This window comes from Chloroflexota bacterium (assembly GCA_009840625.1).
Lineage (GTDB): Bacteria > Chloroflexota > UBA11872 > UBA11872 > VXNJ01 > VXNJ01.
The window spans coordinates 663,096-717,983 of sequence record VXNJ01000001.1 but is presented as its reverse complement, the minus strand read 5'-3'; the positions used below and the strand labels follow the sequence as shown (position 1 = coordinate 717,983).

The 54,888-nt window shown below is 63.9% G+C and carries 49 protein-coding genes and 1 pseudogene (1 of these 50 cut by a window edge); 12 read left to right on the top strand and 38 right to left on the bottom strand.

Annotated elements, in window-relative coordinates:
• Positions 1-217: 217 nt before the first annotated feature.
• The 8 genes from cas2 to F4X41_03190 form a co-directional block, all read right to left on the bottom strand.
• Positions 218-508 carry a CRISPR-associated endonuclease Cas2 gene (cas2, locus tag F4X41_03225; GenBank protein MYB16036.1) on the bottom strand — a complete coding sequence of 97 codons (291 nt, stop codon included), beginning with the start codon at positions 506-508 and terminating at the stop codon, positions 218-220.
• Between the two features lie 18 nt (positions 509-526).
• Complete coding sequence (gene cas1c / locus F4X41_03220) at positions 527-1,558, bottom strand: type I-C CRISPR-associated endonuclease Cas1 (GenBank protein MYB16035.1); 1,032 nt, start codon at positions 1,556-1,558, stop codon at positions 527-529.
• Positions 1,551-2,213, bottom strand: a complete 663-nt coding sequence (cas4, locus tag F4X41_03215; GenBank protein MYB16034.1) for a CRISPR-associated protein Cas4 — start codon at positions 2,211-2,213, stop codon at positions 1,551-1,553. Before cas4 ends, cas1c begins: the two co-directional genes overlap by 8 nt.
• A 17-nt stretch (positions 2,214-2,230) precedes the next feature.
• Complete coding sequence (cas7c, locus tag F4X41_03210; GenBank protein MYB16033.1) at positions 2,231-3,127, bottom strand: type I-C CRISPR-associated protein Cas7/Csd2; 897 nt, start codon at positions 3,125-3,127, stop codon at positions 2,231-2,233.
• A complete protein-coding gene (gene cas8c / locus F4X41_03205) occupies positions 3,124-4,890 on the bottom strand; it encodes a type I-C CRISPR-associated protein Cas8c/Csd1 (protein MYB16032.1) in 1,767 nt (588 codons plus the stop codon). The genes cas7c and cas8c overlap by 4 nt, the downstream gene beginning before the upstream one ends.
• Complete coding sequence (gene cas5c / locus F4X41_03200) at positions 4,887-5,546, bottom strand: type I-C CRISPR-associated protein Cas5 (protein MYB16031.1); 660 nt, start codon at positions 5,544-5,546, stop codon at positions 4,887-4,889. The genes cas8c and cas5c overlap by 4 nt, the downstream gene beginning before the upstream one ends.
• 99 nt (positions 5,547-5,645) lie before the next feature.
• Positions 5,646-7,838 (bottom strand): CRISPR-associated endonuclease Cas3'', encoded by a 2,193-nt coding sequence (locus F4X41_03195; GenBank protein ID MYB16030.1) that lies wholly within the window; start codon positions 7,836-7,838, stop codon positions 5,646-5,648.
• 105 nt (positions 7,839-7,943) lie between these two features.
• A complete protein-coding gene (locus F4X41_03190) occupies positions 7,944-8,882 on the bottom strand; it encodes a ribose-phosphate pyrophosphokinase (protein MYB16029.1) in 939 nt (312 codons plus the stop codon).
• A 156-nt stretch (positions 8,883-9,038) separates the two neighbouring features.
• Here F4X41_03190 and F4X41_03185 point away from each other — a divergent pair, with 156 nt between their 5' ends.
• Positions 9,039-10,457: an HD domain-containing protein gene (locus F4X41_03185; GenBank protein MYB16028.1), complete on the top strand. Its 1,419-nt coding sequence runs from the start codon at positions 9,039-9,041 to the stop codon at positions 10,455-10,457.
• Here the strand turns inward: F4X41_03185 and F4X41_03180 are convergent.
• From F4X41_03180 to F4X41_03145, 8 genes are all read right to left on the bottom strand, one after another.
• Positions 10,411-11,148, bottom strand: coding sequence for a hypothetical protein (locus F4X41_03180; protein MYB16027.1), 738 nt, complete (start codon positions 11,146-11,148; stop codon positions 10,411-10,413). The two genes, F4X41_03185 and F4X41_03180, sit on opposite strands and share 47 nt — an antisense overlap.
• Positions 11,149-11,160: 12 nt before the next feature.
• On the bottom strand, positions 11,161-12,252 hold the full coding sequence (locus F4X41_03175) for an NTP transferase domain-containing protein (protein ID MYB16026.1): 1,092 nt from the start codon (positions 12,250-12,252) through the stop codon (positions 11,161-11,163).
• A gap of 4 nt (positions 12,253-12,256) precedes the next feature.
• Positions 12,257-13,543, bottom strand: coding sequence for a Gfo/Idh/MocA family oxidoreductase (locus tag F4X41_03170; GenBank protein ID MYB16025.1), 1,287 nt, complete (start codon positions 13,541-13,543; stop codon positions 12,257-12,259).
• A gap of 53 nt (positions 13,544-13,596) precedes the next feature.
• Entirely contained in the window at positions 13,597-14,292 is a 696-nt protein-coding gene (locus F4X41_03165; GenBank protein MYB16024.1) for a hypothetical protein, read from the bottom strand.
• 117 nt (positions 14,293-14,409) lie between these two features.
• The gene (locus F4X41_03160; GenBank protein MYB16023.1) at positions 14,410-15,351 is read right to left on the bottom strand and encodes a carbohydrate ABC transporter permease; all 942 of its coding nucleotides are present in this window, start codon (positions 15,349-15,351) and stop codon (positions 14,410-14,412) included.
• Positions 15,352-15,354: 3 nt separating this feature from the next.
• Complete coding sequence (locus F4X41_03155; protein ID MYB16022.1) at positions 15,355-16,326, bottom strand: sugar ABC transporter permease; 972 nt, start codon at positions 16,324-16,326, stop codon at positions 15,355-15,357.
• A 96-nt stretch (positions 16,327-16,422) separates the two neighbouring features.
• Complete coding sequence (locus tag F4X41_03150; GenBank protein ID MYB16021.1) at positions 16,423-17,901, bottom strand: carbohydrate ABC transporter substrate-binding protein; 1,479 nt, start codon at positions 17,899-17,901, stop codon at positions 16,423-16,425.
• A 164-nt stretch (positions 17,902-18,065) separates the two neighbouring features.
• Complete coding sequence (locus F4X41_03145) at positions 18,066-19,112, bottom strand: Gfo/Idh/MocA family oxidoreductase (protein MYB16020.1); 1,047 nt, start codon at positions 19,110-19,112, stop codon at positions 18,066-18,068.
• Between the two features lie 397 nt (positions 19,113-19,509).
• On the opposite strand from F4X41_03145, the gene F4X41_03140 reads away from it, so the two are divergent.
• From F4X41_03140 to F4X41_03130, 3 genes are read left to right on the top strand one after another with little or no spacing between them, the layout of a single operon-like run.
• Entirely contained in the window at positions 19,510-20,418 is a 909-nt protein-coding gene (locus tag F4X41_03140) for a dihydrodipicolinate synthase family protein (protein MYB16019.1), read from the top strand.
• A gap of 37 nt (positions 20,419-20,455) precedes the next feature.
• Entirely contained in the window at positions 20,456-22,129 is a 1,674-nt protein-coding gene (locus F4X41_03135; GenBank protein ID MYB16018.1) for a hypothetical protein, read from the top strand.
• On the top strand, positions 22,126-23,145 hold the full coding sequence (locus F4X41_03130; GenBank protein ID MYB16017.1) for a hypothetical protein: 1,020 nt from the start codon (positions 22,126-22,128) through the stop codon (positions 23,143-23,145). The genes F4X41_03135 and F4X41_03130 overlap by 4 nt, the downstream gene beginning before the upstream one ends.
• Here F4X41_03130 and F4X41_03125 read toward each other — a convergent pair.
• From F4X41_03125 to F4X41_03100, 6 genes are all read right to left on the bottom strand, one after another.
• Entirely contained in the window at positions 23,142-24,812 is a 1,671-nt protein-coding gene (locus F4X41_03125; GenBank protein MYB16016.1) for an arginine--tRNA ligase, read from the bottom strand. The two genes, F4X41_03130 and F4X41_03125, sit on opposite strands and share 4 nt — an antisense overlap.
• Positions 24,813-25,011: 199 nt before the next feature.
• Positions 25,012-26,331: an FtsX-like permease family protein gene (locus F4X41_03120; GenBank protein ID MYB16015.1), complete on the bottom strand. Its 1,320-nt coding sequence runs from the start codon at positions 26,329-26,331 to the stop codon at positions 25,012-25,014.
• A 13-nt stretch (positions 26,332-26,344) separates the two neighbouring features.
• Positions 26,345-27,097 carry an ABC transporter ATP-binding protein gene (locus F4X41_03115; GenBank protein ID MYB16014.1) on the bottom strand — a complete coding sequence of 251 codons (753 nt, stop codon included), beginning with the start codon at positions 27,095-27,097 and terminating at the stop codon, positions 26,345-26,347.
• Positions 27,087-28,880 carry an efflux RND transporter periplasmic adaptor subunit gene (locus F4X41_03110; GenBank protein ID MYB16013.1) on the bottom strand — a complete coding sequence of 598 codons (1,794 nt, stop codon included), beginning with the start codon at positions 28,878-28,880 and terminating at the stop codon, positions 27,087-27,089. Before F4X41_03110 ends, F4X41_03115 begins: the two co-directional genes overlap by 11 nt.
• 131 nt (positions 28,881-29,011) lie before the next feature.
• On the bottom strand, positions 29,012-29,848 hold the full coding sequence (gene larE / locus F4X41_03105) for an ATP-dependent sacrificial sulfur transferase LarE (GenBank protein MYB16012.1): 837 nt from the start codon (positions 29,846-29,848) through the stop codon (positions 29,012-29,014).
• Between the two features lie 287 nt (positions 29,849-30,135).
• Positions 30,136-30,690, bottom strand: a complete 555-nt coding sequence (locus F4X41_03100) for a M67 family metallopeptidase (protein ID MYB16011.1) — start codon at positions 30,688-30,690, stop codon at positions 30,136-30,138.
• 161 nt (positions 30,691-30,851) lie between these two features.
• Here F4X41_03100 and groL point away from each other — a divergent pair, with 161 nt between their 5' ends.
• Positions 30,852-32,480: a chaperonin GroEL gene (groL, locus tag F4X41_03095; protein MYB16010.1), complete on the top strand. Its 1,629-nt coding sequence runs from the start codon at positions 30,852-30,854 to the stop codon at positions 32,478-32,480.
• 105 nt (positions 32,481-32,585) lie between these two features.
• On the opposite strand, the gene F4X41_03090 is transcribed toward groL, so the two are convergent.
• Positions 32,586-32,870 (bottom strand): hypothetical protein, encoded by a 285-nt coding sequence (locus F4X41_03090; GenBank protein MYB16009.1) that lies wholly within the window; start codon positions 32,868-32,870, stop codon positions 32,586-32,588.
• A 146-nt stretch (positions 32,871-33,016) separates the two neighbouring features.
• Here F4X41_03090 and F4X41_03085 point away from each other — a divergent pair, with 146 nt between their 5' ends.
• Together F4X41_03085 and pheA are read left to right on the top strand one after the other, a co-directional pair.
• The gene (locus tag F4X41_03085) at positions 33,017-33,883 is read left to right on the top strand and encodes a hypothetical protein (GenBank protein ID MYB16008.1); all 867 of its coding nucleotides are present in this window, start codon (positions 33,017-33,019) and stop codon (positions 33,881-33,883) included.
• A gap of 63 nt (positions 33,884-33,946) precedes the next feature.
• Complete coding sequence (gene pheA, locus F4X41_03080; GenBank protein MYB16007.1) at positions 33,947-35,056, top strand: prephenate dehydratase; 1,110 nt, start codon at positions 33,947-33,949, stop codon at positions 35,054-35,056.
• A gap of 25 nt (positions 35,057-35,081) precedes the next feature.
• On the opposite strand, the gene F4X41_03075 is transcribed toward pheA, so the two are convergent.
• The 5 genes from F4X41_03075 to F4X41_03055 all read right to left on the bottom strand — a co-directional run bounded on the left by F4X41_03075 (position 35,082) and on the right by F4X41_03055 (position 37,966).
• On the bottom strand, positions 35,082-35,336 hold the full coding sequence (locus tag F4X41_03075; GenBank protein ID MYB16006.1) for a hypothetical protein: 255 nt from the start codon (positions 35,334-35,336) through the stop codon (positions 35,082-35,084).
• 392 nt (positions 35,337-35,728) lie between these two features.
• A complete protein-coding gene (locus tag F4X41_03070) occupies positions 35,729-36,139 on the bottom strand; it encodes a CBS domain-containing protein (protein MYB16005.1) in 411 nt (136 codons plus the stop codon).
• On the bottom strand, positions 36,136-36,486 hold the full coding sequence (locus tag F4X41_03065) for a P-II family nitrogen regulator (protein ID MYB16004.1): 351 nt from the start codon (positions 36,484-36,486) through the stop codon (positions 36,136-36,138). Before F4X41_03065 ends, F4X41_03070 begins: the two co-directional genes overlap by 4 nt.
• The gene (locus tag F4X41_03060; GenBank protein ID MYB16003.1) at positions 36,483-37,265 is read right to left on the bottom strand and encodes a DUF1538 domain-containing protein; all 783 of its coding nucleotides are present in this window, start codon (positions 37,263-37,265) and stop codon (positions 36,483-36,485) included. Before F4X41_03060 ends, F4X41_03065 begins: the two co-directional genes overlap by 4 nt.
• Entirely contained in the window at positions 37,265-37,966 is a 702-nt protein-coding gene (locus F4X41_03055) for a DUF1538 domain-containing protein (protein ID MYB16002.1), read from the bottom strand. The genes F4X41_03060 and F4X41_03055 overlap by 1 nt, the downstream gene beginning before the upstream one ends.
• Before the next feature lie 524 nt (positions 37,967-38,490).
• Here F4X41_03055 and F4X41_03050 point away from each other — a divergent pair.
• The 3 genes from F4X41_03050 to F4X41_03040 all read left to right on the top strand — a co-directional run bounded on the left by F4X41_03050 (position 38,491) and on the right by F4X41_03040 (position 42,664).
• Positions 38,491-40,248, top strand: a complete 1,758-nt coding sequence (locus tag F4X41_03050) for a peptidoglycan DD-metalloendopeptidase family protein (protein MYB16001.1) — start codon at positions 38,491-38,493, stop codon at positions 40,246-40,248.
• 165 nt (positions 40,249-40,413) lie between these two features.
• Entirely contained in the window at positions 40,414-41,172 is a 759-nt protein-coding gene (locus F4X41_03045) for an alpha/beta hydrolase (GenBank protein ID MYB16000.1), read from the top strand.
• A 304-nt stretch (positions 41,173-41,476) separates the two neighbouring features.
• A complete protein-coding gene (locus F4X41_03040) occupies positions 41,477-42,664 on the top strand; it encodes a hypothetical protein (GenBank protein ID MYB15999.1) in 1,188 nt (395 codons plus the stop codon).
• An 11-nt stretch (positions 42,665-42,675) separates the two neighbouring features.
• On the opposite strand, the gene F4X41_03035 is transcribed toward F4X41_03040, so the two are convergent.
• From F4X41_03035 to F4X41_03010, 6 genes are all read right to left on the bottom strand, one after another.
• Complete coding sequence (locus F4X41_03035; protein MYB15998.1) at positions 42,676-43,371, bottom strand: glutamine amidotransferase; 696 nt, start codon at positions 43,369-43,371, stop codon at positions 42,676-42,678.
• 67 nt (positions 43,372-43,438) lie between these two features.
• Positions 43,439-44,461: a 4-hydroxythreonine-4-phosphate dehydrogenase gene (locus F4X41_03030; GenBank protein MYB15997.1), complete on the bottom strand. Its 1,023-nt coding sequence runs from the start codon at positions 44,459-44,461 to the stop codon at positions 43,439-43,441.
• 101 nt (positions 44,462-44,562) lie between these two features.
• Complete coding sequence (locus F4X41_03025) at positions 44,563-45,660, bottom strand: metal ABC transporter permease (protein MYB15996.1); 1,098 nt, start codon at positions 45,658-45,660, stop codon at positions 44,563-44,565.
• Complete coding sequence (locus F4X41_03020) at positions 45,657-46,808, bottom strand: metal ABC transporter permease (GenBank protein MYB15995.1); 1,152 nt, start codon at positions 46,806-46,808, stop codon at positions 45,657-45,659. Before F4X41_03020 ends, F4X41_03025 begins: the two co-directional genes overlap by 4 nt.
• A gap of 4 nt (positions 46,809-46,812) precedes the next feature.
• On the bottom strand, positions 46,813-47,562 hold the full coding sequence (locus F4X41_03015; protein MYB15994.1) for a metal ABC transporter ATP-binding protein: 750 nt from the start codon (positions 47,560-47,562) through the stop codon (positions 46,813-46,815).
• Positions 47,559-48,473: a manganese transporter gene (locus tag F4X41_03010; protein ID MYB15993.1), complete on the bottom strand. Its 915-nt coding sequence runs from the start codon at positions 48,471-48,473 to the stop codon at positions 47,559-47,561. Before F4X41_03010 ends, F4X41_03015 begins: the two co-directional genes overlap by 4 nt.
• Positions 48,474-48,671: 198 nt before the next feature.
• On the opposite strand from F4X41_03010, the gene F4X41_03005 reads away from it, so the two are divergent.
• Positions 48,672-49,439 (top strand): aldolase, encoded by a 768-nt coding sequence (locus F4X41_03005; protein MYB15992.1) that lies wholly within the window; start codon positions 48,672-48,674, stop codon positions 49,437-49,439.
• Here the strand turns inward: F4X41_03005 and F4X41_03000 are convergent.
• The 4 genes from F4X41_03000 to F4X41_02985 form a co-directional block, all read right to left on the bottom strand.
• Positions 49,433-49,849, bottom strand: coding sequence for a hypothetical protein (locus tag F4X41_03000; protein ID MYB15991.1), 417 nt, complete (start codon positions 49,847-49,849; stop codon positions 49,433-49,435). The genes F4X41_03005 and F4X41_03000 overlap by 7 nt on opposite strands.
• A 132-nt stretch (positions 49,850-49,981) precedes the next feature.
• The gene (plsY, locus tag F4X41_02995; protein MYB15990.1) at positions 49,982-50,647 is read right to left on the bottom strand and encodes a glycerol-3-phosphate 1-O-acyltransferase PlsY; all 666 of its coding nucleotides are present in this window, start codon (positions 50,645-50,647) and stop codon (positions 49,982-49,984) included.
• Positions 50,644-51,987: a ribosome biogenesis GTPase Der gene (locus tag F4X41_02990; protein MYB15989.1), complete on the bottom strand. Its 1,344-nt coding sequence runs from the start codon at positions 51,985-51,987 to the stop codon at positions 50,644-50,646. Before F4X41_02990 ends, plsY begins: the two co-directional genes overlap by 4 nt.
• 33 nt (positions 51,988-52,020) lie before the next feature.
• On the bottom strand, positions 52,021-53,397 hold the full coding sequence (locus F4X41_02985; GenBank protein ID MYB15988.1) for a (d)CMP kinase: 1,377 nt from the start codon (positions 53,395-53,397) through the stop codon (positions 52,021-52,023).
• A 119-nt stretch (positions 53,398-53,516) separates the two neighbouring features.
• Between F4X41_02985 and F4X41_02980 the strand changes: the two are divergent.
• A pseudogene (locus F4X41_02980) lies at positions 53,517-54,888 on the top strand (thiamine pyrophosphate-binding protein) (it continues 134 nt past the right edge of the window).

Genomic DNA, 54,888 nt, shown 5'->3' with positions numbered 1-54,888 from the left:
GTTTCAATCCCCGCCCGTCCCGAAGGCCGGGCGCAACCCTACGAAACCTCGCATTTGCGGGCCATAGGTCGCATTATTGTCGATCACAGAGCCCATAATCCCGCCAAACGCGAGATTCTTCGAACGATTTGGGCCACAATTTCGCCAATTCGACCGGAAGAATTGCGCGGATGGAAGGGTTGTGGGTGATCGCACGAGGTCCGCTCGCCGGTAAGGTTCAGAATACTAGTGGGTCGCGTTGGTCATGCGGGGGTTGTGCACCAAACGTGCGCAAGTGTCGGGCTAGAGGCTCGCGTAGCCGGTAGATGCGGACGCTGTCCACCGTTTCATCAATTTCTGATCGTAGACGTGCGACGAGGACCTCCATGTCCGCGTCAGTCAATACGCACTCGAAGACAGACTTCTGGACACGTTGACCGTAAGCGGCACAGGCTTGCGACACGCGACGTAACCTTCTCCGCCCCACTGCATCGTCAGTCGCCACGTCATACGCAACTAAAACCTCCATCGTTCCGCCGACGCTGCCTCAGCGAGCCAAGTATGGGACGTAGTGACGCAGATCCCCCCGCAAGTGGCGGGCAAGTAACCGCGCCTGCACATGGGGTATTAGCCCAACCGGAATTCGCTCTTTGAGCAGCCGGTGCGGCACCGAGGTATTCTTTCGTCTCTCGTACCCGGTAAGCATCGCGCGGCGCCCCTGCTCAGTGAGATTCACCGCGCCCCCCGGTGTCTCCTCAAAGTGGTCTGCGCGGATCTGGCGGCGGTTAACCAGGCGAAGCACGAGTCGATCTGCGATTGCGGGCCGCAATTCCTCCATCAAGTCGAGCGCCAGGGCGGGCCTTCCTGGGCGCAGGGCATGCAGGAACCCAACTTGTGGATCAAGGCCTACGCCTTCAAGTGCCGCTTCGCACTCGGCGCGAAGCAATGCGTAACAAAAAGACAGTAGCGCATTCGTGCGATCCCGCGGCGGACGCCTGCTGCGGCCATCCGGCGCAAACATTGCCCGGTCAGTTCGGACCATTTTTTTGAAACCACGGAAGTAGGTCCGAGCCGCGATTCCTTCAAGTCCGCGAAGTATGTCCAGATCGGATGCATCGCCAATCTCACCAAGAAGTGGGGCCAATCGGTCCGCGACGGCGCGAAGTTCGGTTTCGTCGCCGGCTTCGGCGCTTTCGCGCGCCGCTCGCAATGTAAGCGTTCGCGCGTTTTGTACTTTTCCGGCCACGTACTGCTTAGCAAGAGCCAGCGTCCGATCTTGATCGCTAACGGCCTCGTGCTGCGCCTTACGCAACAGAACATTACCAAGCGTACGCCCGGTTAGGCGCGCGCGGAACCGGCCGTAGGCGGAAAGCCAAACGACCCCTCTTCCGTCATTCGCACACCGGTGGATGAGCGGAGTCGTTAGGGAAACTCGGCCGAAGGCTACGATTGCCTGCAGACGTGCAAGCGGCAAGCGCGCGCGAGTCTCGTTCTCGACTATGATGCGCACGGTGTCGTGATCGAGACGGAGCACAGCCCCTTGGGTTGTGATGTAAAGGGTATTGAGCAACTCATACATCTTCGATTACCGGAACCAGCGGTCGGAAGAGAGCGCCTTGCATGCCACGCAGGCGATTCGGTTGCGCAGCTACCTGGGGTAGGCAGGCATTGATTAGCGAACACGGTGGGCACCGTGCATCGTCGGCGGCCTCCGGTAACATTTGATCGCGGAGTTGATTTCGCACTTCTGCAACAAGCGACACCGTCCGCTGCCGCAATTCTTCGGTCAGAGGCACCCTATAGCGCCGCCGTTCGGCGTGCGAGTAGATCGCCCCTTCTGGAACCTCTGTTCCGAGCATCTCCTCAAGACAAAGCGCCTGCGCGCAGAGTTGCAAGTCGGCGTGTGGAGGACGCCTGCGGCCGACCTTGTATTCGACCGGAAAGGGCGGCGAGCCCGGACGCAACTCGACTACATCCGCCCTGCCTCGCAGGCCAAGACGTTTGGACCAGAGCGGGAGTCCGCGAAGCACGCGGACGCCGGGTCGATTCTCAGTCTCGCCGCTATCTACGCGCTCGTGCGAGATGCGTCCACGGACTGTGAATACGTTTTCCTCGAAAGTCTGCTCGACGTGAATTAGAGCGCATTGCCGAGGGCAATAGGAGAAGTGCTCAATGGCCGAGATTGGCACATCGAGCAACTCCTGGTCGCCCCATGGCGTGGCGGTTCCTTCCACGGAGCCGGATTCGCGGATCAGCCGACTAGAGTGCTAAGAGACACTCCGGGGGCGCCTTCGATCGGGCCGTCCGGCGGGCGCCCAATCGAGTAATCGGAAAATGATCGCGGCGCATCGGCCGCGCTCCGGGGAGTGCGGATAACGTCGAACAGACGGTGTGCGGCGGCGTTACCGAGCTTGCTCTCGTGACTGAAGACGTAGAGGCCCCGGCAGGCCATTTCACCACGCGAGGCGGAGCGGTCGACATCCCACATCATCTCGAGGGCGTTCCAGAAAACTGACAAGTCCTCGGCATCCACCCCAGTCCTCGCGGCGAAGTGAGGATTGAAGAAGCCGTGCGCACGGTATAGCCCGTACGGAACCGTTGATTTGCGGCCCATCGTACCGTAATTAGTAGCTTGACCAGAGGCGTTCTCGCGATTTACGTCCCGTTCGTTCTGCGCCGGGCCGACGATGCTCAAGTCAAAAGGGATGATGGGATCGACGGATCGTGCGAAGGTGAGCTGCATCGGGCCGCGCACCTGGCCCGCATTGCGTTCGGTCATCGACATGACCGCCCCAAACATCCGCACGTCAAAAAACTCCTCACACATCCAACTTTGCGCGTCGCTGACGGCGGGCACCCTGTCCCCGCTCGCACGCTCGTCAAAGACCATCTTCCGACGATTCGTGAGGAACTGGCCGTGCTGAACATACACCTTGAAGCGCCCCTCGCCGCGCGCCATGTCAACAAAGTCGCGCACTTTGCGTTTGATTGCTACATCCGTCACGAGCCCCTGCATGGTTTCGGGATCGACGCGAGGCAGATTTCCAGCGTCCGGATCGCCGTTGGGGTTTCCATCCCGCACATCGAAGAGGAGTACAAAATCATGGCGGCGGGTGATGTCCGTCGGCAAGTTGTCGGCGCTAGTCATGAATGTTGCTCCTGTCCGAAACCGATTTTCGAGTCTTCGGCGCCCGGCTCGGCGCTACGTGTCGCCTGGCGTCTTCGCATCTCTGCCCTGCCATACGCGCGCTGGTGGTAATAACCGAGCGAGAAAAGCGCCTGCTCCTCGAGCGCGAGCGTCGCCGGCCAGTCGCCGATCCGCGCCATGACTTGCTCAAGGCTGCGTTGGAGATTCACATAGGCCCCTGGACGGTCGCGTTCCAAACGAGCGAGATGGGGCTGCGCTCCACGTAGCAGCGTGCCGAAAACTACAGCAGGCGTGGAAGACGCCGCACCAAAATAGCGGTCGACGACGGTCGCGTTCACGCCCGGGAGGGCGGCTCGCTGCACATCTTCAATGACGGCTAGCAGGCGGCCGCAGTGATAGGCTGGCGATGGGTGTTCGGATTCCAAAGCAATCATGTAGTCTTCCTTTGGCAGGGTAGCCTCACGGCTAAGCAAGACGAGCTTGATGAGTGCGGCACGGGGGCGGGTTACGCCCTTATCAGCGCGACAGCGATTGACCGCTTGAAAGGCGATTTCCAGTGGAAGCGGTACGGCCGAAAACGCGCACCTGAACAATGAACGTGGCATCGTGGCAGGGAGGTCTCGACGCACATCCCGCACTGTTGAGGCGGCAAGTTGGAAGAGACTCAAGGGACGGGGATCCTCGCCTTCGGGATCCTCAACTCGAGGATCGGAGATTTCCTGCAGTCTGAACCACCTAGCGACGCTTTCCCTCACGCTCCCGACGGTCGTTTCAATCCAGTCCCGGACGACAACGCGACCACCGCTCGCCGTTAACGCTACAGCGTAAAACTCCGTTTCGTCCTCGATCGTTGCTTTTCGCCCTGTCCGCAGCGAGTCGATGGCCGACTTTACCTGTAAGGGGTCGGGTCGCCGCATGTGACTTCCAAAATCGAATTCAACAACGTCCCGCGCCCAAAAGGCAAATGTCGATTCTGCGACCACGAGGCTGGTGTGCTCATCAGCCAGCAGGCTATTGAGCGCGCGCGTAAAGGATTCCCCACACCCTCCGCAGGTGGGGGCAATCCTTGACGCCTTCAGCCCGTACGAAACGAACGCGCTCTTGTTTGCGGAGATGATCGACGTGCCCGCCGATTGGCCACCACGAACCCCTTTGACTTTCGCCTGCAATCGATCGAGCACGGGCCTGGTATCGCCACACACGAGGCATTGATCCTTGGCTGCGGCGTCCGGCGTGTTCGACGCAAGCCAGAACTCCTGCACGGAGGGTAAGTCAATTGGGCGCTGGAATGCGCCATCTTTCAGGGTCACCTGGAACGTGATCTTGAGCCCGTAATCCCACTCGTCGTCGAGGGTCAGTTGGTCGACCCCGCCACGCTCGTAGAACCGTTTCACAGCAAGCACTGAGGGTTCTTCCGTCTCAACAACACAACGGTCGAGAAGATTGCGGTATTCAGAGTGCGCTCGGTCGACGCGCTGTTGCTTTGCGGGATCACGTGCGCGCCCGAATGTGTACTCGCCGTTGTCGGCAAGCAGCAACGGCTTGATGCCAGCCGCACGCTGCACTTCCGGCGCAACCATATCGAGGCCGCGCTTGCCGCGAGTTGTGCTCGAATCTACGCGCGAAATCGGGCGCGGCGACAGCACGCGCCCGTCCAAATCGAGCATGACTATCCAGGCGACAGGAGTATTCGCATAGAGAGATGGAAGCTGATCGTCAAGTCGCTCGTCCGCGTATTCCTTCAGCTTGCTCAACAAGGTCATGCGGACCCCACGAGTCGATCCGGGACGCGCAGCACGCCGTGATCAAGTGTGGCCGTGAAGAACCTCGGTTTCCCGCGGCCGATACTGCCGGATTCATAATCTATGTCAAGCAACATCAACCCGAGGTCTTCACTCCGTTTAATCGGCTCATCCCCGGGCTCCGGCTTACCGAACGAGGCACTGAATTCTCGACAGCCAAGGTACGGGGTGGCGAAGCATCGGCCCTGAGCGACGCGGCGGCGGAATTGGTCACGGTACTTCGCAACGTCGTCAACCGTGCCGCCTTGCAGAATGAGTTGCGCCCGTACGACGTAGGCCACGTCGCGCAACGCAAGCGTGTGACGCTGAGCGCGACTGCGCCGGTCAGCAGCGTCATAGCCACCCCCGTTCTGCCCCCAGCCGCGCGCCGAGCGCGCACTCTGGCGGTCGTTGATCTCGTTTCGAAGGATGGACGCGTAGACGATCGGCTTAAGGACGTGAATCTCCTCGATTCGCCAAGCGACCTGAGGTTTCCAGAAAATCGCCTCCAACGCGCCGCGGGCGGCGGAAGGCGTCATCACCGGATAGGTGACTCTCTCGACCTTCATTTCTGGGCGAGTGAAGCACGCATAGTCGCCCCAGAACTTTGCCTCTAACGTTGGCGGATCACCGGCCATGTATCATCTCCCGCCCGAATATATCGCAATCAGAAAGTCGGGCTACTGAGCAACACGGCATTGATGGAATGCGAACAGACAACTCTGACCGTAGTGGCCTCAAATGATGGTATCGGGATCGGCTTCGATGATTCCGCGCACCGGGTCATAGTATCCGAGCCAACGCCCAACGCCCGGCAAGAGCTCTTCTATGAATCCGTCCCGGTGGCGCCGTTCGTACTCGCGTCGGTAGATTGAGATGATATGCGGTTGAATATCCCGCAATATCTCGCGAGCAGGTCGTTCGCGATTTCGCAGCTGATCGACAAGGATGTCGATTCTCGGAGTTTCCAGCTTGGGGAAGTCCACAATCACGTCACATGCATCGCTTTCGATCATGCGAAATCGATCAGCCACGGTAGGGAAATCGAGGCTTTTGCGAGCGTTCTGGATCTTTTTGCTGTCGGCATTTACTGCTGCTCCGAACAACAACTTGAAGTAAGAGCCGACAGCCCTCGGATCGTGCGGATCGAAGCCTGGCAGCTCGCGTACGACCCTCGCAATATCAATCCCTGAGCGGTAAACCCCCGGCGGCGCTGAGTCATCCGGGGGCCGGAACACCACCACGCGCCCAAGGCCTCCGAGCCGCCCCTCACGGTTACACCGTCCGGCTGCTTGGATGATGGAATCGAGTGGAGCCTCGGCGCGCAACACTGTGGCGAAGTCGAGGTCGACGCCAGCCTCGACTACTTGCGTGCTTACGACTCGACATGGTTTGGCAGCGGCTAGACGCCCCCTAATCTCGGTTAGCACCTCGTCGCGATGTGCGCGGCAGAGGAGAGTAGAGAGGTGCAAGGCATCCGGATCGCCAAGGGCGTCAAGCAATTCCATCGCGTGGCGCTTTGTATTGACGATGGTGAGGACGCTGGATTTCGCGCGCATCCAATTGGCGACTTCCGACCAATCATTCGGCCCTGCGGTCTTTGAGAAGTCGTACTCGACACGTTTTAACGCTGCGAAGTGCCGGGCGTGACCGGGCACGATGTCGCGGGCCGGGATGCCTCTGAACTCGGGCACGAGATCGAATGCGGGTTGCGTCGCAGTGGAAAGCACAACACTACCGCCATAGTATTCCGTGAGCTGCCGTAACCCATCGAGGATTGGGGCAAGCAAGCCAGCCGGCAGCGCCTGGGCCTCGTCCAGAATGAGAACACTACCGGCGAGATTGTGAAGTTTCTGCGCCTTCCCGCGGCGATTCGAGAAGAGACTTTCAAACAGTTGTACTGTCGTGGTCACGACAACAGTCGCGTCCCAGTTCTCGGAAGCAAGACGTTGCCAGACGGCGTCATGGGCCGGGCTCTCGTCGTCGCTTGCGCGGCCTCCACCTTCCGCACCAGCTGAGTGATGCTCAAGCACCACACGCCCAGCATCTTCGTAACCGCGTTCAAAGATGCGCCGGTACACCCCCGCAGTCTGCTGTGTAATGGTTGTGAAAGGGACGGCTACGACCACCCGACGCATACCGTGCTCGATTCCGTGTCTGAGTGCGAACGCGACTGCCGATCGCGTTTTGCCTCCGCCCGTTGGGACCGTCAACCGGAAGAAGCCAGGTGGTGCCTTGGCTGCGTCGAGACAGGCTTCGTGCACCTCGCGTCGGACGCGGTTAACGTCAGTGTCCGGGGCTCGAGGTTCGTTTGCCAAGAAAGATTCGTAGCGTCGCCAGAGCTCTGCGAACGTCGCGGTGCTGCCACGTCTAGGATTCGCGACACCCAGCATATGCGATTCGGTGTCAAGACTGTCGGCATCGACGAGCGCCGAGTAAGTCATCCGCAAAAAGAATTCTGCGGCTAATGGATCGCCCTTTATGTGCGGAGGGATGTCGGGGTTCGGCCAGCCCAAGAGGTCAGGAAACGCGCTTCGCAGGGCATCGAGCGCCCGGGTTGGGCCCGGGAGGTTCCGCTTGCCAGTAAGCCACGGGCGGTATCCGGAATGAGGATTTGCAAGCCCACCGTGGTGCCCATGAATCAGGTGACCTACGTACCAGAGATCTTGGCGCTCGGCCAGCAGCGCTCCGGCGCATTTGTGATCTGGTCCGGCTCCCCTGCCACGCGCACCAGCCTCGCTCTCCCGTAGGTAGCGCTGCCACTCCGGGTCAGCCTTTCCCGCGTCGTGCCAGAGGCCGGCGAGGAAAGCGAGGTTGCCTCCACCGAAAGGGTAGGCGCGCTCACGCGCAAGTTCGGCGACGTTACGTAAGTGTTCGGTAAGGAGCTGACGGCTTCCATTTGCGTTGCGCGAATGCGCATAAAGCGTCACTGTATTGGACGCTATTTGATGTGAGTTGTGACGACTGCCCTCAGCGACACTTTCGGGCGACCGCGCAAGACGTTTTGTTCCTGACCAACGCTTGAAACAGCGTTATCAAATGAACAGAGCACTGACCGATTCGTGTAAGTGTATGCGCCGGATCGCCTCGGCGAGCAGGCGCGCAGTCGAACATACCGTCAGTTTGGGGTGTTTGAATTCAACCGGGATCGTATCCGTCACCAAAACGCTGTCGATGTTCTCGGATTCGAACAGGCGATCGATCTTGGCCGTAAAGTCCGCGTGGACGGCGGCTGCGTGGACGGCGGCGGCGCCGTTTTGCAACAACAGGTCGGCCGCCGCCAGCAGCGACCCGCCGGTCGAGATGATGTCGTCGATGACTATGCAGGTCTTGCCGGCTACGTCCCCAACCAGCGAAATCGGGGTCACGTCATCCCCGGAATTGCGTTTTTTGAATGTCACGAAGAGGTCCTCGGCCTGCATCCGGCGGGAAAAATCTTCGGCCCGTGCCACGCCGCCGGCGTCGGTCGAACCCACCGCCGCCGAACGGTCGAAACCCTGGTCGCGAAGTGCCTGCGCAAGCAGCCCGGCGGCGCGCAGGTGGTCGACCGGTATGTCGAAGAACCCTTCGATGGCAGCCGCGTGCAGGTCGACCGTCAAAACCCGCGACACTCCCGAGACCTGCATCAGGTTCGCCACGAGCTTGGCCGAAATCGGCTCCCGGCCGGCGGTCTTCTTCTCTTGCCGCGCATAGCCGTAGTAGGGGACGACCGCGGTGATCCGGTCCGCCGATGCGCGCCGCAAGGCGTCGACCATGATCAGCAGCTCGATCAGGTTGTTGTTTACCGGTGCGCACATGGACTGCACCACGTAGGCGTCGAAACCGCGCACGTTCTCTTCGATCTGGATCCGGGTTTCACGGTTCGGAAATGAGCTCACCGCCGCGTTGCCCAGCGGTATACCCAAGTTGGCGCAGATCGACTTTGCCAATGCGTGGTTGGACGCGCCGGCGAATACTTTCAAATTTCCGGTCATCGGCGCTAGACGCTGCCTCCGCTGGTCCTAATCGTGCCCGGGTGCCGGCGGCCAACATTCCTCGGCGACCGCATCCGGGCCGCCGTCCGGCAACGCAAAAAAAGTTTAATTGCCTGGAGGTTGCGGAGGACGCTGTCGGGATAATCGGAAGGCCCCATGCCTTCAACCAAGCGAATTCGCGACCCGATTCACGGCTTGATTCGTTTCGAAGCCGAATCCGAGGTCGATCAATTGGCCTGGCGGTTGCTCGATGCGCCCGAAATGCAGCGCCTGCGATCGATTAAGCAGCTCGGCTTTCTGCATCTGGTCTTTCCCGGGGCCACTCACACCCGATTCGGCCATTCGGTCGGGGTCTATCACGTGGCCCGGCAGCTGCTGGGTGTGATCCGGCGCGAGCTCGGGCCGGGCAGTTTCGACGAACGGCGGGCCCGCGTTTCGGCCTTGGCGGCGCTCCTGCACGACATTGGACACGGGCCGCTCTCGCACGTGTTCGAAAAATCCGAACGGGCGGTCGGCGGTCCCGGCAACCACGAGCACTGGTCGCGGGCGGTACTTTGCGGCGATACGGCCGTCCGCCAGATCCTGGACGACGCCGAAACCGGACTGGCCGGGTTGGTTGCCGACGAGATCTGCGGTGACGGGCCCGATGACATTTACGCCAGCGTGGTGGCTTCGCATTTCGACGCTGACCGGCTCGATTACCTGCAACGCGACCGGCGCATGACGGGTGTCGCTAGCGGCTCGATCGACCTGACCTGGCTTCTCGACAGCCTCCGGGTTGAGTCGCTGGCTGACCGCTGGGGAGGGGGCCGGGGCCTGGTATTGGCGTCGAAGGGACTTCGCTCGGCCGAAGAATACCTGCTGGCGCGAATCAATCTCTACCGCCAGATCTATCTGCACAAGACCTCGCGCGGCGCCGAGTTGATGCTCGAGGCGGCGATCGTACGCCTCGCCGAACTGATCGCCGACGGAAGTGTTTCGCTCACCGGTTTGACGCAGCCGCACCCCCTGCTCGACCACGTCGGCGGGCCGCGCGGGCTCGCGAGTTTTCTTTCCCTGGACGACGAGGTGCTCGGCGGCGCGCTGGCCGAGATGGCCACGGCGGGCGACGTTCACTTGGCGGAGTTGACGTCCCGGCTGCGCCGGCGACGCATCTTCAAGTGTTTTGACGCCGGCGAGCGGATTCCCGAGCGTGGACTCCAGTTCTCGATCCGGTTCCGGGCCCGTCTGCGCGCCGAGGCGCCCGCCTGGGGACTGGTCGAGGGACTGGACTTGCTGAGCGACGAAGCGGCAATAGATGCGATTTCGAGCGCGGGACCGCACGGCCCGGGATCGCAGCGCGCGGTGCTGGTCAAGCCCTCCCCGAACGGGGCCCCGGTAGAGATCACCAAAGTCTCGAAACTGGTGGCCTCGATCGCTCCGGAGCGGGTACTCCGGTTTTACGTGCCCGGTGAAGAGGACCGCACGGCCTTGGCGCGGTTGTGGGACCAACTGCAAAAAGAAGCCGGTGGGCGGGCGTTCAGGCCGGTCAGCCCAGCAGCGCCCCCAGGCCGCCCCACACGATCACGTACTTGAAAACATTGCCCAGGAACGCGGCCGCCGCGTAGCGCCAGACCGGGTGTCGAAGCGTCCCGGCGATGATTCCGATAACGTCAAAAACCGGGTTCGGGACCGCGGCGAAGAGAACTATGACGCCGTCGGTGACGAGGATGTTGCGGCGCATTCGGTCCGCCAGGCGCCGGCTCCAACCAAATTCCGGCAGGAGTGCCGACCCGCTGCGGCCCAGCAAGTAGCCCACCCCCTCGCCGACGGTCTGCCCGGCCGCCGCCGCCACGCCTACTCCTACCGGGTTGTCCAGGGAGCTGGCCAGGGCGACGACGGTTAAAGCTGTAGGCGCGGGCAGGATCACGGTCGATGCGCCGACCATCGTGACCGCGAACGCAACCACTGCGGCCGGTCCTTCCAGGTCGCGGACCAGGTCGGCGTATATCCAGGCCAGGACCGCGATTGCAACCGCCGACGCGGCCACCACGGTTTGACCGACGTGCGGCCAGGGAAGGCCCAGCCGCCAGCGCCCAAGCGCACCGGTAAGCGTCAGGAGCCCCAAAAAGGCCAGGCCGAAATACCAGGGCGGCAAGGCGCGCAGCTCTTCGCGCCACAGCAGCCCGGCCCCTAAAAGCACTGCCGCCGAAGTCGCCAACACCAGGATTGGCCCGCGCTGGAAGCCGGGCGCTCGCTGTGCGCCGGCCGTCCCGGCTTCGATCACCGCAACCGTCCCTTAGAGCAGCTCGGCTCGGCCGTCGGAGCGCAGTTGCGCCAACAAATCGGCCACTTCCTGGGCGCGGTCGCGATGGCACACCAGAACCGCATCAGCAGACTCGACGATCACGACGTCGTCCAGGCCAATTACCGCCACCGGTTTTGATTCCGCGTCGACCAGGCAGCCCCGGCTCCCCAAGAACTCGTGACCGAGGTGCTCCCCGCCGGCGACGTAGTTCTCGGTGGCGCCGGGAACCGACTTTGCGATCTTGTATACCCCGTCCCAGGATCCGATGTCGGCCCAATCGAATTCCGCCGGAACTGTAAAGACGTTGTCGGCCCGTTCCATCAGCGCCGTGTCGATGGCTTCGCTGGGAAGATCGGCCCAATGATCCCGGAGCTCTCCCGAAAAGTCCGTCGACCGGATCAATGCCGCAAGGAGCAGTTCCAGGTGCGGCGCATGGCGGGCCAGTGCTGCCTGGAGAGACCCGGTGCTGAAAGCGAAGTAGTTGCAGTTCCAGAGGTGTTGGCCGCCGGCCACATATCTGGCAGCGGTCGCCTTGTCCGGTTTTTCCACGAATTCGCGCGTCCGGTGGACTGGTATACCCACGAAGGCACCCGCCGATTCCCCAACGTGGATGTAGCCCATTCCGGTGTCCGGATGGGTCGGACGGACCGCGACCGTGAGCAGTCCACCGGTTTGGCGGGCGGCGGCGGCGGCGGATCTCAGACACCTGCGAAACGCATCAACGTCGCCTATGTAGTGGTCGGATCCGACGGTTATCAAGGTCGGATCCCGCGCACGTCGGGCGGCGTGCGCGGCGGCCACGGTGATCGCCGGCGCAGTGCCTTTAGGGGACGGCTCGCAGATGATCTGGGAGGGATCGAGCTCGGGCAGTTCGCCGGCAATGGCTCCGGCTAGCTCGGGCCCGGTTATCACCATCAACCGGTCGGGCGCAGTCAGCGGGGCGACGCGCCGATAGGTTTGACGGATAAAGCTCTCCCCCTGGCCGAAATCGAGCAGTTGCTTCGGATTACCTGACCGCGAGCGGGGCCACAAACGCGTACCGGCGCCGCCGGCAATGATCGCAATGAAGGGGTTTTCGCTCAAATCCTCAGCCAGGCCCCGGTGATTCAGGCAGGAGCCGGTCCTGGTAGGCCGACACCCGCCCCTCCAGCAGGTCGGAGACCTTTACGCTCCGCGCCGACAGTCCGGACTCGATCGCGCCGAGCACCACCGCGAGCGCCGCGCGCCCTTCGGTGATCCCCACCTCGGGCCGCTTGTTGTTCAGGATGCAATCGCCCAGCTCCCAGTATTCGGAGGCGGTGATTCGCGCGTCGATCTCGTTGAATCCCATCTCGATCCGGCCGAATCGGTTGCCGCCGAAAAGATGCGCGGTCACCTCGGGAAGCTCGAATTCGGGAACCAAGCCTAGGACCGCATCGCCGCAATACTCGCTGCGGTCGCCACGCCTGACGATCGACGGCGGCTGACCGGACCGGTCGTCGGGACATTCGATCATCCCGTCTTCGAGATAGATTCGGCGCATTCGCACCGGATCGCCGCCGCCCACGCCGAGGGCCATTGACCATTGCCCGGCGGCTCCGGAAGAGAAACGCAGCAGCGCGAACCCCGAGTCGACCCCGTCGGCACGGTAATCTCCCGCTGCCTGCCTATTGGAGAGTTCATAAAAGCGGGCCAGGTTGCTGTTTAAGCCCCGGAAACTTCTTTGCGGCTCCAGAACCCCCGCCCAGGCGGTGATTTCTTCGACCGGACCCATGAAGTACTCGAACATATCGGCGTTGTGAACGCCGACGTCCATCAGCAGCCCTCCCTGGGCGCTGGTGGACCGCCAGGGCGTGATAACGACCGCCCCGCCTCCGCTCAGGGTTGTGTCAATCATCATGGCTGGCTGCCCGAGTTCCTGGGAGTCGATGACGGCCCGCAGCAGGCGGTTTATCGGATCGCGGCGAAAGTTCTCGGCGACCGAAAGCACGCGGCCGGATTCGTCCGCGGCCCGCTCCAGGAAATTGGCTGCCGAAATGGTGATCGCGACCGGTTTTTCAATCTGGACGTGTAGCCCGAGGTCGAGCGCGGCGGCGCCGACCAGGTGGTGGGTTGCCGGCGTGGTTACGATGTCGACCGCGTCGGGCTCTTCCGCCGCAGCCAAGTCTTCAAGTCCGGCATATACACGGGGTTGAACATCCAATAACTTTTCCGCCAAATGCGCGGCCGCGTTGGCCGCTTCCGCGAACGGATCACAAACCCCGACCAAATCGAACGGGTTTAAGCCCGCGCTCTCCAATTGCGCGAGCCCGTGCAGGTGGCGGCGACCCATGCCGCCGCAACCGACCAGCGCCAACTTGAGCGGCTTGGCGCGGGAGTACCGTTCAAGTGCCAACAGGCAACCCGGGATTTAGAACTTGTGCCGGCACACTTGGACCGGCAAGTGCTTTATGAAGCCGAGAAGGTACCCTGTCCCGGTTGCGAGTGGTCATAGGTGATGGTCTGGCCGGCCTCGACTTCAACCGCGACCCCTTCTTCCCAGATGCCGCCTTCGATAGCCACCGAGGCAAGCGGCTGGCCCGGGGAACCCCACTGCAGGTACTGGTGCATGTAGGTCCAGTCCTGAAGGTCGTCGGTCTCGTTGTAGAGTCCAAGCTCGCCACCGGCCGGGTCGGGCTCGCCGAGCGCGCCGTTCATGAACACTTCGTTCTCGGTGTCGGTGCCCTCGCCGTACCCGATGGTCAGCTGTTCGCCGGGCTGGAGTTTGAACACCCCGGGGATCTCCCATTGCTCACCATTGGCGGCCAGGATCCAGTAGAAAAGCGTGTCCTGGGCGGTGTTGCGGTTTTCGATCACGATCTTGGAATCGGGTCCCGCAAAGCTGAGCGAGATGATCACCAACCGGCCCGGCGGCAGCCCCAGCCGGGCGCGTTCGTCAGGAATTCCCCCGGGTTGCCCTTGCTGGACTTCCTGGCCACCTTCGAGGTTTTGCCCCTCGGTCCAGCCTTGCAGACCTTGCTGGTCGGGCGTGCTAGCCCCACCCTCGCCGCAGGCGGCAAGCAAAGCGCTGGCGCACGCAACGCCCGACGCCGTGGTCGAGAACCGGATAAATCTTCGCCTGCTCAATCGCATCGGTGCCTCCATGTCAATTTCCGCGCGCTCACAATTCGGCCCAAATCTGCCGTCGATGGCCAATTATCCGCCCACCGCCCCGCGAACCGCAATATCCTGCGCCCGGCCATACTGCGGCCGGATCGGCGATTACCCCTTTACGGCTCCCGCCAGCAGACCGCGCATAAAAAGCCGGCCCAGCAGGAAATAGAACAGCAGCGTGGGGATGCTCACCAGCAGAGCCGCCGCAAACTGGACGTTGTACTCGATGAAGTACGAATTGGAAGTGTTCACCACGCCGACCATGACCGGCGCGTCCTTGGGGTTGTTCAGGATTGAGAGCGAGAGCAGATAGTCGTTCCATATCTGGGTGAACTGCCAGATCAAGACCACTGCGAAGGCCGGTGCGGCAATCGGAAACATGATGTGTCGATAAACGCCGAAGAACCCGGCTCCGTCGACCCGCGCGGCTTCGATCAGGTCAGTCGGCACCGAGACGAAATAGGCCCGGAAAATCAACGCCGTGATTGGGATCCCGAAGATCGTGTGGGTCAGGACAAGGCCGGGGATCGTGCCGTAGAAAGTGCAGATTTCGAACGCTCGGTCGAAATCGGCCGTCAACAGGATGCACGGGGCCTTTATCTGGGTCAGGGTTATCACCAGCGGGATCAGGATCCCCTGGTAGGGAAGGAACAGCCCGAACAGGACCAGCAGAAAGATGATGTTCGAGTAGCGGAATCGCCACTTTGCGAAAACGTAACCGTTGATAGATCCCAGCAGGGAGGAAACTATCGCGGCCGGGATCGTGACTTTGGCGCTGGCGATCATGTTGTTGTTCACGGCAAGCCAGCCGCGCTGGAAGGATTCCAGCGAAATACCGCTCGTCGGCGGCTGCCACATGGTCGTGGGGTGGACCTCGCTGAAGGGTTTTAGCGCGTTTACCAGCACCACGTAGGACGGCATGAAAATCAGGATCGCCACCACAATCAGGAACAAGTAGACGAAAGTCCTGCGCGCCACCCGTCCGACGCGGTTGGTGCGGATGGTCGAACCGGCGGCGACCAGTTCAGGAGGAGCGGTGGTGGTAGCCATGGCTCAGACTTCCCTTCGGATGCTCCACAGGTAGGGCACCACTACGATCGCCGACAAGAGGACCATGATCACTGCGATCACCGCACCGCGAGCAAATCTTAGGTCCTGGAATGCGAGCTGGACCATGTGATACGCGAACGTGTCGGTTGAGAAATTAATGCCCGAACCGCCGATTGCAGCAACCAGGTCGAACAGGCGCAGCGCGAGCCCGAACAGAATGATGAAGGCGGTCAAGGAGACCGGGCGCACCAGCGGAATGATTATGTTCAGGTAAAGGGCTACGGTTCCGGCCCCATCGATCTGGGCGGCCTCACGCAGGTCCTGCGAGATGCCGCGGATGCCCGCAAAGTAAAGGGCCATGGTGTACCCAACCATTTGCCAGGAGGCGGCAAAGGATATTGCCACCATCCCGATGTTCTGGTCCGACATCCAGAGCCACTCAAATGGCCCGAGACCAAACAACCCCAGAATGTGATTGAAGCCAAGGATGTCGATCAGCCGGTTGAAGCCGTTGGTCTGGTGCATCATCCACTGCCAGACCACCCCGGTGACGACTGCCGAAATTGCAAACGGCATGATGTAAATCGTCCGGAAGAAGCCCTCGCCCTTGACCTGCTGGTCCAGAAATGCGGCGATCAGGAACCCCAGGATCATGCATTCGGCAAGAAACAGCACGGTGAAGATCACCATGTTGCGGATGTCCTTGTACCAGCGCGGTAACTCGAACAACCACTGCCAGTTGTCAATGCCGTTGTAGGGACCGGCGATCGATACCGGCGTATTGGGGAGGTTCCACTCCAGGAACGCCACCAGCGACGTCCAGGCGATGAACCCGTAAATGAAGATGGCCACCAGCAGCAGAGATGGCGCTAGGACGATAAGCGCCAGTACCCGATCGCGGTTCACGAAGCGCCAGGCGCGGGCCAAGGCGCTGCGCTGCGGCTGCGGGGGTCTAGTGAGTGCTGGGGTGGCCATTAACCGGTCAGTTATTCAAATCGAAAAGTAATCCCAGCGGATTTCCAGCAAAGGGGGAGCCGCTTGGGAACGGCTCCCCCTCCCTTTAGGAAACTGCTAGGTGCAGATTGCCGAGTCTTCGCAGGCTCGCTGCATTGAGGCCTGAGCGTTCGCCACCGCGTTCGCGTCACCGCTGCGCACTTCCGCTGAGAAAGTGTTGCCGATGTTGACGAATTCGGTAATCCAGCTCTGCCGTGCGGCGAAACCGTGCACGACGCTCGGGGCGATGAACGTGGACGGGTCTTGCCAGTCCTTGATCGCTTCCTTCTGGTAGTTGTTGAAGTAGGTCAGGTTGGGATCGCTACCCACCGAGATCGAACCTTTGAAGTGGTTGAACTCGTCCTGTCCTTCTTGCGAACCACATACCTTCAGGAATGCAATCGCGTTCTCGGGATTTGGCGCACCGGTTGGCAGTGTGAACGCGTCACACAGAGCCATGTAGTGCCCCTGGGTCCCGGGCGGTCGGGCGTAGCCGTACTGGCCGTCGTAGCCCTTGCCGCGGTAGAAACCCTCGGCCCAGTCGCCGTTGATCGTCATGACCCCGCCGTTTTCACCATCCGAGAAGATCTTCTCGAACGCGGTAGCCGGGTCAACGCTGAGGATGTCCTCGTTAACGTAGTTTTCGACCAGGTTCTTGGTGATCTCCAGTGACTGGGTAATGGCATCGCCGTTCCAGTCGCTGTTGCCGTTGAACAGATCGACGTAGCCTTGTCCCCCAAGAACACCGAGGATCACGTTTTCAAGAACGTGACCGGTGTAGAAAGGTCGAACCTCACCGATTGAGAACGGAGCGCGCCCGGTCGCCTTGATGTCATCGTAGGCGTTAAAAGCGTCGTCCCAGGTCTCGTAGGTGGTCGGGTCCGGTATTCCCGTGTCTCGGAAGAACTGCTTGTCGAACCACATTACGTTCGAGCGGTGAATGTTGACTGGCACTGCCCAAACTTTGCCGTCAAAACTACCGTTTTCAACGAACCCCTCGGGGTATTGCTCGAAGTAACCTTCCTCCAGCCAGAGGTCGTCGAGAGGCTCGACGTTGGGATTCGGGGACACGTGCGAGTAAGTCAACTCGTGACCCCAGTGAATCTGGAAGGAGTCAGGCGGCTCACCGGCCAGCATCCGGGTCGTGAGGATCGCCTTGGCGTTCCCACCTGGACCCGAGCCACCAGCAATCGCGGCATTGATGATTTCGATGCCGGGAACGCTCGCCTGTAGGTTCTTAAACAGCGTGTTGAGGGCTTCCACCTCACCTGCATTTGTCCACCAGGAGAAGATCTCGACTTCACCAGCGTCGCGTTCGACCTCAACGATCTTTTCGACTTCGAGGATCTTGGACTCGACTTCAGTGACGGTTTCCGTCACGACTTCGGTCACGACCTTCTCGACTTCGACGACTTGGGTGACGACTCGCTCTTCCACCACGGTTTCGCCACAAGCAGCCAAGGCCGCAGCAGCGGCCCCACCGGCAAGACCGGTGGCCATTAGCTTGCGGCGGCTGAGTTTGGAATCGTGCATTCGCATCGCCTCCCTGATGTGCATTCCACCTCAATTGTCCAACCTTGCGCAGGGCGTGAACCCGCACGCGCTGGTTTGGAACCAAAGTTTGGTCATGTTACCACGCTTGAAAGGTGGGGAATGACCTCACGACCTCAATTGCGATGCCGGCCAGATATAGCGGCCTATCGCGCGCCGCCGGATTCAGCTCAGCTGAGGGGAAGGTCGACCGAACGCCCGGTCTGGGCGGAAATACGCGCCGCCTCGATCAATTCCATCGTTTCCAGGGCTTCCCTGGTCGAGACCGCCGGTTCGCCCTCGCCCCGGATGAATCGCGCCAGCGATTCGTAGATATCGGCCCAGCGGTGCTCACCAGTCTTCACCTCGGTCTTGTCCCCATTGGATCCGTACACGTAAATGGGCTCCCCCCATCCTTGGCAGGACAAGGTTGCCTCGCTGCCGATGAGGTGCCACTCCTTCTGGCCGTCGTGGGCGAAAACGCAGACCTCGGCCTTGCCCAGGACTCCGTTTTCAAATTCGACCAGCAGGGTGAAGAAGTCGTCGGACTCGGTCGTCCACTTCACTCCACGCAGATGGCAATAGACCGACTTCGGCTTTGCACCGGCAAAGTGCTGAAGCTGGTTGAGCAGATGCGGTCCCCAGTCGATCAGGTGTCCGGCCCAGGACTCGAGCCGCCAATCGGGACGGTATTCCTGGGCCGCCATGTCGGTGTGCGGCCGGTCGCGGTAATGGGCGCGCGAGATTGAAATCAGGTCCCCAATCGCACCGCCGTCGACCGCCTTCTTGATTGCCAGCGAATCGGCGTCAAATCGCCGGTTCTGATACACCGACGCATAGCGCTGACAGCGATTGGCCACCTCCGCGATTTCTCGCGCGTCGGCCAGATTGAGCCCAAGTGGCTTTTCGCAGATAACGTGCTTGCCGGCTTCAAGGGATGCGATTACGTGCTCTTTGTGGAAGCGATGGGGCGTTGCAACCACCACTATTTCGACCTCGGGGTTGGCCAGCAAGGAATCTATTTCCGCCCCCACCGGCCCGTGAATGTGCGGGGCCATGAGATCGCGGCGAGCCGGCGTGATGTCGACGCCGGCGACGGCGCGTACCAGCGACGAACCTGCAATGAAGGGAATATGCCAGAGATTTACGGTTTGGCCAAGTCCGATGAAGCCGACGCCGACCGGGTCCACGCGCGCACCCTCGCATTTGTTTGGTAATCGGGATTGGCCGGCCCGCATCGGCCACGGTCAGGCACTGGTGCCGATCCGACCTGCGCCTATTTTGCCCGCGAGCGGTAATCGTCGCGACCCCACCGCGGCAAATTGCCGTTCAGTGCGACTGGTCCGCCGGACGGGACGATAAACGGAGCCGCATCGCCGCCCGCGTACCTGGATTTAAGCTGCCCCACAGGGTCGGTCTGGGGTCGCCGGCCTCCGATCCCGCCGCTGCCTGCCACGGTTCTGCGGCGTGTTCGTTACTGCAGGGAGGGTCGCGGCTAATTGACAGGCAACGGCGTGGACCGCGCGGGCGCAGCGTTGCGCGAACTGACAATAATCGCGGGAGTCCGATAAGGCATGTGCCCCCCGACCACCCATGCAGCCTGCGTGGATTTGCACCGACTAGGATCTCATTCCAATGATTGACAGCCAACGGCTTTGCGGATCGATGCCGGCGATGATTACGCCGTTGAACGACGACTATTCAGTCGATACGGGCGCCATCGCGGCATTGATCGAATTCTTTATTGACAACGGCGCCCACGGCGTGGTCGTGCTGGGAAGTTCGGGGGAATTCCAGGGGATTGCTTACGGCCAGCGGCGCCGGGCGCTGGCAGCCGCGGTCGCCGCCGCCGCCGGCCGGATACCCGTAATCGGCGGTGCCGGACTGCCCAACCTCTGGGCGACCATCGAGCAGATCCAGGAGGCAGCCGATTGTGGCGTTGATGCAACGCTGGTGACTCCGCCCTACTATTTCCCGATCGGCCAGGACGAAATAGTCGACTGGTTCGCGCGCCTGGTCGAGGCTTCATCGCTCCCAATCCTTTATTACCACTTCCCGGTTATGACCAAGTTGGTCGCCGCCCCGCCCACTGTCAGGCGCCTGGCCGAATGCGGAGTCGTAGGACTAAAGGATTCAGGCGGTTCGACCGGCTGGTTGCATTCGGCCCTCGCCGCGACCGCGTCTAACCCAGGATTTAAGGTTTTTATCGGCGGTGACGGTCATCTCCTGGACGCATTGGTAAACGGCGGCGCGGGTTGTATCGGCCTCACCCAAAACGTCGTTCCGCACATTTCCGCGCAGCTCTACGACGCCTACCAGGCCGGCGACCTGGCCAGCGCCGAAAAATACCAGCGCCAGGCGGTCGAGTTCTCGAACCAACTCAATGCTCCGCCGCTCGGCCAGCCTTACGCCAAGGCGGTCCTCTGGAAGATGGGGCTCTGCTCACCGGTGGTGGCGCCACCTATGCAGCGTCTGTCGGCCGACGCCGCGGAAGCGGCATTCGCCCGGGTCGAGTCGCATTTGCGCGTGCCCGTCAGGGAGTGACATTCCGCTGAGCACAGTGCCGCCGTCGGCCGGGGAATTGCCTTCCGAGCCGGCGATTTCGGTCGCAGATGTGGGGCCACGGCTGCGGATCGGGAAATTCGGCGCGTTCGATGGACGGCGCGTCCTGACTGATCTGGCGGACGTACCCAACCCCGGCGGCCCGCTTAAGGGTGATTGGCGGCGGACCTGGTCGCAGGCGTCGCTGGGCGCGCCCGCGGTGTCGGCCGGCGACTATGCCGCGATCACCGGGTCCGAGATCGCTCCCCCGCTGGGGGCGGTACTGGTGACGGATCTGGCCGCCGCGGAGCGCCGGAGGCTTGTTTCGGCGATGCGCGGCCAGGGATTTCTGACCGGCGACAGCGTTGCGCAGCTGGCCACCGATTTCCTGCGACGCAATGATCCCAACGAGTTGGCTGAGCGGATCCGTAAGTCTCGGGCTGCACTCATTCTGATTGCTTTCGCGGGACCGCGGGGCGCCGCCGCCACCGAACTGGCGGCGCAAACCGTTCGGCACCTCTATTGCGAGGCTGAGCCGAAGCCGCGGCCTGCGGTAGTCCTTTTGGGGGACGCGGACACGACCGCTGGGGCGCGCCGGATTCTGGAACCCGAGATCACGGTCGCGACCATGGATCCGGATGCCGCCCACCCCGACAACCTAAATGCCCTACATCAGCATTTCGCTTCCGCATATCTGGCGGCGAACGCCCCCGTCATGAATCGCAATCTGCCACCAAAGCTGGTCGATCGCCCGCTCATTCCGATCACCGCAGCGCTGCGCAGGGCGACGTGGCGGCTCTCACACCTGATGGGGTTGCGCCTGGCGGTCGCGCATGTCGAGCCTCGCGGTGTCACGCTGGCGTTGGCCGATCAGGGTTCGGTCAGGATCGCCAACTTCGGACACGTGGCCGGCGAGAACCGGGGCGGCCATTTCGGTTTGCAGCTGCCGGTCGAAGAGGTCGCGCGTTGGCTGCCGGTCCGCCTGCCGGACGCCGACATCCGCGCCGGATTGCTCGACCGCGCCGGGCGTCCCTGGGGCGTGCCGTCCACTCACCGCGAACGGTTGATTCAAGATGCGGCGATAGTGGCCGCGCTGTCGCGCGCCCGAACTCAATTGCGCCTGGCCGAATTCGAATGCGACCTGGTGGTTGGCAGCGGCGCAATGCTGGGTGGCGACTGCGCCCCCTTGGAGGCGGCGGCGTGCTTGCTGAACGGCCTGCTGCCGGTGCGGTTCTGCCAGCTGGCCCAGGACCAGGCCAGCGCCCTTCCAATGCTCGGATGCCTCGACTTACTGGGCGAAACCGTCGATCCTTCCGACGCGCTGGCGCCGCTGGCGATGAGTGTTGCCGCAACCGGCAGCGCGCGGCCCAACGAGCCTGCCCTGCACGTGGCCGCGCAACGGAATGACGGATCCAGCGTCGAGGAGGTTGTCCCCTTCGGCGCGACCCTCCGCCTGGCGGCCCTGGCCGGCCAACCCGCCCGGATCGGCGCGATGCCGGCCGGTGGTCTGGACGTCGGCGGCGGTCCGGGACGGGCGGTGGGACTGTCGCCGTCTGTCGACCTCGGGGTCGGCGGATTGTTGGTAGACGCACGCGGCCGCCCGCCGGCCGAGGGCGCGGACCCTGACGAACGCTCCGAGCTGGTTTTGGCCTGGCTGCAGGGACTCGCGGTGTACGGGGCCGATTCGCCGGCCGTGCTCGGAGTTCCGGATTGAAACCCGCAGCGCTGTTTGGAACGCTATCGGTCGGCCACCGGTTGCCGGCCGGAGCCCGGTTGCTATGCAGTTCCGGCCAGGAGGTAATTCCCGGCGCGCCTATTGCCGAATTCCATGCGCCGCGGAAAGTCCGCGCGGTACCCCTCAAGCATCTGGAGGGTGCCGAAGTCGGAGACCCTATTCCGGCCGGGACGACCGTCGGGGGAGAAGGCGGGTGGCGCGGGCGGCGCCGGGAAATCGACTGGGATGCCCGAGTGGTTGCGTTGAATTCGGACGCCGGATACGCGTTCCTGAGCGGACCTGAAATCCAATCCGAAATAAAAGCGCGGATCGGGGGCGTGGTCGGGCCGATCGAACCCGACCGCCTCGTCGAGATCACCGGCGAAGGGCTGGCGATGTACTGTCCGATCGCGCGCGGACCGAGTGTTTTCGGAACCCTGGCATTGCGGGGCGGAGACTCCGGTGAGGCGGTTTCGGCTTACCCGGACGCGACCGTCCTGGCGGTGAACGGGGACTTCGATCCCGATGAACTGACCTCGCCGCGGTCCCAAAACCTGGCCGGATTGCTCCTGCCGGGAATGCCGGATTCTTGGCTAGCCGACGATTCGGACATCGCCGCCGCGGATGAATCTGCCGGCCCGGCGCCGATTACCTACGGGGTAGTTGAGGCGGTCACGTCGAGCGTGCTGCCGGAGCCGCTTTGGGCGGTCCTTGAGGCGTATTCAGGGTGCCCGGTAAGCCTGACCGTGGACGCGGATTCCGGGACCGGCGAATTTGTTGTATCCGGTTCAGCGGACAACGCCGTGATCGATTGCGAATTGGTGCGTGGATTCGGTCCGGATGGAATCATTACCGGCCGGAGAAGTGATGCCGCCGATATACCGGCCGTACGTATCGCCGGGGGAAGGCTGCTCGAGGGCGCCCGGTTGCTGGTTGGCAAGGAGGCGCACGCACTGGCGGCCGCAAACACGGAATGGGTCATATCGAAATCGGCCAGCAGCGCCGAGTCCGGTTAAGTGGATCCGGCTTCGCGCTGCATGAATTGCGGGGCTTCTATGCCCATAAGTTCGAGCGAACGGGCAAGGGTAATTCCCACCGCCCTGGTGAGGGCCAGGCGGGCGCGGCTGAGCCTCTGATCTTCTGATATCACCCGGTGGCGGTGGTAAAGCGAATTGAATTCGCTGGCCAGCGCCAGCGAGTAATGGGCCAATCGATGCGGTTCGAAATTGGTGGCGGCCATATCCACCACTTCGGGCAGCTCCAGCATCCGCTTGACAATGGCAATCTCTTCGGGCTCGGTAATCAGCGAAAGCAATGCAATGTCGGGAGCCAGGCCTTGCTCGCCGGCGCGCCTGAGGATGCTGGCGATCCGAGCGTGGGCGTAGCGGATCTTGTGGACCGGGTTCTCGTCACTCTGGCGCCGCGCCAGGTCCAGATCGAATTCCATCTGGCTGTTGGGATCGCGCGAGAGCATGAAGTAGCGCACCGCGTCGGCGCCGACGTCGTCAAGCAATTGCACCAACAGTTCGAAATCACCGGCCCGTTTGCTCTGGCGCACCGGTTCTCCGTCGACTACCACGTGCACGATCTGGCACAGCACGTAGGTGAGTCGTTCGGGATCGATCCCGAGCGCCCCCAACGCGGCCTTCATCCGCGCCGTGTGGCCGTGATGGTCGGCGCCCACTATATCTATCGCGGTGTCGAACTCGCGCAGTTGCAGCTTGTCGCAGTGGTAGGCGACGTCGGCCGCAAGATACGTCGGTTCGCCGGTGCGTTTGACGAGCACGTTGGCTTGCGACTGGTCTTCGCCGTGCGCGAACCAGACCGCGTCTTCGCGTTCCTGGACGAATCCGCGCTGCTTGAGTGCTTGGATCGCGGCGGTCACCGCGCCATCGGCGTGCAACCGGCTTTCCGAATACCAGCTGTCGAATTCGATGTCTAGCGGCGCCAGGTGGGCCTTGATCTCAGCCAGCGCGCGCGCCACCCCCCAGTCGGTGAACCGTTCAACCTGCTCTGGTTCGCTCAATTCGGCAATTTCTTCCGGCGGCCAGTCGATCTCGGCGGCCCAATCGGCCACATAAGCACCCCGGTAACCCGCCGACGGCGCCTGGGATTCGAATCCGTGCCGCAACCGGTACTGGTGACGCAGCGACAGTCCGAGCATTCGGACCTGATTTCCGGCGTCATTGATGTAATACTCGCGTTCAACGATTGCCCCGGCGGCCTGCAACAGGCGTGCCAGGACGTCGCCGATCACCGCCGATCGGCCGTGGCCCACCGTCAGCGGGCCGGTCGGGTTGACGCTCACGAATTCGACCTGGATGCGTCGACCGGAAAGGCTCGCGGTATTGCCGAAGCCCGCGTCGCTGGAGATGATCGCCTCGACTTGACCTGCGATCCAGGCCGGATCGAGGACGAAATTGACAAAGCCCGGTCCGGCGATGCTGACCGACCCGATCATGGGGTGGTCCGGCAGCGCGCCGATTATTTTTTCGGCAATCGACCGCGGAGGTTGATTGACCGCGCTGGCCAGGCGCAGTGCCAGGGTGGACGAGTAGTCGGCGTCGGGAATGCGCGCTTTTTCGACGGCCATCGAGCCGAGCTCGATCTCCGGGAGGGTGCCGGATTCGGCAAGGCGCTCGAGCGCCGTCGCCAGCAAGGCCTCGATTCGAGTCCGGTTCATTGGGTCTGGGCCGGTATTGGTTTTGCAACGGACCGTCGGCGGACCGGTGCCGGCCCGCGAATCCCCGGCGCGCCTGATCGACCTTGCCGGAGCGACAAATCTAGCAGATGCCCGTCCGCCCCGAACCGGGGTGGAATCGAATTCCGGCGGCGGCGGATTGAGTCTGCGCGCGCGGCGGGCACTTCAATTCCAGCCCGGGTTACTCGTATCGCAACGCGTCAATAGGGTTCAGACGCGCGGCCCGATTCGCCGGGTAGAGACCGAAAACAAGCCCGATTCCGGACGCCACGCCCAGCGCCAGCATTACCGAACCCGTTTCAACCAGCGTGGGCAGCGGGTCGCCGTCGGCGATCGGAATCTGTCCGACGCCGAATGCGATCAACCACCCGAATCCGACTCCAAGGGCGCCCCCCAGGATGCTCAGCACGACGCTTTCGATCAGGAACTGGAACATCAGGTCGCGGTAGCGGGCCCCGAGTGCTTTGCGGATGCCGATCTCGCGTGTGCGTTCGGTCACCGTGACCAGCATGATGTTCATGATCCCGATTCCGCCGACCAGCAGCGAAATACCGCCGATGCTGCCCAGAAAGACGCTGGCCACGACGGTGATCTGGGCAAATATCTCCAGGATCTGGCTCTGGCTCAGGAACTGGAAGTCGTCTTCCTCGACGCGGTGCCGGGCGCGCAGGATGCTGGCGACTTCGGCGCGCACCTGAGCCAGGGTCTCGTCGCTTTCGTCCGCGAGCGCCAGGGAGATCTGGTTGACCGAAATCTCCCCGGTCGGGGTGTACTCGGCGGCCAGGCGGTAATGCTTGGTTGTCAGCGGAACTACGATGTTGTTGTCGTCGATCAGGAAACCTTGTCCGACGCCTTTCGCGATCCCGATCACGGTGAAGGAGCCGTTGCCGATCCGTACGGCCTGGCCCAGCAGTTGCTCGGATGCGCCGGCGAGTTCAGTGTCGGGGGAATCGGCGTCCAGACCGGCTACGATCGCCTCGCAATCGCCGCGTATGCCGAGCATGCGTTCGGCGACGTTGGATCCCAGGATCGCGACCGCGGAACCCGATTCGTACTCGGCGCGGGTGAAGCCGCGGCCGAAATCGATCTCCATCCCGGAAACGGCGAAATGCTCGAAGTCGGTACCGTCGATTCCAACGAAATCGGCGCAATCTTGAATGCGTACCACCGTGCCGGTGGTGCTCTTCACGGTTATCGCGTCGAGGTTGGGGATTTCGGCCTCGCGCAGGGCCTGGGCGTCCTCCAGAGACAGGAAGCCACTGGTGCCGGGCCTAAACACCGAACCCGAGCCGCCGCCGCTTCCGCCCGGGAACACGACCATCAGATTGGCGCCGGCGCCGCGAATCTCGGAGACGATCAGTTGGTTGAACCCTGCAGCCAGCGAAAGCAGGGCGATCACCGAACCAACCCCGATCACGATTCCTAGCGTGGTCAACAGGGTGCGCAGCGGGTTGGTAGCCAGCGAACGCACCGCTTGGGCGAGCGCGGCGGTCAGCTGCATTTCTGCGGACCGATCAGCATTCCCCGGCGTCCGAACGCACGTCGCTGGCGATACGGCCGTCGTGCAGGGTAATCACCCTCCGGCAGCGCGCCGCGATTTCATGTTCATGAGTGACCAGGACAATCGTCATCCCCTGCTCGGAATTGAGCCGGGAAATGACGTCCATGATTTCCAGCGACATCGACGAATCGAGGTTTCCGGTCGGTTCGTCGGCCAGGATGATTTCCGGTTCGGTCACCAGGGCGCGGGCGATCGCCACCCGCTGTTGCTGTCCGCCGGAGAGCCGGTTGGGGGTATGGTGCATCCGGTCGCCCAGACCCACCCGAACCAGCGCCGCCTGGGCCAGGTCCGACCGCCGGCGCGCGCGCCGGTATATAAGCGGAAGCTTCACTTGCTCCAGCGCGTTTAGCCGCGGCAGAAGGTTGTAGGACTGGAATACGAAGCCGATCTTGGCGTTGCGGATCTTGGCCAGGGCGCCATCGCCGAGGTCGGCGACGTATTCGCCGTCGAGCCAGTAATCGCCGGCGGTGGGAACCTCGAGGCAACCCAGGATGTTCATCAGGGTCGATTTGCCGGATCCGGACTGACCCACGATGGCCACCATCTCGCCGGGCTGAATCTGGAAACTAACGCCCCGCAGGGCCGGGACCTTGGTGGCGCCGGTGTCGTAAGTCTTGGTCAGGTCGGCGATCCTGATGACGGGATCCGGCCGGACCGGGGCGGCCGTGGCGGCGCCGCCGGAGCTCTGGTCCCGCCTACTCTTCATCGTCCGGCGGGCCAAAGGAGAGATCGATTTCTTCGGCCCCGGTCAGGCTGGTGCGGACCAACTCGCCGGCCGAGAGCCCGGAGAGCACCTCGACCTCGATTTCGTTGCGCAGGCCGACTTCGATTTCGCGTTCGGCGGGCAGATCGGTTTGCGGGTCGACGACCTCTACGGTTACGCGACCGTCTTCCTCGGTCAAAGCCGCCAGCGGAATGACTATCACGTTGCTGCGCGACTCGATGATGATCTCCAGGGCCACCGTCATCCCCGGCAGCAGCGAACCCGGGTCGGAACCGAATTCGATCGTCAGGTCGTAGGTGATCAGGCCGGCGTCGCTGGAGGGCTCGGGGTTGATGCTGCTGACGGTGCCCTCGAATATTTCCTCCGATCCGAATATGTCGGGTTCGATCGTAACTGCCTGTCCCACCGCCACCTTGCCCACGTCGATTTCGGTGACTCGGGTTTCGATCTGCGGCCGTGCGCCGGATTGGATCGCGATGAATCCCGCCGCCGGTTGGACGCCGATTGTCGCGTCGGCCTTGGTGATCGCCCCGCCGTACGGCGCGTTCAGCCGCGTTTTGGCCAACTGCTCGCGGGCGTCGTCGACGCGCCGCCGGGCCGCGGCCAGTCCCAATTCGGACTTGCGCACCACGTTCTTGGACGGAGGTTCCTGCAGGCGCCGCAATTCGATTTGGCGGCGAACGATCGCGTTCTCGGCAGTGGTGATCTCGTGCTCGGCCGGGCCGTCCTGGTAATCCTGCAGCGCCAGCTGAGCCGACGACATGCCGAGCAGCGCCGCCTGGTAGTCGATCCGGGCAACGGCGATCTCCTCTGAATCGGACTCGGTCAACTCCAGCAGCTGCAGGCGTGCGTTTTCGTATTCCTGCTCGGCCGCGGCCAGGCTGACGGCGCGGCGCCGTTTTTCCGCTTCGCTTACCGGCGCTTCCAGCTCGGCCAACGCCTCCCGGGCCTCGATCACCACGAGTTCCTGCAGGTCAATGTCGGTTTGCGTTGTCCGCGACGAATCGCGATAGTCTTCGAGTTTTTCCTCGGCCTGCTTCAGCGTCAGTCGGGCCGTTTCCAGCTGCAGATCACTTGGTCCGTCAAGGAAATCTTCATACGACTCCCGCTCGCTTAGCCAACTGGCCTCGGCGCGCTGGAACCTGGCCGTAGCAGCCGCGATCTGCTCGGCGGTGGCGCCGCCCTCGAGATCGGTGAGCTTGGCCTGCGCCTGGCGCAGGCTGCGCTCGTTTGTCAGCAGCGAACTGCGCAGCATCACCTCTGTCTGGGGATCCTCGAAATCGCGCAGCCGGGCGAGCGCGGCCTCGGCTTCGGCGAGGGAGAGCTTGGCCAACAGCAGATCGTCGGGGTCGGGCGGATCCAGCAGGGTCGCGTGGTCCAGGCTCGCCGATTCCAGCGATTCCTCGGCCTCCAGCAACGCCTGCTCGAGATCGGCCGCGTCCAGCTCGGCCAGCAATTGTCCGGACTCGACCACGTCGCCCGGCGCAACCAGGACCCGGGCCAGCTTGCCGTTCACCTCGAACGCCAGTTCATCAGCCTTTGCGGCGGCGACGTTGCCGACCGCCGACACCACCCGGGCCAGATCGCCGCGCTCGACCGTCACGGCCCGGCCCAGCTGAACGTCGGATTCCGGATCCTCGGAACCGGGTCCGAATCCGAACGGACCGAAGAAAAGGGCCGCGGCCGCAACCGCCGCCAGAAGCGCCAGCGCGATTCCGGCTCGCAACAGGATGCGGCGCAATCGTCGGGGGCTAGATAGTTTCATGGTCGGTGGATCCTGGAATCAAAGCGTCCGGATCGCACGCCGTCCAGCCGGTCGATACGGAGCAAGTGGATGCGTGCGAGAGCGGTAGCAGCGCGCCAACACAGCTGTCCAGTTGGTGGGTGCGGACTAGGTCAGGACGATATGACCGGCAGGACCTGCAGAACCTCGTTGAGCGAGCCCGACCTGAACCCCTGCAAGTCAAGCGCAACGTAGCGGTACCCGGCCGCTTTGAGGCCGCTCACGATTCGCTCGCGGCGGCCATCCGTCAGTATCTTCTCGAGTTGGTCCTGGGGAATTTCCAGGCGGGCGATGTCGCCGTGATGGCGGACCCTGAACTCCGCGAAACCCTCGGCGCGCACAATCGCTTCGGCCGCTTCGATCTGGGCCAGTTTGGCGGCCGTAATGTGCTCGCCGTAGGCGACCCGCGAGGACAGGCAGGGGGCGGCCGGCTTGTTCCAGCTGGGAAGCTCCAGCGCCAATGAGAGCGCCCGCACCTCGGATTTGGACAGCCCGGCTTCGGCAAGGGGGGCCGCCGCGCCGGCCACTTTCGCCGCCGCCATGCCCGGGCGGTGGTCGCCAAGGTCGTCGGTCACCGGACCGTAGACGACGCTGGCGAACTGCGGATTGGCGCCGCGGAATTCGTCCAGGTTGATGAATAATTCCTGTTTGCAGAAATAGCACCTGTTGGAATCGTTGATCTGGTAGTCGGGGTTGTCCACTTCTTCGGTGTATACGAACTCGTGGCGAATTCCGATCAGTTCCGCAAACGACTCTGCATCGGCGCGGTCCTTGGCCGAAAAACTGGGCGAAATCGCGGTGACCGCGACCGCTTCCGAACCCAGGACGTCATAAGCCACCCGCGCCAGCAGGGTCGAATCCACGCCGCCCGAATAGGCGACTATCACCGAGCCCAGCGATTCGAGGTGCTGCTGCAGCCGCCCGTATTTGGCTGCCAATTCAGGGGCCATCGCCGGGGCGGTTTCCACACCGGCTACGGGGTCGCGGTTTAGCGCCAAGCGCAATCCCCCACTGCTCATTAAAGTCGGCATTCGCTACCGCCAACGGTTTCCAATGTTAAGGAAGTCCTCGGCCCTCACTATACGGTATGACCAAGTAGCTGTCACCAAACAATAGTCGGGGACGGGTTAAGCGCAGCTGTGTCGCCCGCGGCGGGCGCACCGCGCGTTTACTAGATCGCCACCAGCCTTGCGGGCCGCAGCCCCGACCGCTCGCGCTTTTGCTGGCAGCCGTGGCGTTATTCGATTTCCAGCCTGCCGGTTCGCGCGCCGCCATCACCCAGCAGATAGAAACCGGCGCTGGGATTCTGCGGGTCTTCCAGCGAGACGATCAGCATGCGCACCGTCCCGATCCGGGCTTCGGCGATGTCCGTCTTCGAGGGTATCGGCGCCGAAGCCGGGTGGGAATGGAAGTAGGCAACTTCTTCCAGTCCGGCGGCTTCGATCCGATCAAAGGCGGCCATCAGGCCACGCGGGTCCATCCGGTAGCGGCGCGGATCGGCGAGTACGTTAACGACCGGGACCGACAGCTCCGCGCGCTGGCCCCCGGCAAACAATTGGCCGCCGAGCACGCCGCAGGCCTCATTGGGCGCCTCCCGCCGGCAGTGGGCCACCAGATCACGCCAGGCCGCCACCCCCAGAACCAGCCGTTCGGCACCGTCCGCCGGACCAGTTGCCGCCGGCCCGGAACTCGGGGGAAATTTTTCAGGGTTCTGCACTCGATTGAAATCCCGCTCGAAATCTCGCTTGGGCCCCGGCCTTTCTAAGGTTGGAGAAGGCCTAAATGCACCCAAATTCTGATAACATCTTTATCGAAACAAGCCGCCGCTGTACATACAAGCGCTGGAAAGATTTAAGCCGGCGGGCGCGCGGGTGAAGCACCAACTTGCCTGGCGCCGGGCTTGTTTTGAACCCTTTTCGTCAAATAATGCCGCATGCTGCCGAGGGAGCGTAAATGGCAAAGCAAGTAGCGCTCGATGCCGAAGCCCGCAAGCTTCTTCTCCAGGGAATAGACACCGTTGCCAACGCGGTGCGCACGACTCTGGGACCCAAAGGCCGCAACGTGGCCCTGGGCAAGAAATTCGGGGCCCCCACGGTGACCCACGACGGCGTAACCGTGGCCAAGGAAATCGAGCTTGAGCACGCCTTTGAAAACATGGGCGCGCAGCTGATCAAAGAGGCCGCATCCAAGACCAACGACGTGGCCGGCGACGGCACCACGACGGCCACCGTCTTGGCCCAGACCATCCTCAAGGAAGGTTTGCGCAACGTAGCCGCCGGGTCGAACCCGATGATCATCAAGCGCGGAATCGGCCAGGGCGTAGCTGTCCTGGTTGGGAACCTGCAAGGTCAGGCCAAGCAGATCAAGGGCACCGAGGAGATCGCACAGATCGCCTCGATTTCGGCCGCCGACACCGAGATCGGCAACATGATCGCCAAGGTCATGGACAAGGTCGGCAAGGACGGCGTCATAACCGTCGAGGAGTCCAAGGGGCTCGAGCTTGAGGACGACTACGTCGAGGGGCTGCAATTCGACCGTGGGTACCTGTCGCCGTACTTCGTCACCGACCAGGACCGGATGGAAGCCCAGATCGAAGATCCGTACATCCTCATCACCGACGGCAAGGTGTCGGCCGTCTCCGACATACTGCCAACCCTGGAAAAGGTCACCCAGGCCGGCAAAAAGGACTTCATCGTAATCGCCGAGGACATCGAGGGCGAAGCGCTGGCCACCCTTGTAGTGAACAAGCTGCGCGGCATTCTCAACTGCCTCGCGGTAAAGGCGCCCGGTTACGGCGACCGTCGCAAGGAACTCCTGCAGGACATTGCGATCATCACCGGCGGCACCGTTATTGCGTCCGACATGGGTCGAACCCTCGACAGCGTGATCCTGGAGGATCTGGGCCGCTCGCGACGGGTGTTTGCAACCAAGGATGAGACGACCATCGTCGAGGGCGTAGGCACCGACGAATCGCGCCTGGGCCGCATCAAGCAGCTGGATGCCCAGATCCGCGAGGCGACATCGGACTACGACCGCGAAAAGCTCGAAGAGCGCAAGGCCAAGCTGGCCGGCGGCGTGGCTATCATCCGGGTCGGCGCGGCCACCGAAACCGAGCAGAAGGAAAAGCAGCATCGGGTCGAGGACGCGATTTCGGCCACCCAGGCCGCGATTGAAGAGGGCATCGTCGCCGGCGGCGGCGTTGCGCTGGTCAATTCGCTTGCCGCGCTCGACGAAGTAGCGGTCGAAGGCGACGAATCGGCCGGTATACGGGCCTTGCGCCGCGCCCTGGTCGCACCGCTCGAGTACATTGCCGAGAACGCCGGTCACGACGGTGGCGTGGTGGTGCAGGAAGTGCGCCGCCGACACGCCGAGTCCGACAACGCCTTTATCGGCTTTGACGTGATCTCGGAGGACTACGTCAACATGTTCGACGCCGGCATCATTGACCCGCTGAAGGTCACTCGTTCGGCGCTGGAGAATGCGGCCTCGATCGCCAGCATGATCCTGACCACCGAGGCGCTGATTGCCGACCTGCCGGAAGAGAATCCGGCCCCGGCGCCCGGCCCGGAAATGGGCTACTAGACCGCAACAGTCACCGGGCTTCCGGCAATCGTCGGTAGCCCGGCCGGCTAGCGCAACGCCTCGGCTGACGACCGGCCGGGGCGTTCGGTTTTTTGGGGCCGGCCCCTATACCCGCGTTATGGTTCCCAGGTCGGCGACCATTACCCAGCCGCCGCGATCGCCGGCGTTGTCGCGCATCTTTGCGATCGCCCGATCCACGTCGTCGGCCCGCAGGCCGGCCAGGAACGTGACGTTGCCGCGGCGCAGGAATCCGCCGGCGGTATTGATGCGGGTGACCCTGAAGCCGTCGGCCAGCAGCGCTTGCTGGACGCGATCGGCAACCGTGTGGGCCACGATTGCCAAAAGGGCCTTTTCGGGCCTTGCGCCGGGCGGTTGGATCTGATCTGACATGTATTCGGCCAAATGCCGCAAACGCAGTCTACGTCAACTGGACATATTCTGACCAAGCTGGCCACCTTCGGCGCGCCGACCCGGATAATCGTTCGTGGCAACGCTCGTGCCCGTCGGCACACGAATTCAGCAAAGAGGCCTAGAACATGGCCAGCGCTTCAACCGCAGTCGCGGCGAATCCGCCGCGTACCAGACTGATCCTCCACGCCCTGTCGTTCGTTCTGGGATTTAGCCTTCTCTTTTCACTGGCCGGGTTTTCATTCGGAGTCGTGGGCCGCCTGGTGGACGACTACCGTCCGATCATCAACGTCGTCGCCGGCGTGGCGTTAGCGGTCTTCGGACTGCACCTGACCGGCTTGTTCCGCGAGCTGGCATTCCGGCTGGCTGGCCCGGCCCGCGAGGGCAGATTCGATTGGGCGCGGCGCGCCATTGCGGCCGCCTCGGCGCGGCTGGCCGGGGCGCTCTACCGTCAGGGTCAAATCGAGTTCCGCACCGGCCGATCGGGGTACCGATCGTCGTTTGCGGTCGGCCTGGCCTTCGCGTTGGGCTGGACCCCTTGCGTCGGCTTCATTCTTGGCGGAATCCTGACCGCGGCATACAACTCCGAATCGGTCGCCACCGCTTACCTGCTGCTGCTGGCCTACTCGCTCGGCCTGGGCGTCCCTTTCCTGGTCCTGGCCGCATTCACCGAGCGTCTTCAGGGCCCCTTGACCGCGCTCAGCCGGCGCTCCAACGCGATCGCCATCGTTTCCGGCTTACTGCTGATGGCGTTCGGACTATTCATCGCCTTTGATTTGGTGGCGTTGCTGTCGCGTTACCTGGCCGACGTGCCGGTTTTTAACGACGAATTCCTGATGGCTGGCAACGAAGCGATCAATCTGGGCTGGATGGTGCCGGCATTCGTCGCCGGGATACTCTCTTTCATTTCCCCGTGCGTACTGCCGCTGGCCCCCGTCTACCTGGCCCATCTGGCCGGGCAGATTTCGGCCGATCAGGCGGTTACGGGAAACTAGCCGTAGACGGAATCAAGACCGCCGACTAGCTCAATCCCGGAAAGCCCCCGAGAGACTTCCAAGTTGTCCAACGACCCGGACCGGCGCCTGGCCGAGCACCGCCTCAAGATCGACGAGATCGATCGCCAGATCGTGGACCTGCTTGACGATCGCGCGGCGGTCGTGAGCAAGGTTGGTCACGAAAAGTCGGCCAGCGGAGACCCGGTCTTCGTACCCACCCGCGAAGCCGAGGTGATCAGACGTGCTATCGCGGTTTCCAACGGATCGCTCTCCGGCGAGGCGATCTCGGCGATCTTTACCCAGATCATCGCCGCCTGCCGGGCGCTGGAGAAAACCCTGGAGGTGGCTTATCTGGGCCCGCCAATGACGTTCAGCCATGGGGCGGCCCGCAAAGTGTTCGGTGAAAGTGCCGATTACGTGGCGGTCAACTCGATCGACGCGATCTTCGCCCAGGTGTCGCGCGGGGAAGCCGATTTCGGCGTCGTTCCGATTGAAAACACCGCCGCCGGGATGGTCGGCGACTCGATCGACGGCTTCATGCGGCACCCGGTCGACGTGATCGCCGAGACGTCGGAACGGATCGTCCACAACCTTCTCTCTAACTCCAGCCTGGAGGAGATCCAGGTGGTCTATTCGCACCCGCAGGCATTGGCCCAGTGTCAGGACTGGCTATCCCAAAACCTGCCCGCGGCGGAACGATCCGAGGTAGCCAGCACCGCCGCCGCGGCGGTGCGCGCCAGCCAGGAACCGCGATCGGCGGCGATCGGCCTGGAGGCGGCGGCCACGGCGAACGGCTTGAGCGTCGTACGGCGCAACATCCACGATTTCTCCGCCAACAGCACCCGGTTTTTCCTGCTCGGCAACCGTTCAAATCCATCGACCGGCAACGACCGCACGGCGATGATTTTTGCCGTCAAGGATCGTGTCGGCGCCCTGCACGAGGTTCTGGGCGCGTTGCGCAACCGGGACGTGAACCTGAGCAACATGCAGTCCCGACCCGCCCGCGGGCTACATGACGCGGTCCTGGGCGATTACGTCTTTTACGCTGAGTTCGCAGGCCACCGCAACGATTCCAACGTCGCCGCCGCCATCGCCGATGTGGGAGCACTGTGTTCGACCGTGAGGATCATCGGCTCCTGGCCGGCTGACCTGCCGGGCGCACAGGTGATTTGAGCGGCTTGAACCCGCGCCGGGACTGCTAGCGGCGCCCGCGTTCGAGAAACAGGCGCAGCGCGAACCAGATTGCAAAGCACGCCAGGCTCACGGCCGCCACTACCAGGTACAGGTCGGGATTCAGGTCAAAGAACGGCCAAATCAGCAGGCGGATTACGAAGAACGCGGCATAAATCGCGAAGGTGACGTTGATCGCCCAAAGCAGCCGGCGGCGAAACCCGGCGTGGATCACGAACCCGAGCGCAAACAGCAGCGAAACCAGGATCAGCAATCTCAACATGCCGCACCGTCCCGTTCAGCTGCGGGTGGCATGGACGGGGCCGGAAGGTCGGCCATCACCGCTTCCGCTTTGTCGTTGCAACCTGATCGATCCGAGCTGAGAGGGGCGCTGGCTGGCGGTGTAGCGCGTTTGGAATGGATTGCGCGCCAATATGACCCGTCCGTCCACGCGGTCCGCGCGAAATCCGGCATCCGGATCCGACAGCGGCGCTCGCCCGAATCACCAACCGGGAATTCCACCCCCCGAATTCGGCGTGGCGGTCCGTACCCTGCGCCGGTTTCGCCGGCCGGCCGGTCAGTCGATCCGAGCAATCGAACGCACGGGATCGATTCGGAGGAATGGTCGACACAGTTGGCAAAGTTCCAGGGCCTTGCGCGGAGGGCGCCCGGCGCCTACTCGGGAGTAAGACCCAGGACCAGGTCGCGCAGCGTCACCAGGCCCAGCGGCGACCCGTCATCGTCGACCACCAGCGCCCTCGAGACACGGAAGTTGACCAGCAATCGCACCGCGTAGCGCGCCAGCATGCCGGTTCGAACGGTAAGCGTTGGTTTCGACATGATTTCGTAAACGTTTACTCGTTCCGGTGCGCGATTGTGGGCAATGACCTCGCGGGCCACGTCGCTGACCACGATCAGCCCCAGCTCGTCGTCATCGCGGCGCCGGTTCACGACCAGCGAACTGATTTGCAACCGCTGCATGATCTCCATCGCCTCGGCCACCGTGGCCAATCCGTCGATTGCATGCACCTGCGACCCCATGACGTCGGAAACCCGAATGGATCGGTCATTGCCCGAATCGTTCATAGGGCGTTTTCCAGCTCCTCTTTCAGGGTCGGCAACTGCGACTCGAGCCCGACCACGTCCTCGATGGCGAGTTGAAAAGCGACGCCGGCGCCGCTCTCCCGGTCCATGCCGCTAGCTTTCGCGATGCCCTCGAGGATGTCCCGGGCCCGCGGTTCCGCCACCAGGAAAAGCAACACATCCCGCTTCGATGTCAAGCCCAGACCGAGGAAGGTCCTGCCCGGCTTCAGCCCCTCGCCGCGCACGCTGCTGATGATCGTGGCACCGGTCGCTCCGCCGGCGCGCGCGACATCGATGATCTGACTAGTCTTATCGTCGCCCACCAGCGCGACGATCAGCGCCATCTTCAAGGTTTGACCTCCTGACGCTGTCTCCGCCCGCGCCAGCGTTCCACCCTTTCGGCGGTGATGGCATAGCCTAGCACCGACATGATCGGGAATACGCTGGCGAAGGCGATGAGACCGAACCCGTCGATCAGCGGACTGCGGCCCGGTACGCTGGCGGCCAATCCCAACCCCAGCGCCGCCACTACCGGCACCGTGACGGTCGAGGTGGTTACGCCTCCGCTGTCGTAGGCCAAGGGAACTATCGTGCGGTTGCTCAGGAAAGTCTGAACGATAACGATGATGTAGGCCGCCAGGATGTACCACGGCAGGGGCGTGCCGGTCACGATGCGAAAGCACCCCAGCGAGACGCCGGCGGCCACGCCCAGCGCGACGGCGATGCGCAGTCCCCAGGCGTTTACCGCGCCACCCGAGACCTCCTCGGCTTTCAGCGCCACGGCGATCAACGACGGCTCGGCCACCGTAGTGGCGAATCCGATGGCGGCCGCGAACAGATAAACCAGCCAGTAGCCTTCCCAGCGAACCGCGCCCGCGAAGGCCCCCGCTTGCTCGGTAAGCTGTCTGGCCATCGTCTCCCCGATGGGAAATAGCGCCCGTTCCAGGCCAATCAGGAAAAGTGCCAGCCCCAGCAGCACCATGACCGAGCCCGCGGCGATACCCGCCAGGTTCGGTATCCCGCGCCGAAGCACCCCCACCTGAAACACCACCAGGATTGCGACGATCGGGGTTACGTCGCGCAGCGTATTGAACAGGGTTTCGCCGGAAAAGGCCAGGAAATCCAGCATCACCTGGCCAATCCGTAGGCCAGCACGCAAATCATGGGGCTGAGACTGGCAAACGCGATCAGCCCGAATCCGTCAAGCATCGGGTTGCGCCCGCGGATGGTGGACGCCAACCCCACCCCCAAAGCGGTGATCAACGGCACCGTGATCGTGCTGGTCGTCACGCCCCCGGAGTCGTAAGCCACGCCTACGATCTCCGCCGGCGCGAACACGGTCATGACCATGACCACCGCATATCCGGCGATGATGAACCGGTGGATGGGCCAACCCTTCAGAATCCGCAACACTCCCAGCACAATGGCCAGACCGACGGCGAACGCCACCACCAGCCGCAATTCGAGCGCGTACCGCTCCTGGGCGGCCAGGCTGTCGCCAATGAATCCGGCCGCCGCCGCCACATCGGCCGCCTCGGCGGCCACGGCGATGAGCGCCGGCTCGGCCACGGTGGTCCCGAACCCGAGGCTGAAGGCCAATCCCACCAGCGCCAGGGTGCTCCCCTTGCGGGCAATACCCTCCGCCAGCGCCTCGCCGAGCGGGAAAAGCCCGCTTTCGAGCCCTTGGATAAACAACGCCAATCCGAGGACAACGCACAACAGCCCAACCGCCACGTTGGCCACGTCGGGAAAGGGCTGCCGCAGAACCACGATTTGGAAGAAAGCGATAACGGCGAAGATGGGCAGCAGATCTCGCACCGCGCCCACCACCCTCCCGGCCAGGCCGGTGGCCAACCTGGTCAACCAATATCCCGCGCCGACGGCCGGAATAGGTCTTGCAATCCTGCGCAGGGCGGTTACCTGATCGGAAGCGGCCGGGAACTGGTCAAGTGCAAGCCGAGGCCTTGGTCCTGGTTGAACAACGACGATTGCTACGCCGAACCGTCAATATTCTTGCCGGTTATTGAACGGATCCGAGTGCTCGGCCGTCAGCGCGACCCGGATCCCGGGCAAGTTGATTGCAGCCGGGTCGCACGCGGAATGACCCTGGCCGCGGTCGGCAGATCGTCGAAGGGGCTTTGCGGCCAGCCCCGATCAGCCCAAGGACCGATCTTCGGGAAGCGGTGAATTCGGAACGGCCGGGCTCGATACCCTTCCGGAACGGTTTCCGGTCGGATTTGTTCGGCAACCGGCGCGCAATCGGGCGGCCGCGTGGCCCGCATGCGTCCGCCCGGCCCGCCTGCGCGATCAGGGGTTCCCGCGCGCCCCGCGCGTGGACGGCTTAACCTTTAGGCATGGGTGCTTGGCGACGATTCGGCGACCGCAATTTGAGCAGATTGCGATTGGTGTTCCTGGTCCTGGCGCTGGCGCTGCTGGCGGCCTGCGAACAGACCACCGAGACCGCGGTGACGGCGACCACCCCGTCGCCGACGGCCGCGCCCGAGGATCCTGGTTTCGAACTGGCGCGTTTCCACGCCGAGACCGCGGCCTTGCTGAATCAAGGCCTTCGGGTTGTCTCCACGGAAGATGTCAGCGAAGACGTTACCTGGACCATTGTCATCGAGTCGGTCCCGGCTTCGGACCTGGTCCGCATGGTTTTCACGGCTGCCGGACCGCGGCCGGCCGAGGTAGAAATCGCCGGAACCCCCAGCCGGATATACCTGCGCGGCCAGAACGCTCAGGAAGATGTGGACTGGGTCTCGCTGCCGACCAGCGGGGACGAACGCGACGTGTTCTTCGATGGCGCGCCGGGACTCTCCCTGCTGACCGCCGAGCGTCTCCTTAAGGCCTGGGAAGAAGCCGACGAGACTGTCAGCTGCGGTCCTGGCAAGAGCTGTTACGCGCTCACCAGCGACGGGGAGCCGGGGATCGAATTGCTGGTCGACGAGCAGTCGTACCGGCTGGTCAGTTATCTGGAAACGTCCGCCGACGGCGAAGACACGCTCCAGTTCGACGTCGAACTGGCGGCCGACATCGACATTCAGTTGCCCGCCGACGACGGAACCGAACTCGATTCGGACCAATTCGGGACGGTGTTCCTGACCCTGCTTTCGGCGGTAACCGAGACCAACCAGGAAACGGCACCGGAGCCGCCCGAGGTTGAGATTTCGCCCGGGTCAATCGAGTACCGCGACCTGGGCCGGCGGTTGATCGCAAAGTTCTACGCCGAACAGGTGGACGCCGTCTGGGGCCTGATGAACGAAGAGGCCCAGGAAGCCTTCGGCTCGCTCGAAAACCTGATCGAAGCGCGGGCGGCGACGCTGGGGGCTTTCGGTCAGGAAGAACTGGTCTTTGAGGAGTACGTGACCAAGGTCGGCGAGTTTGAGATTTACGAGCGGATTGTGAAGATGCCCAACGCGGCCGGACCGGTTTCGCTGCGCTTTGCCTTCGATACGCAGGGCCGGATCGCCGGATTCGATATCGATTACGCCTCCGGCGGGCAAGCGGCGGCCGAAAACCCGAATTCAGATTTGACTCCCTCAACCCGCCTCAGTCTGCCCTTCGAGGGACAGTACCTCGTGCAGTGGGGTGGCCGGCTGCCGCCCCAGAACCGCTACGCGGTAGATCCCCGCCAGCAGTTCGGCTACGATTTCGTGCTGGTAGAGAACGGTGCCCTGCACCGCGGCAGCGGTCTTGCCAACGAGGACTATTTCTGCTTCGGCAAACCGGTGCTGGCGCCAGCGGGCGGTTCGATCTTCGTGATTTCGGACGGGCAGGCCGACAACCAACCGGGCCAGATCTCGCACGAGAACGAATACGGCAATTTCGTCGTGCTCTCGCACGGCGCTGGCGAGTTTTCGTTCTTGACTAACCTCCGCCAGGGTTCGATCGCGGTCGTGCAAGGGCAGGTGGTTGAAGCGGGCGAGAAAGTTGGCGAATGCGGCAACAGCGGCGCCTCATCCATCCCGCACATCCACATCCACCTGCAGGATGCGGCCGATCCGCTCTACGCGTTCGGCATCCCGGCCCGCTTTAGCAATTACGCGGTCGCCGGATTCGGCCCGGTGGCGATCGGCGAACCGACTTCTGGACAGACGGTAGGCAACCGCTAGGCTTCCGCGCCGGAGGCCCCGGCGCCCCACCGGTATTCGGGGATGCACCGGCCATAAGTTTTATTCCTGGCCATACGATGGGGTCAGCCGACGATTTTGCAGAGTCCGGTTTTTGGCCGGTCAGTCGGCAGCATTCGGGGCTTATTCGAGGAGCGAGTTAACGCGATGGCCTTTTTCGTCAATGGTGATGTCCGAATCCGCTATGAGGAGGTTGGAACCGGCTTCCCGTTGCTGGTCACCCCGGGCGGCGGTCTCAACTCCCAGTTAAGCCTTTGGCCCGCGCAGGTGTTCAACGCCATGGAGGAATTCAAGAATGATTTCCGCTGTATCACCATGGACCAGCGCAACGCGGTCGGCGGCGGCTCGAGCGGGCCAATTCAGTTTGACGATCCCTGGGATGCGTTCGCCGACGACCAGTTGGGGTTGATGGACCATCTTGGAATATCAGAGTTTTTGTTCATGGGCTACTGCATAGGTGGCCCATTCGCGCTCAAGCTGATGGAACGGGCGCCCGAGCGCGTCCTGGCGGCCGTTTTCTGCCAACCGGTCGGCTACAACCGCTCCGAACCAGACGCGATGGTCGACCACGGGCGCGACGGTTGGGGTAAGGAGCTGTGTGCCGAACGCGCTGACGTGACGATGGAAATGGTCGATCGATACCTGCACAATCTGTACCGCGTCCGACCCGACTTTGCATACAGCGTTTCGCGGGATTTTGCGCGCTCCTGCCGGACCCCGATGCTGGTGATGCCCGACGACACGCCGGCCCACTCGTACGAGGCCGCCATGGATCTGGTGGCGCTGGCGCCAAACGCGCAGGTCACCGCCTACCCCTGGAAGGAGTCGGCTGACATTAAAGCTCGAACAATCGATCAGGTTCGCGACTTCCTGCGATCGCATCAGCCTGCGGCTGCCGCACCCTGAACCCGTTCGGCGCACGGCGGCCTGGACCAGCGGCGGGGCCGTCCGGACCATACTGCGCGGCCCGCTCAAGCTGACCGGGCACCACCCAAGCGCGGCAACTCTGCGCGGCTGCCGCTCCGCGATCCGGACCGGCGCCGCAGCCCCGGAGGGCGGAACCGATCCGGCGGCGACTGCCCCATAGCGGGCAATAATGGCGATTCCCAACCGCCCTGGACCGCCGCGCGGCGAAGCCGGCGGCGACTGGGAGTGACAAGTTGAACGCCTCCGCTAGCTGATCGGGAGGTGACATCTGGGGAGAAGAGTTTTGGGTTGGTCGATTGCGCAGCCTACGGGCCTCACTTACAACCGCAGCACCCAGACGTACAAGGGATATACGCTGATCTGCCCGAGCGGGTCCGCATCGGTTTACCTGATCGACATGCAAGGCCGGATTGTTCACACGTGGGAACCCAGTTTTTTCCGCTGCAATCATTGCAAGCTTCTCCCCAACGGCAACCTGCTTGCCCTCGGCCGGGACAGCTCGATCGGCCGGCCGGATCCGCCGATGCCCGGCGACCCCCAGTTGCCGTTCGACGAGGACGTCCGGCGGCTCGGCGCCAACGCGACCGAATTGCGCGAAATCGACTGGCAAGGCCAGACGGTTTGGAGCCACCGCAACTGGTACCTGCACCATGATTTCCATCGGACCGCGGACGGACGCACGTTCGTGCTCGAATTTGCGCAGATGTCGAAAGAGCTCACCGACCGGGTACAGGGCGGTTTTGTCCCGGCAGGCGATGTGGCGCCCGAGCAACTCATCGGCGACGACTTGGTCGAACTCGACGCGGACGGCGAAGAAATCGGCCGCTGGGCGCTGCACGAGTACCTGGACCCCGAAGTTGACATACTCTGCCCGCTGGATATGCGCCACGAGTGGAGCCACGCCAACGGCATCGATGTCGACGGCGATCGCCTGCTGCTGTCGCTGCGCAACACCCACACCGTTCTCATCCTCGACCGCGTAAAGGACGCGATCACCTGGCGCTATGGCTGGCCCAAGATCGCCCACCAGCACAATGCGACCTTCGTCGACGGCGGCAAGGTCCAGATCTTCGACAACGGCACGCACGCGCCCCGTTCCCAGGTTTCATCAATCCTCGAGGTCGACCCGGCAACCGATGAGGAGACCTGGCGCTACCAAGCAAATCCACGCGAACAGTTCTATTCGGGCCACATCTCCGGGGCGCAGCGGCTGCCCAACCGCTCGGTGCTCATCTGCGAAGGCACCTCGGGTCGCGTCTTCGAGGTAATGCGCACTGGGCAGGAAGTCTGGGAGTGGATCAATCCGTTCATCAACCAGCGGCCGGACGGGGTGTCCATGAGCTGGTTGTTCCGGGCCTATCGGTACGGGCTCGACTACCCGGCTTTCGTCGGCAAGGACCTCGATCCGCGCCGGTTTGCCGCGCTAAACCGCGCCTACGGGCTGGGGATCCGCGGCGCCCGCTGGCGCTGATCACTGGATCCCTACAGGCCGAGCGGCTCCAGCCATTGGCCGATCAGCTTCTCGGCGGCGCGGTTCAGCGAGGATGAACAGCGTGCCGCGTCGGCGCGCAGGCGCGCTGGGTCGACACCATCGGTTTGCGCGATTTCCAATGCGTGCCCGATGAGCCACGCCTCCAACCCCGCGGCTTCAACCTCCACGTGAAACTGCAGGGCCAGGCCGTGGGCTTCCAGCGCGAACGCCTGCACCCCGCAGGCCGGCGTGAGCGCCAGCAGGTCGGCGCCCTCGGGCAGTTCGGCGCAGTCGCCGTGCCAGTGCAGGACCGCCAGCCCCGCCAGCGGAGCGAGCGGCGAACGCCGGCCGCGGTCGGTTAGCTCGACCGGGAAATATCCGAGCTCGCGGCGCGGTCCGGGAGCGACCTCGGCGCCCAAAGCCTGGGCCATGATCTGGTGACCCAGGCATATTCCCAGGACCGGCCGCCCGGTCTGCAGGCGCTCGGCCACCAGGGCAAGTTCGGTGGTCAGGAACGGATAGCTCTCCAGTTCGTAGGCGCCTATCGGTCCGCCCAGAACCACCAACAAATCGGCCTCCCGGGCCGGTGCAAGGTCTTCGCGCCAGGCGTCAACGTATCCGACCTGGTGCCCGCGCCGACGGAGCAACGGGTCCAACACTCCCAGATCTTCGAAATGGACGTGGCGGATCGCGATCACAGACGCCATCGGTCAGATCACCGCCTCTGACGCGCCGGCGGCAACGGCCGCAGTTGCCGGAAGTTCGAAGGGGCCGTCATGCCCGGGCGGCGACTTGCCCGGATCGCTCAGCTGCCAGCCGGGCGGCGAGCCGGAGCGCGTACTCCATGCTTTGCGCATCGGCCTGGCCCTGGCCGGCGATGTCGAACGCTGTGCCGTGCGCCGGGGTCGTGATCACCAGCGGCTGCCCGGCTTGGACCGTTACCCCTTTGTCGAACCCGAGCAGTTTGGTGGCGATCTGGCCCTGGTCGTGGTACATCATCACGACCGCGTCGAACTCCCCGTCGCGGGCGCGCAGAAAAATCGTATCGGCGGGAATCGGACCGGTCACGCGCAGGCCTTCCGCCTGCAGCCGGCGCACCGCCGGGGCGATGATGCGGATTTCCTCGTCGCCGAACAAGCCCTCGTCGCCGCCGTGCGGATTCAATGCCGCAACGCCCAGGCGCGGTCGGGCCTTGCCCATGCCGGCCAGGGTGCGGTCGGCCAGCCGCACGACTTTGGCGATTCTCTCCGGAGTAATCAGGTCCAGGGCCTCGCGCAGCGACACGTGCGAGGTGACGCGGAAGGTGCTGAACTGCGGAATGACGTTCATTTCGCCAAAATCGCCTTCGAATCCGGTCATGCTGGCGATCAGGCCGGCTCCGTCGTTAAATGGCGATCCGCCCAGGTGCAGGGCCGCCTTGTTGAGCGGGGCGAAGCAGATCGCGTCCAATTCACCAGCCAGGGCGTGGTCGATTACGATCTGCAGCGTTTGTATGCAGGCCCTGCCCGCGGCCGCCGAAGCGCGGCCCTTGGCAACCACTCCCGGGTCGGCGTTGTTCAAATCCACCAGGGGCACGCCCGTTTCGCATTCCGCCCCGGCTAGCGATGCATGGGTCTTGTACCGGATGTCGACCCCGGCTTCCCGGATTCCCAGCTCAAGCACCCGGCGGTCGCCGAACAGCACCGGCCGGGCCACGCCCTCCAGTGCCCCCGACGCCAGAGCCTTGACCGTAATCTCCGGACCGATTCCGGCCGCGTCGCCCAGCATCAACCCGATGAGCGGCGGGCGTTTCGACATCAAACAGTCGTCCAATCTTGGGCGCCAGAGGGCCGGGGCAATTTCAACCTAAACGCAAGTCCCGATCGGGTCCTTCGCCGGCGGTATCGGCGGCAGCCGGGTTACCCGGCTTCGGCCCGGATCCGGCCCGGACCCAGCAAGCGCAGTCGGTCGCCGTCGATTTGAACCAGTCCGGCACCGACGGCGGTCCCCGCCACGCGCCGGGCAAATTCGGGTTCCCAGCCGAGTCCGGCGTGCAGGTGCTCGAGTTCGCTTTCGCGGCGTTCCTGCGGGGTGCCGTAGTGGTTTAGCAGGTGTTTGACCAGCAGCGTCTGGGCGAATTCAAGCTGCCGCCGCCGCCGGATCCGCAGCCGCGCTATCAAGCCGCGGCGCGGGGACGCCAGCACCGCGCCGGCGAATTGGATCCCGATGACGCAGGCGACGGATCCGGCGATGGTCGTGTCGAAATACCAGGCGCCGCCGTACCCAAGAATCGCGGCGCTGGCGCTCAGGCCAAGCGACCAGACGACCATACGTGGCAGGCGTCGGGTGAGCAGCAAAGCGCTCGCCGGCGGTCCCACCACCAGCGCCACCACCAGGATGGAACCGACCGAATCGAACGCGGTCACTGCGGTCAGCGAGGTGGCCGCAACCAGACCGAGTCCGATCGCCCCCGGCGACATGCCCATTGCGGCGGCCAGGCCCGGATCGAAGCTGGACACCTTGAGTTCTTTCCAGAAGGCGGCCGTCAGTGAGGCGTTGAGCAGCAGGACGGCGCCGAGATACAGGAACGATCGTGGGACCGAGAGCCGGCCGATTTCTACCCGGTCGAAGGGGGCTAGTCCAATCTCCCCGGTCAGGACTACGTCGGTGTCCAGGTGCACGTTTTCGGCCAGCAGGGTGATCAGCAGTACCGCCAGGGCGAACAGCACCGGGAATACGAGCCCGATTGCGGCGTCGGTGCGGACCAGCGGTCGCCGCGCAAGGAGGTTCACCATGACTACGGTGAGGATTCCGATCAGCGCCGCGCCGGCCCGCAGCAGCGGCGAACCCAGGTCCCCGCTGAGCAGGAACGCCAACACGATCCCCAGCAGCACCGTATGCGAGATCGCGTCGACCAGCATCGCCGATCCGCGCAGCACCAGCCAGGTTCCGGGCAAGCAGCACGACCATCCGGCCAACAGGGCCACGGTCAGGACTTCGAGCTGGCCGGGGGTCAAGGGGAAGTCCCCGGCAACGCGATGTTGCGTTCATCCAGGATCCCGCGGGCCCGCGCGATTCCCTGGGCGGTCAACCTCCAGCCCTGTCCCGGGGAGCCGGTCGCCAGGCCGGCCGCGGCTAGCTCCCGAACCATCTCGTCGACGCCGTCGAGGTCGGGGATGCTGGCTTGGATTGCCGCCGCCGAGTGCAAGTGCTGACCGCTTAAATGCTGCCCTTCCAGGGCGAGCATCGCCGCCAGGGTCTTCTCAAGCCGGAAGCGGCTGCGGCGACGCTGGGTGCGCACGTACTCGGCAATGACCCCGTGCCGCGGTGCCGCGACGATCGACACGAGGGCGATTGCGCCCAGGCTCAGGACCACCAGCGGGCCGGTCGCCAGCGACGGGCCGAGGATCGAGACGAAGGCGCCGGCCACGCCCCCGGTCACGCCAAAGGCAGCGCTCAGGGTGGTCACCACCGCGAAGCGGTCGGACCACTGGCGGGCTGCCACGGCCGGCGCCACCAGCATCGCGCTCATCAACACCACGCCCACGACTTTGAGCCCGGCCGCGATCGTCACCACCAGTAGCAGAACAAGCAACAGGTCGAGGCGACGCACCGCGACTCCGGCCACCTGGGCGAATTCGTAATCGAAGCAAATCGCCCGGAATTCGTTCCATCGCCAAGCAACTGCCGCCAGCACCAGCAAAGCGGTGGCGGCGATGGTGAGCAGGTCCGCGGCTACGATCGCCGCGGCCTGGCCGAAGAGGAAGTTGTTCAGCCCAGCCTGGGCGCTGTCGCCGCGCGACTGGGCGACCAGCAGGACCATGCCGAGTCCGAACGCGGCGGTCAGGACCAGGGCGAGGGCCGAATCGAACTTGACCGGGGTCGAGCGTGCCGTAAGTGAGATTGCGGCCGCCGCCGCAACTCCGGTGACACTGGCCCCGGCAATAAGGGCCCAGGGTTCGCGGACTCCCACCAGCATCGCTGCCACAACCACCCCGGGAAGGGTGGCGTGCGAAACCGCATCGCCCATCAGACTCTGCCCCCGGGCGACGGCGAACGATCCGATCACCCCGCTGATCAGGCCCATTGCCGCCGCGCCGGCGGCCACGGTTCGGAAAGTGTGGCCAAGCAGGTACTGGTTGAGGAACTCGCCTAGTTCGGGCACTGGATCAGTCGGTGTCTGCCAGCAGCGGGTTCTGGACCCCGTAGGCCAGGCTCAGGTTGGCGTTGGTGAACTCGGCCGCGACCGGGCCGGCCGCGATTCGCGAGACGTTCAGAATCAGGACGTGGTCGAAGTACTCGGCCACCGTCCCCAGGTCATGGTGAACCGCCAACACTGTGCCACCGCCCTGCTGGATCCTTGCAAATAAGTCCGCGATCGTGCGCTCGGATACCGCGTCGATGCCCTGGAATGGTTCATCCAGGATGAAGAGCGATGCGTCCTGGACCAGGGCGCGGGCAAGGAATACGCGTTGTTGTTGGCCCCCGGATAGGTCGGCGATGTGCCGGTTCGCAAACTCGCTCATGCCGACGTCGGCCAGCGCGGCGCGGGCCCGCTGGTTGTCGTCGCGCCCCGGACGGCGCAGCCAACCCAGATGCCCGAAGCGACCCATCAGGACCACGTCGAGGACATTGATCGGGAAGTCCCAGTCGACGCTCTCGCGCTGCGGCACGTAGGCGACCCGTCGCCGATCCGGGTCCCGCGCCGTACCGAACAACTCGATGGTCCCGGCGGCCGGCTTCACCAGTCCCAGCACCGCCTTCAGAAGGGTCGATTTGCCGGCCCCGTTGGGACCGACAACCGCCATCGCGGCACCCTGCGGGACATCGAGATCAAGGTCCCAAAGCGCGGGCTTTTCCTCGTATGCAACGGTGAGGTCAGCAACCCGCAGGGCCGGAGCATCCTCGGCCGAGTTCATTGCCCGAGCGCGCCCGCGATCGCCGCTACGTTGGCCCGGTACATGCCTTCAAACGTCCCGGCATCCGAATCGCGCGGCCCCAGCGCATCCGAGAAAAGTTCCCCTCCGATCTGGACCTGGTGCCCCTGGGCCCGTGCCGCCTCGAGAACGGCGCGCATCGTTTGGTCCGGAACCGAGGTTTCGATGAATATCGCCGGGATTTTTTCTTCGGTCAGAAAGTTCGCCAACCGCTGAACGTCGCCGGCCCCGGCTTCGGAAGCCGTCGATATCCCCTGGAGACCGTAGACCTGAAATCCCCATGCGCGCCCGAAGTAGCCGAATGCATCGTGGGCAGTGACCAGTATCCGCCGGTCCGGGGGTACCTTTTCCAGCTGAGACCCGGCCCATCGGCCAAGTTCCGCCAGCCCGCGAAGGTAATCCTCGGAGTTGGCCTCATATTCATCGGCACCGGCCGGATCGGCGGCCGCGAGTTCCGTGGTTATGGTCGCGACCGCCTGCGACCAGAGCTCTAAGTCAAACCACACGTGCGGGTCGTGCCCGCCTTGTAAACCCGCGGTATCGATGAGAGCGCTCTCGGGCATGTCGCGCGTGACCGCCACCGAACGGCGGCCGTCGCGACCCAAATTGGCCAATATGTCGGCCAGTTTGGCCTCCAAATGCAGGCCGTTGAAGAAGATGACGTCGGCCTGTTCCAAGCGCACCAGGTCCCCTTCGGACAGGACGTACAGGTGCGGATCCGTGCCCGGCCCCATCAGGGCGTGCAACGTGACGCGATTGCCGGCCACGTTGGCGACGACGTCCTCGATTTGCCCGGTGGTGACCACCACCCGCAGCCGACCGTCGTCCGGTTGGGCGGCGTCGCAACCAAACAGGGCCGCCGCCAGCAGCGCAAACGCGCCGACGAGGCGCAGCCGGCTGGGTGAGCGGGACCGGAGTCCGCGGGCGATGAAAACGAACAACCGGATTCAGTTGCAGATGATAATCATTTACAAAAAGGATTGTAATCACGCCGGCGGGGGCGTCGCAGCGCTTGTCGCAAAGCTCGCCCGCGCGGGCATCTGGCAAACTGCAATCTGGTTCAGCATCCGACGAGAAATGTACGAACGCGCATGCCCGAGAAATTGAATCTGCGTCAGAAGTTGCTGGCCGGCGAAACGGTGATGGGACCTTTCTTGACCATGCCCAGCCCCGACGTAGTCGAAATGATCGCCATCGCCGGTTTCGACTTTGCGATCGTCGATACCGAGCATGGCATGTATTCGGAAGAGCGGGCCGCCCAGCTGGTTCGCGCTGCCGCCGCCCGGTCGATGGCAGCGGTCGTCCGCGTGCCGCAGGTGGACCCGCCACAAATCACCAAGGCGCTCGATATGGGAGCTCAGGGGGTTATGGTCCCCCAGATCTCAAGTCCGGAGGCGGCTGCACGCGCCGTGGCCGCCGCCCGCTATCACCCCCTGGGCAACCGCGGCGTGATGGCGCACGTGCGCAATGCCGATTATTCCTCGCTGGGTGACCCCGGGTTCTACGAACGCGAGAACGAACGAGCAGCGGTAATCCTGCAGATCGAGGGATCAGAGGGAATTGAATGCCTGCCGCAACTATGCCGCCTGGACGGAGTCGACTGTTTCTTTATCGGCGTGATGGATTTGTCGCAATCGCTGGGAGTGCCTGGGCAGCCTGAGCACCCGACGGTCATCGAACAGGTGGCGACGACGGTGGATTTGTGCGCTCGCTACGGCAAAGCCCTGGGGATTTACGCTTTTGATCCGGAGCCCGCCCGGCGCTGGCTGGACATGGGAATTCAGTTTCTCGGCTATCACACAGATGCCGGCGTGATGGTTGAAGCGTTCCGCCGGTTGCGCCGCCAACTGGCTCAGTAGCGGGCCAGGCGCCAGAAGACCGCCGCCACCCCGGCGGCGAGGAAAAAGACCGAACTGATCACCAGGGCCAGGAAGAGGGCCGGGAATTCAACGCTCAGGCTGCCAGTCGGGATTTGCGCTATTTCGACCTGTTGGGCAATTGCCACCAGCAGCGACCCGGCGAGCACACCCTGCAGCATGGCGCTGGAACCCAGCCAGCGAGCCCGGGCCGCGTCGCTTCCGCCGCGCCGCACCCGGTCCCCGATCACCCAGCCAGCGGCCACTCCGGCGATCAATGCCAGCGGGGAGAAGACGTTGTACCCCGACGCCAGCAGGAAAAAGACGTTGGCCGCGCCGGCGATCCCGGTCAATATCAGGGCCTCGGAAAGCGCCTGGCGCCGCCTGCGCGTTGCCGGCGGGGGCTGCCCCATGCATTCAAAGCAGATCAGTCCGGCGTCGGTGCGCTGCAGACACTCCTGGCAGTAGGGCCGCTGGCAGCGAATGCAGTCAAGCAGAGTCGGGAGCCCGCAATGCGAGCAGACCTTGGACGACAGGGCTGAAAGCTAGCGGCGCGGCCGTCGCGCGCGCTTGAAATAGGTGGGCCAGGCCGCCAGCTGCAGTTCCTTGCCCGCCGCCAGGCGCTTGAGGTTGTCGTGATGCCGCCAGATGATCATCGCGCTGCCCAGGGCCACGTAAACCATTCCCCACGGGGACTGCCAGAGACCGGTGAAATACAAGGTGAACGCGAGCAGCACGGCGATCAGCGTACCGATGAGTGACCCCAGCGAAACGTAGCGCAGGGCCGCGACCAGGCCCACGCCGACTATCACCGCCGCGATCACCACGACCGGGTAAATGACCAGCCCGGCGCCGATGCCGGTGGCTACCCCCCGTCCGCCGCTGAAGCCGTTGAAGATCGACCAGTTGTGACCGATCACCGCCGCCAGGGCGGAAATCGCTTGGATTCCGGGCAGGTCTTGGAAGAGGAGGCCCGGAATGAGCGCGGCGGCCACACCCTTGAGCAGGTCCGCCAGCAGGACGATCGCGCCGGCCGCCGGACCGACCACGCGCAGCGCATTAGTGGCACCGTAATTGCCGCTGCCTTTGGTCGAAAGGTCGGCTGAGAACACCCCTTGGGCGACCCAGCGGGCAAAGGGCATCGATCCCAGTAGATACGCCGCCAGGGTCACGATGACCAGGTAGAGAATCGAAGAAATTTCGGAGTTCATGCTCTTCCGCCACGCCCGCCCGATTGCTTGCCTCGCGCCGATCGCGCGCGCATGCGAATCACCGTGCCCTCAAGCTTAAATTGCCGTCGCAAACCGTTCTCGAGATAGCGCATATAGGACCCGTGAACGAACTTCGGGTCGGAGAAAAAAAGGTCGAAGCGCGGCGGCTTTTGACCGGTCTGAGTCGCGTAGCGCAGACGGGCCACTTGCCCGCGCGGTCCGCGCGCGGTGCGGCGCTGGCCCAGTGTTAGCAGGCATCGGTTCAGCTGGGGCGTGGGAATCGCCAGGGCCCGGTTGTCGTAAACCTCCAGCGCCAGCCGCGGCACATTTTTGATGCTGCGCCCGGTCAGCGCCGAGACCTGCGCCAGCGGCGCATGGGCAATGAACCGCATCCGGACCCGCAGCGAATCCTGGAAACGGTGCAGGGCGCTCGCGTCCTCTTCCAGCAGGTCCCACTTGTTGGCAGCGAGGACGAGGCCGCAACCGCATTCGGCCGCGTACCCGGCAATGTGGGCATCTTGTGCGGTCACGCCCTCGCTGGCGTCAATCACCAGTACGCACACGTCGGCGCGGTCGATCGCGCGCAGCGATCGGATCACCGAAAAACGCTCCACCCCCATCTGGACCCTGCCGCGCCTGCGCAACCCGGCCGTGTCCAGAAGCGTAAGGCGCCGACCGGACCACTGGTATTCGGCATCGACCACGTCGCGGGTGGTCCCCGGCACCGGGCTGGTCAGCGAGCGCTCCTGTCCGAGCAATGAGTTGAGCAGGGTCGATTTGCCGGTATTCGGACGACCCGCGATCGCGACCTGCGGTAGGTCAGCGGTTTCCGGCGCAGGGACTTGCGCCGGAATCAGGCGGCCTATCTGACCCAAGGCCGCGGCCGTCCCGCGGCCGCGACGGGCGGAAACCGCCAGCGGCGTGCCTAGACCGAGGCGGTGGAATTCGGGCGCCAGTTGATCGCGTTCCGGAGAGTCGCATTTGTTCACCAACAACAGGCGCGGCAGGCCCGACCGCCGTACTACCGCGGCGACCGCCAAGTCCTCGGTCGTCACGCCCAGGGTTGAGTCGGCTACGACCACAAGCAGGTCGGCGTCCTCGACGGCGCCGCGGGCCAGCTGGTCGGCGGCGAGCGCCAGTTCATCGCGCTGATTGGCAAAGAGTCCGGCCGTATCCACCAGGAGGAATGACCGCCCACGGTGCTGCACGCGCCGGTAGGAGCGATCGCGGGTCGTGCCGGGCTGGCCCTCGACTACCGCGTGACGCGACCTGGTGAGGCGGTTGAACAACGACGATTTGCCGACGTTGGGCGGCCCGATCAAGGCGGCGACTGCGACCAATTCAAATTCCTCTGATTCAACCGTGGCGCCGGGTCAGGACCGGTCGCCGGTGAATTGCTCAAGTTCGGGGGCGATCGCCGCACTGGCCGATTCAGGCAGCAGTCGGGCGATCTCGTGCATGATCGCCCAGCTGGCCCAGCGGGCCGCGCGACCGCCGCGCAGGGCAGCCGGCGGACGCAACCGGAAAGGGGGCCCGAAGCGCATCGCCACCGATTCCGGTTCGGGGCAGGCCAGTTGCGAAAGATCCAGCCGTTCCAACCCGTCAACGACCGCCGGGACAACCGGCGCTCCGGACCGCAGCGCCAGCAAGCCGGCGCCCGGATAGGGACGCCCCAGGATTCCGTCGCGGTGGCGCGTCCCTTCGGGAAAAATGCAGACCGCTCCGCCATCGGCCAGGGCCTTCAAGCCGCGCCGCAAGCCGGTAGTTTCAGCTACGTTGCGCTGAACCGGGATGGCGCGCAGGGCGTGAATTGCGTATCCGATGAGGGGCCATTCGAAAAGGGACGACTTGGCCAGAAACTGCAACTGGCGCGGCGAGTAGTGGGCCAGGAAGTTCACGTCGGCGTTGTGGACGTGGCGGGCGGCCACGATTACCGGGCCGTGTGATGGAACGTTCTCTAGCCCCTCGAGGCGGATGGGTTCGCAATAGAGGCGCAGGTAGACATCGAAAAAGGAAGTAACGGCGGTCATGAGCAGCGAATTCGCCAACGGCCACTCCGGACGGGCCTGGGCGCCGTTGAAGGCGGCCAGGATCGCCCTGGTCACCGCCCGCGCCGACAGGGACTCAGTATCAAGGATCAATGCTCCGGGCGGGACCCGCAGGGGCGAACTGGCGCGATTGGTGTCGAAATCGTCGCGCCGCTCGATTTCGCTGCGGACTTGGTCAACGCCGCCGGCAAGCCCGGCCCCGCCGCGGTGGTCCGAATGCAGGCGGCGCGCCCGGACCGCGGCGCTGGCCCGCAGATAAACCTTCAGATCGGCTTCGGGACAAACGGTTGTCCCGACGTCGCGGCCAAGCAGCACCGCCCCATCGTGCAAGAGCGCACGCTGCTTGGGCAAAAGCGCGGTCCGGACTGCGTCCTGGCGGGCCACCAATGGGACCGCGCGTTCGACCTGGGCCAGATAAAGATGTGCCGTCGAGGAGCGCAGCCGGGGGTCCAGCAGGCGGCCGTTGATCCGGAGCTTTGGCCGGCTGCCCGGACTCAGGTCGGCTTCGAGTTCGCGGGCTGCGTCACGCGCGGCCGATCCGTCGCGCGGATCCTTGCCCCAGCGCAGGCATTCGTAGGCGACCGCGCGGTATACCAGGCCGGTATCAATCAGGCAGAGACCCAGCCGTTCGGCGACCGCCAGTCCTACCGTCGTCTTGCCCGAACCGGACGGGCCGTCGATTGTGATGATCGGGCTGGCCATTCGCCGTTGTCCCTAGCTCATTTCTGGATAGTTGCGGCCCAGTAATTCTCCGATTGGGTAGCCGGGATTCGTTATCAACCTCAATATCATTTGCTAGGTTTTTGCGCCCGGGAGTCGCAGTGGAATCCAACGTCTCGCTGGAAATCGCCCGTTATCTGCGCGGATTGGGGGTGGAACGCGCCTACGGCCTGCCCGGCGGCGAGGTTACCCACGTGATCGACGCGATGATCGAAGTCGGAATCGACTGGGTGCTGGTGCACCACGAAGCCGCGGCGGCCCACATGGCCGACGCCGAAAGCCAGGTCACCGGCCGGCCGGCGGTTTGCGTTTCTACGGTCGGCCCGGGAGCTTCCAATCTCGTCAACGGGGTCGCCAACAGCTTCCTCGAGCGCAGCCGGGTGATTGCCATCGTAGGCGAATATGATGCCGCGGAACGATCCTCCATGGTCCACATGAATCTGGACCTGAAGGCCTTGTTCGAACCCATCTCGGCTTACGTTGAGCGCATTGACGCCGCAAATCTGGCAGCCACCCTGAGCCATGCCACCAACGTCCTGCAGGCGCCGGTTCCCGGACCGGTTACGCTGCTGGTTTCCGCCTCCGACCAGCGGGTGCCGACCGCCCCGCTCGACCTTCCGGCCCCGCTTGCCAACGGCCAGGTGCTTGAATCAGCGGCGGGGACCGTGGCCGATCTCCTGGAGGGCGCCAGCAGGCCGGCACTAATCCTGGGGGTGGGAGTCCGTGATCCGGACCTGATCGACAGCGCCCGCGCGCTGGTCAACGCCCTGGACCTGCCGGTGGTGATAACACCCAAGGCCAAAGGCTGGATTTCCAGCGACGACCCTCGCTTGGCGGGGGTCCTGGCTTCGTACGGCTCTAGCGGCTCCGAACAATTGCTTGCCGGCGCGGACCTGATACTGGCGATCGGCCTTGACGGGACGGACTTTATCCGGCCATGGCGATTTACCGCGCCGCTGCGCCTGGAGCCGGCGTCCCGAACCGATCCGTCGGTGCCGGGCGAGCAAATCATTTGCGAATTGAACCTGACCCTTGGCGAACTTTGCGAGAGCGGCCTGGGCCCGTTCAGGGGCGTCCGCCGCGCCGCCGAGGCGCGAGGGCAGGCCGAGGTAGATCGCAGCGCCGGGACGCTGCCGGCGCGCACCCTGCCGGACCACATGCGCGGGGGCCTTGATCCGGTGGATGCCCTGCGGGCGATCCGACGCGCCACTCCGCGGTCGGCAATTACGACTTGCGACGTTGGAATGTTCAAACTGGCCATCTGCCAGTACTGGGACTCTTACAGCCCGCGCACCTTCCTGGTGTCCAACGGGTTGTCCACGATGGCATACGGTCTTCCGGCAGCCAGCGCGGCCGCGCTGGCCGGCGATGAACCGGTCGTGGCGTTTGTCGGCGACGGCGGGCGGCAGAAGGGCGCCCGCGAGCGTGAAACCCAGGACCGGGTGGACCGGCCGGGAACCCTGGTGGTGGCGG

Coding starts and splice junctions, on each gene's coding strand:
- cas2 (MYB16036.1), bottom strand. CDS start 508: ATGGAGGTTTTAGTTGCGTATGACGTGGCGACTGACGATGCAGTGGGG.
- cas1c (MYB16035.1), bottom strand. CDS start 1,558: ATGTATGAGTTGCTCAATACCCTTTACATCACAACCCAAGGGGCTGTG.
- cas7c (MYB16033.1), bottom strand. CDS start 3,127: ATGACTAGCGCCGACAACTTGCCGACGGACATCACCCGCCGCCATGAT.
- cas8c (MYB16032.1), bottom strand. CDS start 4,890: ATGACCTTGTTGAGCAAGCTGAAGGAATACGCGGACGAGCGACTTGAC.
- cas5c (MYB16031.1), bottom strand. CDS start 5,546: ATGGCCGGTGATCCGCCAACGTTAGAGGCAAAGTTCTGGGGCGACTAT.
- F4X41_03190 (MYB16029.1), bottom strand. CDS start 8,882: ATGACCGGAAATTTGAAAGTATTCGCCGGCGCGTCCAACCACGCATTG.
- F4X41_03185 (MYB16028.1), top strand. CDS start 9,039: ATGCCTTCAACCAAGCGAATTCGCGACCCGATTCACGGCTTGATTCGT.
- F4X41_03165 (MYB16024.1), bottom strand. CDS start 14,292: ATGGAGGCACCGATGCGATTGAGCAGGCGAAGATTTATCCGGTTCTCG.
- F4X41_03160 (MYB16023.1), bottom strand. CDS start 15,351: ATGGCTACCACCACCGCTCCTCCTGAACTGGTCGCCGCCGGTTCGACC.
- F4X41_03155 (MYB16022.1), bottom strand. CDS start 16,326: ATGGCCACCCCAGCACTCACTAGACCCCCGCAGCCGCAGCGCAGCGCC.
- F4X41_03150 (MYB16021.1), bottom strand. CDS start 17,901: ATGCACATCAGGGAGGCGATGCGAATGCACGATTCCAAACTCAGCCGC.
- F4X41_03145 (MYB16020.1), bottom strand. CDS start 19,112: ATGCGGGCCGGCCAATCCCGATTACCAAACAAATGCGAGGGTGCGCGC.
- F4X41_03140 (MYB16019.1), top strand. CDS start 19,510: ATGATTGACAGCCAACGGCTTTGCGGATCGATGCCGGCGATGATTACG.
- F4X41_03125 (MYB16016.1), bottom strand. CDS start 24,812: ATGAACCGGACTCGAATCGAGGCCTTGCTGGCGACGGCGCTCGAGCGC.
- F4X41_03120 (MYB16015.1), bottom strand. CDS start 26,331: ATGCAGCTGACCGCCGCGCTCGCCCAAGCGGTGCGTTCGCTGGCTACC.
- F4X41_03115 (MYB16014.1), bottom strand. CDS start 27,097: ATGAAGAGTAGGCGGGACCAGAGCTCCGGCGGCGCCGCCACGGCCGCC.
- F4X41_03110 (MYB16013.1), bottom strand. CDS start 28,880: ATGAAACTATCTAGCCCCCGACGATTGCGCCGCATCCTGTTGCGAGCC.
- larE (MYB16012.1), bottom strand. CDS start 29,848: ATGGCCCCTGAATTGGCAGCCAAATACGGGCGGCTGCAGCAGCACCTC.
- groL (MYB16010.1), top strand. CDS start 30,852: ATGGCAAAGCAAGTAGCGCTCGATGCCGAAGCCCGCAAGCTTCTTCTC.
- F4X41_03090 (MYB16009.1), bottom strand. CDS start 32,870: ATGTCAGATCAGATCCAACCGCCCGGCGCAAGGCCCGAAAAGGCCCTT.
- F4X41_03085 (MYB16008.1), top strand. CDS start 33,017: ATGGCCAGCGCTTCAACCGCAGTCGCGGCGAATCCGCCGCGTACCAGA.
- F4X41_03075 (MYB16006.1), bottom strand. CDS start 35,336: ATGTTGAGATTGCTGATCCTGGTTTCGCTGCTGTTTGCGCTCGGGTTC.
- F4X41_03070 (MYB16005.1), bottom strand. CDS start 36,139: ATGAACGATTCGGGCAATGACCGATCCATTCGGGTTTCCGACGTCATG.
- F4X41_03060 (MYB16003.1), bottom strand. CDS start 37,265: ATGCTGGATTTCCTGGCCTTTTCCGGCGAAACCCTGTTCAATACGCTG.
- F4X41_03050 (MYB16001.1), top strand. CDS start 38,491: ATGGGTGCTTGGCGACGATTCGGCGACCGCAATTTGAGCAGATTGCGA.
- F4X41_03045 (MYB16000.1), top strand. CDS start 40,414: ATGGCCTTTTTCGTCAATGGTGATGTCCGAATCCGCTATGAGGAGGTT.
- F4X41_03035 (MYB15998.1), bottom strand. CDS start 43,371: ATGGCGTCTGTGATCGCGATCCGCCACGTCCATTTCGAAGATCTGGGA.
- F4X41_03030 (MYB15997.1), bottom strand. CDS start 44,461: ATGTCGAAACGCCCGCCGCTCATCGGGTTGATGCTGGGCGACGCGGCC.
- F4X41_03015 (MYB15994.1), bottom strand. CDS start 47,562: ATGAACTCGGCCGAGGATGCTCCGGCCCTGCGGGTTGCTGACCTCACC.
- F4X41_03005 (MYB15992.1), top strand. CDS start 48,672: ATGCCCGAGAAATTGAATCTGCGTCAGAAGTTGCTGGCCGGCGAAACG.
- F4X41_03000 (MYB15991.1), bottom strand. CDS start 49,849: ATGGGGCAGCCCCCGCCGGCAACGCGCAGGCGGCGCCAGGCGCTTTCC.
- plsY (MYB15990.1), bottom strand. CDS start 50,647: ATGAACTCCGAAATTTCTTCGATTCTCTACCTGGTCATCGTGACCCTG.
- F4X41_02985 (MYB15988.1), bottom strand. CDS start 53,397: ATGGCCAGCCCGATCATCACAATCGACGGCCCGTCCGGTTCGGGCAAG.